Origin of the sequence: Streptomyces sp. NPDC058274, assembly GCF_042881375.1 — a bacterium.
In the GTDB taxonomy this organism is placed as follows: domain Bacteria; phylum Actinomycetota; class Actinomycetes; order Streptomycetales; family Streptomycetaceae; genus Streptomyces.
In genome coordinates, this window is the sequence record NZ_JBHVXW010000030.1 from 1 (window position 1) to 57671 (window position 57671).

Consider the following 57671-nt stretch of genomic DNA (forward strand, 5'->3'; position numbering starts at 1 on the left):
CGCCCTACAGAGACGTAGGGCGCCCGCGGTCGTATGCGTGCGTTGGTATGCCACCCAACCCCCGGAGGGGTTACGCGGACTTGCGGCTGTCCCGCGGATGCACCGCGATGTTCATTGCGCCGGAGCGCAGAACAGCCAGACGCTCCTCGAGGACCTCTTCGAGTTCCTCTCGGGTGCGTCGCTCCATCAGCATGTCCCAGTGTGTACGCGCGGGCTTGGCCTTCTTTTCCTCAGGGCCGTCGCCGTCCACCAGGAGTGCCTGGGCCCCGCAGACCTTGCACTCCCACTCGGACGGGATCTCCGCCTCGACCGAGAAGGGCATCTCAAAACGATGTCCCTTCTCGCATGCGTACTCCACGGCCTGGCGCGGGGCCAGGTCGATGCCGCGGTCCGTCTCGTAGCTTGTCACCACGAGGCGCGTACCGCGAAGAGCTCGCTCACTCATGAATCGTGCCTCCCGGGCTTGTCGCCCACAGGACAGGTGTCGCTGTCGTCGTCATCCGGTCAACGTCCGGTCGGCGGTAAAGATTCCCGTTGTGGGTGATGCGTCGCCGTCGTAGCCGCCCCTTGTTGTACCCACCAGCGCCCGGTTTGTCACATCTGACAGTAGATGTCACCCGGCGTTCCGTGTTCTTTGGCGCGCAGTAACGGTACGCCTGGCAGGCCAAACGCGTACACTACCGCCCTTTGGCCTCGCATGCTAAATCCTATCGGGGACGGGATTCCCCGCGTCGCGAATCGCCTGCCGCACCGGAACCCGCGCGAGCAGCACGAATCCGATGACGAAGAAGGCGACGAGCGAGATGATCGCGTCCCGATAACTTCCCGTCAGCTGGTACGTGAGGCCGAACAGCAGCGGGCCCAGCCAGCTCATCCCGCGGTCGCTCATCTCGTACGCCGAGAAGTACTCGGCCTCCTTCCCGCCCGGCACCAGATGCGAGAACAGGGACCGGGACAGGGCCTGGCTGCCGCCGAGGACGAGACCGATGCCGGCGGCCAGCACGAAGAACCAGAACGGCGCGCCCGCGGGCAGGAAGTACCCGGCCCCGAGGGTCACCGTCCAGGCGACCAGCGAGCCGAGGATCGTCCGCTTCGCTCCGTACGTCCGCGCCAGCCGGCCCATGCCCAGGGCGCCCGCCACCGCGAGCAGCTGGACCAGCAGGACGGCGGCGATCAGGGTGGACTGGCTCAGGCCCAGCTCCTCCGAGCCGTACACCGAGGCCTGGGAGATCACGGTCTGGATGCCGTCGTTGTAGACGAGGTACGCCAGCAGAAAGGCGAGGGTGAGCGGCTTGCCGCGCATGTCCCGCACGGTGGCCGCCAGCTGCCGCCAGCCGTGCGCCGACGCTCCTTGCGACTCGGCGGGCGTCCTGCGGCGGTCCCGCAGGGTCTTGAGCGGTACGAGCGTGAAGGCGCCCCACCAGACACCGGCCGAGGCCAGACAGATGCGCACGGCGGTCGACTCGGAGATGCCGAAGCTGTCGTGGGCCGTGAACAGGATCAGGTTCCCGACCAGGACCAGCGAACCCGCCGCGTAGCCGAACGCCCAGCCGCGGGACGAGACGGCGTCGCGCTCCTCGGCAGGGGCGATCTGTGGCAGGTAGGAGTTGTAGACGACCATCGAGACGGCCACCGAGGCGTTGGCGACGATCAGCAGCGCTCCGCCCAGCAGATAGCGGTCGCCATTCAGGAAGAACATGCCCGTGGTGGCCGCCGCGCCCAGATAGGCGGCCGTCGCGAGGAGGGGCTTCTTGCGGCCCGTGCGGTCGGCGGCCGCACCCGCGAGGGGCATCACGAAGATCGACAGGATCACGGACGCCGAGACCGAGTACGCGAAGAAGGAACCGGCCCGGAGCGGGATCCCCAGGGGATGGACGAAACCGTCCGCGTCCGCCGCCGACTTGGCGACCGACGTCAGGTAGGGGCCGAGGAACACGGTCAGCACGCTCGTCGAGTAGACGGAGCAGGCCCAGTCGTAGAAGTACCAGCCGCGCTGCTCGCGCCGTCGTTCGGCGGCCTCGTCGGCAGCCTGTGCCCGCACGGTGTCGGTGCCCACCCGTGCCCCTCGCTTCCCCGTGAACGGACCGCACGCGGGGGCTCAGAACCAGGTGCCCCGGTCCTCCAGGACCTTGCGCAGCATGTCGATGTGATCGGTCATGATGCCATCTACTCCCAGGTCCAGGAGCCGGTGCATGCGATCGGGTTCGTTGACGGTCCACACGTGCACCTGGAGTCCGAGCGCGTGGGCGGTGCGTACGAAGCCGTGGTCGACCACGGTGATGCCCGACTGGGACTCGGGCACCTGAGCGGCGACCGCCGAGCGGCGCAGCACGGTCGGCAGACCGTAGGAGCGAAGCCGTAGTCCCAGGACGCCGCGGGTGCCGTAGGAGGTGGCCAGGCGTGGCCCGGCCAGACGCTGGGCGCGGGCCACGCGTGCTTCCGAGAACGAGCCGACGCAGACGCGGTCCCAGGCGGCGGTGCGGTCGATGAGGTCGAGCAGGGGGCGCAGCGCCGGTTCCGCCTTGACGTCCACGTTCCAGCGGACCTCGGGAAGGTCTTCGAGGAGCTCCTCGAAGAGGGGGACCGGCTCACTGTCCGCCACGCGCGCGTGGCGGACGTCGTCCCAGGGGAGGTCCGCTATCCGGCCCGCCCCGTCCGTCACCCGGTCGAGGGTGGCGTCGTGGAAGGCGACCAGCTGCCCGTCGGCCGTCGCGTGCACATCCGTCTCGATGTAGCGGTAGCCCGCGTCCACCGCGCGGCGGAACTGGGTCAGCGTGTTCTCCAGCCCGTCCGCGGCCCCGCCTCGGTGCGCGAAGGCGATCGGGCCGGGGTGGTCGAGGTACGGGTGACGTATGCGCGTGCTCACCGGGGCAGTATCGCGCCCTCCGGTTGACCCGCGGCAACGACGGTGCCGCGGCCCGGTGCCGGCGGGACGGCGAACAACCGCAGGAAGAGCTGCGCCAGCGGGCCGATGGCCAGGGCGTACAGGACGGTGCCGACGCCGATGGTTCCCCCCAGGGCGAAGCCGGTGGCGACGACGGCCAGTTCGACCGCGGTGCGCATCAGCCGGATCGAGCGGCCGGTCAGCCGGTGCAGGCCCGTCATCAGGCCGTCGCGCGGACCGGGGCCGAAGCGGGCAGAGATGTAGAGGCCCGTCGCCGCGCCGTTGAGCAGGATGCCCAGGACGAGGAGCGGGATCCGTACGGCCAGGGTGTGCGCGTCGGGCACCAGGGCCAGCGTGCCGTCCATCGCGACGCCGACCACGAAGACATTGGAGACCGTGCCGAGGCCGGGGCGCTGGCGCAGCGGGATCCACAGGAGCAGCACCGCGGCGCCGACGACGATCGACACCATTCCGATGCTCAGGCCCGTCAGCTTCGCCAGACCCTGGTGCAGTACGTTCCACGGCTCCAGGCCGAGGCCGGATTCCACCAGCAGCGCGGAGCTCGCGCCGTACAGCGCGAGGCCGGCGTAGAGCTGGATGAGCCGGCGCGTGGTCCGCCCGGGCGCGGAGCGTCTGGACAACGGGTCCCCCTGTGGTGGCAGTGGCCTGACCCATGACACTCTGTGGCTTGGGAAGAAACGTCATCCATGGCCAATTCGGGGAAGGTGGACTGGTATCCATGGCGCAGTGGACTTCGGCGGTGGGCGCGGCACAGCTCGCCCGGCTGCTCAACTCCCAGCAGGAGCGCCCCGCCGGCCCCGGCACCCGCCGCCCGCCCGCCTACCGTGCGCTGGCCGACGGCATCCGGCTGCTGGTGCTCGAAGGCCGGGTGCCGGTCGCCGCACGGCTGCCCGCCGAGCGGGAACTGGCGCTCTCCCTGTCCGTCAGCCGCACCACGGTCGCCGCCGCGTACGAGGCGCTGCGCGCCGAGGGTTTCCTGGAGTCCCGCCGGGGTGCGGGCAGCTGGACCTCCGTGCCGGCCGGCAACCCGTTGCCCGCGCGTGGCCTCGAGCCGCTGCCGCCCGAGGCACTGGGTTCCGTGATCGACCTCGGCACGGCCGCCCTGCCCGCGCCCGAACCCTGGCTCACCCGGGCGGTGCAGGGAGCCCTGGAGGAGCTGCCGCCGTACGCGCACACGCACGGCGACTATCCGGCCGGGCTGCCGGCGCTGCGCTCGATGCTCGCCGAGCGGTACACGGCTCGCGGGATTCCGACCATGCCCGAGCAGATCATGGTGACCACCGGGGCGATGGGGGCCATCGACGCGATCTGCCATCTGTTCGCCGGACGCGGTGAGCGGATCGCCGTCGAGTCGCCGTCGTACGCCAACATCCTTCAGCTGATGCGGGAGGCCGGGGCCCGGCTGGTGCCGGTCGCCATGGCGGAGGGGCTCGCGGGCTGGGACATGGACCGGTGGCGCCAGGTCCTGCGGGACGCGGCGCCCCGGCTCGCCTATGTCGTCGCCGACTTCCACAACCCGACGGGCGCCCTCGCCGACGAGGACCAGCGCCGCCGGCTCGTGGACGCCGCCCGTTCGGCCGGGACCGTGCTCGTCGTCGACGAGACCATGAGCGAACTCCATCTGGACGAGGACGTGGAGATGCCGCGCCCGGTCTGCGGCTTCGATCCCGCCGGGTCCACGGTCATCACCGTCGGATCGGCGAGCAAGGCCTTCTGGGCGGGCATGCGCATCGGCTGGGTGCGCGCCGCGCCCGACGTCATCCGCAGCCTGGTCTCCGCGCGCGCGTACGCCGATCTGGGCACGCCCGTCGTGGAACAGCTGGCCGTGAACTGGCTGCTCAGCACCGGCGGCTGGGAACAGGCCGTCGAGGTACGGCGCGAACAGGCCCGGGAGAACCGGGACGCCCTGGTCGCCGCCGTACGCCGGGAACTGCCGGGCTGGGAGTTCGCGGTTCCCCGGGGCGGCCTCACCCTCTGGGTGCGCACCGGGGGCCTGTCCGGCTCGCGGATCGCCGAGGTCGGCGAGCGGGTCGGCGTCCGGGTGCCCTCCGGACCCCGCTTCGGCGTGGACGGCGCCTTCGAGGGATATGTGCGGCTGCCGTTCACCGTGGGAGGCGCGGTGGCCGACGAGGCGGCGGCGCGGCTGGCCGCGGCGGCGCGGCTGGTGGAGACCGGGGCCAGTGGGGGGAACGAGGCGCCTCGTACGTTCGTGGCCTAGGCCTGGGTGCGCCTGGTGCTCAGCCCTCCGCCACCGCCACCTCGGCGGGTACCGGGTTCGCGGAGAGCGGGGCGGGGTCCGCGTCCGCGGGGGTGGTGCGGGTGGGGAGGAGATCCAGGACCGCGCGGCGGTGGGTCTCCGTCGTCGCGTCGTCGTACGGGTCCGGGGTGGCCGGGACCTGGAGGCGGTGGACGGGGCCCGAGCCGAGGCGGGCATAGCCGCGGCCGGGCGGCACGTCGGGGGTGGGCGTGGTGTGCGGCGGTACGCCGAGGACCGCGGCCAGTTGCGAGGAGGACGCCGGGCCGAGGACCACGCGCGCGCGGGTGTGCTGCCGTACCGCGTCGGAGAGCGTGTCCAGGCAGTCGAAGTGGTCGGCCACGACGACCGTGACGTTCGCCGCGCGGCCGTGCCGGAGGGGGGCCTGGAGCAGTGACTGGGGGTCCTGACGGCCGTCGGCGCCGGCCAGCAGGCCGAGCGCGCTCGGGCGGTCCAGCAGGATCCACAGCGGGCGCTTGATGTCGTCCGGCGCGGGGTCGCCGGCCTGCCGGGCGCGGTTCGCGGCGATGAGCCGGCGTTCCGTCTCGTGGGCCGCCCACTCCAGGCTGGCGAGGGCTCCGGTCAGGCCGCACTCGATGGCCAGGACTCCGTCGCGGCCGGTCAGGCACGCGTACTCGCCGGTGCCGCCGCCCTCGACGATCAGGACGTCGCCGTACCGGAGGGCCTGCAGGGCGATCGAGCGCAGGAGTGTCGTGGTGCCGCTGCCGGGCTCGCCCGCGACCAGCAGATGCGGCTCGGTGGACCGGATGCCGGTGCGCCAGACGACCGGGGGAACGTCCCGCTGCTCCTCGCCGTGGGTGAGCGGGAGCGTGCGCTGGACGTCGGTCGGGTCGGTGAAACCGAGGACCGTCTCGCCGGGGGCCGTGACGAAACGCTGGGCCGCGATGTCGGTGGGGAGCGGGGGCAGCACCGAGACCGCGAGCTCGTTGGCCTCCTCGTCCCAGGCGAAGTGGTACTCGCGGCCGCGGCCCGACTTGGCGTGCAGCAACTGCTCGATGCGGGCGCGGGAGTCCGCCTCCCCGTCGGTGAAATACGCCGGATAGTGGATGACCAGGCGCGAGACACGACCGGTGTCGTCGAACTCGTACGCCGGGAACGCCTTGTCCCATTCGCCGCCGTGGGTATACAGCGGCGCTGGGTCCTCGGCGGTCGAGAAGTAGGGGACCAGCGCCTCGTACAGCGACTGCAGCCGCTTGGTCTGCGACTCGTCGGGGCCCGTGGGCTCCGCCGGGCGCTGGTCGCGGCCGTGCCAGGCTGCCGCCGCCATCAGGATGATGACGGCGAGCAGCGGGCCGTACGGCACCAGGGCCACGACCAGGACCACCGAGGCGACCAGGAACAGCAGCGGCCCGCGCCGGTCCTTGGGGGTGTCGCCCCACTTGCGCCGCCCGGCCCCGGCCAGCCGGCGCAGTCCACGAGTGATCGTGATCAGTGGGTGGAGGACATCGGTGGCGCTGTCGGCCGCCGTCCGGGCCAGCTCCCGGCTCCGGGCGATCTGTGCGCTGCCGTTGCTCAGGATGCGGGGAAGGGGGCGCCGGGCCACTGCTGTCTCCTGGAGGTGCGTGCGTAGGGGAGGGGCGTCAGAACTTGATCCCGCCGAGGAGGCCCGCCAGGCTCTCCCCGCCCGCCTTGATGCTCGGCGCGATGGCCGTGCTGGCGAGGTAGAAGCCGAAGAGAGCGGCCACCATGGCGTGCGATGCCTTCAGCCCGTCCTTCTTGAAGAAGAGGAAGACGATGATGCCGAGCAGGACGACGCCCGAGATTGACAAGATCATTTTTGGCTCCTGATTGGGGGGACAGTCACCATGAGTTCTTCCAGGCTCACAGGATGTATCCATACGATAAAAGGTGCAACCGGGTGAAATTCGGGAGATTTCCTCCGGATGGCGGAGCCGTTCGGGGTGGCTGAGCGGGGCTGTTGCGTCCGACAGGGTCTGAGGTGATCTTTGCCTCGGGTGGTGCCGGTCATGTACCGCGAGAGCCAGTACGCTGACGATTCACCCGTACGGTTGCAGTGAGAGGTGGTCCGGCCGATGAGCGAAGCCCCCGACCCGGAGGTCGTGGAGCTGGCGACGAAGATCTTCGATCTGGCGCGCCGCGGTGAGACCGAGACGCTCGTGGCGTATGTGGACGCCGGCGTTCCGGCCGGCCTCACCAACGACCGTGGCGACTCGCTCGTGATGCTCGCCGCCTATCACGGCCACGCCGACGCGGTGCGCGCACTGCTGGAGCGGGGTGCGGAGGCGGACCGGATCAACGACCGGGGGCAGACACCGCTCGCCGGAGCCGTCTTCAAGGGTGAGGAAGCCGTCATCCGGGTACTCCTGGACGGTGGTGCCGACCCGGCCGCGGGCACGCCCTCGGCGGTCGACACGGCCCGGATGTTCGGTAAGACAGAACTGCTCGAACTGTTCGGCGCCCACTGAGTCGAACGCTCTGACCAGGTAAAACGCACAAAATGGGGGAGGCGGTACGGGGCCGCCGGAAATGCGGTCGCGGCAGCGAGAACCGCTGGGTCATCATGACGTCGTGATTCACGGACGTGATGGCTGGGCAGGTGTTGCCGCACCGCGCGGGCCGTGATGCGGCCCGCATGGGCCACCGACGAGAGGCAGAGGAACATGGTCTACAGCAAGCAAGAAACGGCGGGCGCTCCGACGTGTTGTCACGCGGCCAGGTAATGCAGGATCCCGGTTGCGTCGACGCTTGATGTGAGGCTGTTTCCCATGTTCGATCCGGTCATAGCGCCCAGCGGTACGCTGCTCGGCCTGCTCCAGCGGGGCCGTGGCGACGGCACGCTGCACGCGCTCACCGCACCGCGCGCCGAAGCGCTCGCGGCGTTGAACCACTGTGTGCTGCGGGACCCCCGCCACGACTGGCAGGTGGAGAACCGCTCCCTTTACTACGCCCGTCTCTACGTCGATCTGAGCGGTGGTCTCGACGAGATCGAGCGGCACCTCTTCGACGCCGAGGACGTGCTCGACACCTGCGACTCCCGCACCGGGCTCGCGCTCGCGGTCCTCGGGCACCTCGCCTCGTACGGCAGGCAGGACGCGCTCGAGCTGCTGCGCAGGTACGCCGCCACGGGCACCAACTGGGCCTGGGCGCTGGACGAGCTGGCCCTGCGGGACGACGACGCGGGACTGCGCGCCCTCGCCGCACCGGTGCTCGCCCGCTTCCCCGCCGACGCCGTGGGCGAGGCGGAACTCGCCGCCACGGTGCGTGACGCCTTCGAACCCAGGCCCTGGCGGCTGTGGGCCGAGGACCCGCGGCCCGCCATCGGCGCACGCGTGCATGCCGCCCAGGAACAGGGCTGCTTCGACCGCTGGCAGCGGCAGATGCGGCCGTCCGGGCCCCGCCCCGAGTGGAGCGTGCAGGCCGTCTTCGACTGGGCGCAGCAGGGCATCGAGCGCGGTGCCGCCCTCCATGTGCCCGCCGCCCGCTGCCTGTCCGCCGTCGCCGGCCCCGAGGACCGCCCCGAGATCGTGGCCGCCGCCCTCAACGGGGGCGACGGCGCTCGCTGCACCGCCCTGCGATATCTCGCGGACAGCAATGATCCGAACGCGCTCGATCTGCTCGAGAGTGCCGTCGCCACCGGTACGACGCTCGTCGTGGAAGCCGCCGTGGACGCCTTCGAACGGATGCGCAGCGTCGCCGCCGTCGACCGCGCCCGCAGCTGGGCACACCGTCCCGATCCCCTGGGCGCCGCCGCCGGGCGGATGCTCGCCTGCCGGGGTGCCGCGAAGGACAGCGAACTGGTCCTGGGCGCCCTGCGCGAAGCGGTACGCGGGGAAGGACCCGACGCGCCGACGCTGTGGACCCTCGTCGACGGCGCCGGACGGCTCGGCATCGCCTGTGCCGCACCGGTGTTGCGCCATGTGTACCGCGAGACCGCGTCGTCCCATCTGCGCGGGCGGGCCGCCCGCGCACTGGCCGCCACCGACCCGTCCTTCGCCGCGGGCTTCGCCGTCGAATGCCTGTGGGACTGCGAGGAGACCACCCGCGAGGTCGCCGCGCGACACGCGGAGACCGGTGACGCCCGGGTCGTCGACCAGTTGCGCCGGCTCGCGTCGGATCCGGCCGAGGAGGCGGAGGTCCAGACGGCCGTCCGGAGCCGGATCGGGCCGGACATGCCTGCCGTATGAACGCCGTCCGCAGCCCTGTCAGCTCAGCTATGCCTGCCGTATGAACGCCGTCCGCAGCCCTGTCAGCTCAGCTATGCCCGCGGTATGAACACCGTCGGCAGGTGGACCGGGCCCGCCATGCTCGCCGTATGAACGCCGTCCGCGGCCGGATCGGGCCCGCCATGCCTGCCGTATGAACACCGGATGACCCATGGGGCGGTCGGGCGTGGACGCGGGCTGACCTGGACAGGCGTGCAGCGCAACGCTCATGGGACGTTCCTTGTCCGGAAAGATCCACGTTGACGCGTCCACGTCCGGCACGACGACAACACCGGTATGCGAGTCGTCATCGTGACCGAATCCTTTCCTCCCGACGTGAACGGCGTGGCCCACTGCGCGCTCCAGACCGCCCGGCATCTCGCCGAGCGCGGTCACGCCCCCGTCGTCGTCGCCCCGGCCACCGCTGCCGGGCACGGGCCGGACGCCCTCGCGCCGTGCCCCGTCGTCCGAGTCCCCTCCCTCCCACTCCCCGGCTACCCCCAGGTCCGCGTCGCCCTCCCCAGCCGACGCGTCGCCGCGGCGATCACTGAACACCGCGCCGACATCGTCCACCTGGCCAGTCCCTTCGTTCTCGGCGTCCGCGGCATGACCGCCGCCGCCCGGCTCGGCGTCCCCGCCGTGGCCGTCTACCAGACCGACCTCGCCGGATACGCCCGTACGTACATGGGCGCCGGCGAGGCCACCGCCTGGCGGCGCATCCGCTCCGTCCACGCCGCCGCCGACCGGACACTCGCCCCGTCCAGCGCGGCCCTGCGCGATCTGGAGGCACACGGTGTGCCCCGGGTACGGCTGTGGCCGCGCGGTGTCGACACCGACCGATTCCGCCCCGACCGCCGGAGCGAGGCGCTGCGCCGGCAGCTGGCGCCGAACGGCGAGCTGATCGTCGGGTACGTCGGCCGGCTCGCCCCCGAGAAGCAGGTGGAACTCCTGGCCGGCGTCTGCGGCCTGGAGGGCGTGCGCGTGGTCGTCGTCGGGGACGGCCCCAGCCGGCCGGCGCTCACCGAGGCGCTGCCCGGCGCCGTCTTCCTCGGACGCCGTACCGGTGACGACCTCGCCCGGATCTTCGCCTCGCTGGACGTCTTCGTGCACACCGGGCCCTTCGAGACCTTCTGCCAGACCGTGCAGGAGGCCATGGCGAGCGGCGTGCCGGTCGTCGCGCCGGCCGCGGGCGGCCCGCTCGACCTGGTGGCCCATGGACGGACCGGGCTGCTCGTCCCGCCGCGTGACGGCGGCGCCGTACGGGACGCGGTGTGGTCCCTGGCGGCCGACCCCGCGCTGCGGGCGGCCTACGGGACCGCCGCACGGGCCACCGTGGAAGGCCGCACCTGGGCTGCCGTCGGCGACCAGCTGATCGGGCACTACGCCGACGTGCTCTCCGCGCGGACGGCGGTGGCGGCATGAGTCCGCGGACGGACCACGGTGCCACGGCCGGCCTCAGGATCGTGCGGCTGGCCAACTTCGTCGCACCCGCCTCGGGCGGTCTGCGGACCGCCTTGCGGGAGCTGGGCACCGGATACCGGGCGGCGGGCCACGAACCCGTGCTGATCGTGCCCGGCGAGCGCGTCACCGACCGGGACACCGAGCAGGGGCGGGTGATCACGCTGCCCGGGCCGCTGCTGCCCGGGACCGGCGGCTATCGCGTCCTGACGGACAAGCGGCGGGTGGCCCGGCTCCTGGAGTCGCTCGCGCCCGACCGCCTGGAGGTATCCGACCGGACCACCCTGCGCTGGACCGGGGCGTGGGCGCGGCGGGCCCGGGTGCCGGCCGTCATGGTGTCCCACGAGACGGCCGACGGGGTCCTGCGCACGTGGGGCCTGTCCGAGCGCGTCTCCCGGCGGGCCGCCGACGCCCTCAACCTCCGTACGGCGCACACGTACTCGCGGGTCGTGTGCACCACGGAGTTCGCCGAGCGGGAGTTCGTCCGGATCGGCGCCCGCAATGTCGTACGGGCTCCGCTGGGCGTCGATCTGGCCGGACGGCATCCCGGGCTGCGGGATGTGGCGGTGCGGGCACGGCACGCGCGCGTGGGGGAGGCGCTGCTGGTGATGTGCTCACGGCTGTCCGTCGAGAAGCGGCCCGGTACGGCGCTCGACGCCCTGGAAGCGCTGCTGCGGCGCGGACGGCGCGCGGTGCTCGTGGTGGCCGGGGACGGGCCGCTGCGCAACCGGCTCGAACTGCGCGCCCGGGAGCGGGGGTTGCCCGTGACCTTCCTCGGGCATGTCGCCGACCGCGCTCTCCTGGGCGCCCTGCAGGCCTCCGCCGATGTGTGTCTCGCACCGGGGCCCGCGGAGACCTTCGGGCTCGCCGCGCTGGAGGCGATGGCCTGCGGTACGCCCGTGGTGGCCAGTGCCTCGTCCGCACTGACGGAGGTCCTCGGCCCGGCCGGGGCCACGGCAGCCGACCACGGGGACGCTTTCGCGGAGGCCGTGACGCTGCTCCTGGGGCGTCCCGAGGGCGAGCGGAGGCACTCCGCACGCGCGCGTGCGGAGTGTTTCGGCTGGCCGGCCGCCGTCGAGGGCTTTCTGGCCGCGCACGACGCGGTGGTCCGGGCGCCCGGACCACGGTGGGTCGCGGCCCGGCCGGAGGGGGCGGCCGTGACGCGGGGCCCCGGCGCGGTGGAGGGCATCGGCCTGCCGGAGGAAGTCGGATGAGACCCCTTCGGTTCGTGGCCCTCGGGGACTCGCTGACCCAGGGCGTGGGCGATCCCGTGGGCGAGGGGTGGCGCGGATGGGCCGCGCTGCTCGCCGAGGGGCTCGCTCCGGCGGGTGGGGCGCCGGCGGAACCGGTGGATGCCCCGGTGGAGTTCACCAATCTCGCGGTCAGCGGCGCACAGACGCGGGATGTGCTGGAACGGCAGACGCCCGCGGGGCTGGCACTGCGGCCGGACATCGTCTCCGTCGTCATCGGTGTCAACGACACCCTGCGGTGCACCTTCGACATCCACGCCGTGGCCGAGCGGCTCGACACGGTCTACTCGGCGTTCCGGGCCCAGGACGCGGTGCTGATCACCGCGTGTCTGCCCGATCCCGGGGCGATGCTGGGGCTGCCGGGCGCCCTGGCCCGGCCGCTGGCGCGCCGCCAGCGGGCGGTCAACGCCGTCGTCCACGCGCTGTCCGAGCGTCATGGGGCGGTCCATCTGCACGCCTCGGAAGGTGAGTGGCTCACGGACCGTGCGATGTGGAGTGCGGACCGGCTGCATCCGGGGGAGCGGGGGCACCGGCAACTCGCCGTCCGCTTCCACGCCGTGCTCACCGAGGCGGGCCTCGCGACCGGGCCCGCGCCTTCGGTCGAACCCGAGTTGCCGGCGCCCACGCGCTCGGCCGGCCTGTGGTGGCTGGCCACGGCGGGCACCGGCTGGGTCGCCCGGCGCTGCACCGATCTGCTCCCGCAACTGCTCACGCTGGCCGCGGACGAGGTACGGCACCGGGCGCGCGGCACCAGCGCCCGGCTCGACCTGCGCGCCTCCCACGCCGTGGCGTCCGCGCTGGCCTCCCTGTCGGCGGTGGAGCAGCCGGACGCGGCGTGAAGGGGGCGGCACCGGCGCGGGCGGTCTCCCTTGCTGAGCCTGACAAGGGCCGGCGCCGCATGAGGGTGGTGCCGGCTCAGCACCCGCGCGGGCGGCTCCTTGCCGTGGGCCGACACAGGCCGCCGTGGGCCGGCCGGCCGGTCAGCCGCGGCGCCGTACCGCAGTGAAGCGCACCGGCGTGCCCGGGGCGGCCTGGGCGGCGGCGGGCAGGTCGGACGGGCGGACGACCGCGATCACCGGATACCCCCCGGTGGTCGGGTGGTCCGCGAGGAAGACCACCGGCCGGCCGTCCGGCGGCACCTGGACCGCGCCCAGGACCATGCCCTCGCTGGGGAGTTCACCGCCGACAGACCGCTCCAGGGCGGGTCCCTCCGTGCGCAGCCCGATGCGGTTGCTCGCGGAGGACACCTGGAACTCCCGGGTCGTGAAGGTGCGCAGAGCGGCGGGGGTGAACCAGTCGTCGCGCGGGCCGAGCGTCACCCGCAGCACCAGTTCGGTGGGCGGCGCCGGCTGCGGGGCGATGTCCACGCGCGCGTGGGCACCGTGCGCCGGCCCGAGGGGGAGCACCATGCCGTCCGTGAGCGGAGGCGGCCCCAGACCCGACAGGAGGTCCGTGGAACGGCTGCCGAGGACCGGGTCCACGGCCACGCCGCCGGAGACGGCCAGATAGCTGCGTACACCCGCGCGTGCCGCGCCGAGGTCCAGGAGGGACCCGGCGGCGACCTGGACGGGCGCGCCCCAGGGCGCCGGACGGCCGTCCACCGTGACCGCGCAGGGCGCACCGCCCACCGCCACGACGACCTCCGAACGCGGCCGTACGGAACAGCCGTTGAGCGTGGTCTCCAGGACGGCCGCGCCGGGTGGATTGCCCACGAGCCGGTTGACCAGGGCGGCGGCGGGCGCGTCGAGTGCCCCGGAGAGCCCCACCCCGACGTGGGCGTGACCGGGGCGGCCGCGGTCCTGGACGGTGGTCAGGGCGCCGGCGCGTACGACGACGAGGGCCCGGTCCGTCATGAGTGCCTCACCGGTACGAAGCGGACGCGGGTGCCCGGGGCCAGCAGGGCGGCCGGCACGCGCGTGTGGTCCCACAGGACCGCGTCCGTGGTGCCGATCAGCTGCCAGCCGCCGGGCGACGAACGGGGGTACACGCCCGTGTACGGGCCCGCCAGAGCCACCGAGCCCGCAGGGACCGCCGTCCGCGGGGTCGCGCGGCGCGGCACGTCGTACCGGGTGGAGAGCCCTGTGAGATAGCCGAAGCCGGGCGCGAACCCGCAGAAGGCGACGCGGAACTCGGTCGCCGCGTGGATCCGCGCCACCTCGTCCGGGGGAACACCCCACAGCTCGGCGACCTCGGTCAGGTCGGGGCCGTCGTAGCGCACCGGGATCTCGATCGCCTCGTCGGCGCGGGCGGACAGCGGCGGGATCTTCCACCGGGTGATCCGCTCCGCCAGGCGGTCCGGGTCCGACACGCCGTCGAGGAGGACCGTACGCGCCGCGGGAACGATCTCGCCCACCCGGAGCGTTCCGTCCGCGCGGCGGCGCAGCAGTTCGGCGTGCAGGGCCTGGGCCGCTTCGCCCGACGCGACCTCGACCAGCAGGGCGTGCTCGCCGACCGGCAGTGCTTTCATGCGAAGGCCTCCACACGGACGCCCGACGACTCCAGCCGGTCCCGGACCCGGCGGGCCAGGTCCACGGCGCCCGGTGTGTCCCCGTGCAGGCACAGGGAGCGCGCGCGGACCGAGATGCGTTCCCCGGAGCGGGCCACGACCGTGCCGGCGCGGGCCAGCCCCAGCGACCGCTCGACCACGGCGTCCCCGTCCGTGATGACGGAGCCCTCCTCGGTGCGGGGGACCAAGGTGCCCGCCGCGGTGTAGGCGCGGTCCGCGAACGCCTCGGTCACGGTGGGCAGTCCCGCCTTCCCGGCCAGGTCCAGGAGGCGGGAGGACGGCAGGCCGAGCACGGGGAGCGCGGCGCCCGCGAGGAGTACGCCGTCGACCACCGCCCTCGCCTGCTCCTCGTCGTGCACCACACGGTTGTAGAGCGCTCCGTGCGGCTTCACGTAGGACACGCGCGAGCCGGCCGCGCGCGCGAAGATCTCCAGGGCGCCGATCTGGTAGGCCACGTCGGCCGTCAGCTCCTCGGACGGCACGTCCATCGCGCGCCGTCCGAACCCCGCCAGGTCCCGGTAGGACACCTGGGCGCCGATCCGCACCCCGCGCTCGGCCGCCAGGTCGCACACCCGCCGCATGGTGACCGCGTCCCCGGCGTGAAAACCGCAGGCCACATTGGCGCTGGTGACGACCGACAGCAGCTGTTCGTCGTCGGTCAGCCGCCAGCGGCCGAAGCCTTCGCCGAGGTCGGCGTTGAGATCGATCGGGGTCATCGGATTCCATTCTCGGTCAGGCCACACGGTACTGCTCGTCGCGGGCGTCCGTGACGAACATCTGGCCCGGTGCGTGGGTGATGGCGAAGGGCGGGCGGGACGCCATGACCGCGGCCTGGGGGGTCACCCCGCAGGCCCAGAACACCGGGATGTCGTCCGGTTCGGCGGTCACCGGATCGCCGAAGTCCGGGCGGGACAGGTCCTCGATGCCGAGGGCCGTCGGGTCCCCGCAGTGCAGCGGGCTGCCGTGCACCGCGGGAAGCAGACTGGTCTCCCTGATCGCGGCCGCCAGGTGCTGCGGCGGGACCGGTCGCATCGACACCACCACGGGCCCGTGCAGACGCCCCGCCGGACGGCATCGCCGGCCGGTCACGTACATGGAGACGTTGCGTCGCTGCTCGAGGTGGCGCATCGGTACGCCCGCTTCGGTCAGCGCCCACTCGAAGGTGAAACTGCACCCGATCAGGAACGAGACCAGGTCCGCACGCCAGTGACCGGCCACGTCCGTCGGCTCGGCCACCAACTCGCCGTGCTCCCACACCCGGTAGCGGGGCAGATCCGTGCGCAGGTCGGCGCCCGGGGCGAGCGGAGTGGTCCAGGAGCCGGCGTCGGTGACGTCGAGGACCGGGCACGGCTTCGGGTTGCGCTGGCAGAACAGCAGCATGTCGTACGCCCAGTCGGCGGGGACCGAGATCAGGTTCGCCTGGGTGTGGCCCGAGGCGACTCCGGCGGTCGGTCCCGACACGCCCGAACGGAACCGCGCCCGGGCCTTCTTGGGGCTCCACGCGTGCGCGTGGGTGTCGAGCAGGCTCACGGCGCGGTCCTCGGTGACGCGGTTCACTGGAGCTCCTTCCCGCGGGTCTCGGGCAGTCCGAGGAGCGCCAGCGCCGCCAGGGCGTAGCCGATCGCCCCGAAGACGAGCGCGCCTCCCACGCCCCAGCTGTCGGCCAGGAAGCCGACCAGGGTGGGGAAGACGGCGCCCACGGCACGGCCGGTGTTGTAGGTGAAGCCCTGTCCCGTCCCGCGGACCGCCGTCGGGTACAGCTCACTGAGGAACGAGCCGAAGCCGCTGAAGATCGCCGACATACAGAAGCCGAGCGGGAAACCCAGCACCAGGAGAAGGGTGTTGGCGCCGCTGGGGATGTTCGCGTAGGTGAGGATGCCGGCCGCGGACAGGACGGCGAAGAGCAGGATGTTGCGTTTGCGGCCCAGTTTGTCGGTGAGGTAACCGCCGGTGAGGTAGCCGAGGAAGGCCCCGGAGATCAGGAACGTGAGGTAGCCGCCGGTGCCGACCACCGAGAGACCGCGTTCCGTCTTGAGGTAGGTGGGCACCCAGGTGGCCAGCGTGTAGTAGCCGCCCTGCACGCCGGTGGAGAGCAGGCCGGCGAAGACCGTGGTGCGCAGCAGACCGGGGGCGTCGGCGGTCCCGGGCTTGAAGATCGTGGCGAACGACCCCTTGTGCGGGTTCTTCTGCCGTTCGGCGGCCGCCTCGGGCGCGTCCTGCACCCGGCGGCGCACCCAGATGACGAGGAGCGCGGGCAGCGCCCCGGTCCAGAACATCACGCGCCACGCCAGGTCGTCGCCGAGGTACTGGAAGACCAGCGTGTAGACGATCACGGCCAGCGCCCAGCCCACGGCCCAGGAGCTCTGGATCGCGCCGAGCGTCCGGCCCCGGTGTTTCGGGCTCGCGTACTCGGCGACCAGGATCGCCCCGACCGCCCACTCGCCGCCGAAGCCGAGCCCCTGGAGGGCCCGGAACACCAACAGGGTCTCGTAGTTGGGCGCGAAGCCGCAGGCCACGGTGAAGACCGCGTAGGTGATCACGGTGATCATCAGTGCCTTGACGCGGCCGATCCGGTCCGCGATCACCCCGGCGACGGCGCCGCCGACCGCCGAGACGACGAGGGTGACCGTGGTGAACAGGCCGGTCTGACCGCTGTCGAGGCCGAAGTAGGCCGCGAGCGCGACCATGCTCAGCGGCAGCGTGAAGTAGTCGTACGAGTCCAGGGCGTAGCCGCCGAACGCGCCGGCGAAGGCGCGGCGGCCCCGCGGGCCGAGTGCGTGCAGCCAGCCCAACGGGCCGTCACCGGCGGAGTGTTCGTCCGGACCGGGGTGTGCGTCGGTGGCCAGGGCCGGTGGAGGAGGGGTCGTGCTCATGGGCACCTCACAGTGAGGGACGGAGGGTGCTTGAGGGACTGAGCCGTGCCGTGCGGAAGCGGTGGGCGCCGGAGCGGTGCGGTCGGCGCCTGCCCGCTAAGGTAGAGGATCGTTGAACGATCCTTCAATACCCGTGTTGTTTCGTCCTTGTATCTGCGATTGAATTCCGGGCATGGCAGAGCTGACCGGACTGGCCGACGACCGCGCCCTGCTGGGTCGCACCAGCACCGCCGAGCGCGTCTCGGACATCCTCCGAAGCCGCATCGCCGAGGGGTACTTCCCGCCCGGGACACGGCTGTCCGAGGACAGCATCGGTGGCGCGCTCGGCGTCTCACGCAACACGCTGCGCGAGGCGTTCCGGCTGCTCACCCACGAGCGGCTGCTCGTGCACGAGCTCAACCGGGGCGTCTTCGTCCGGGTCCTCACCGTCGAGGACGTGGCGGACATCTACCGCACGCGCGCCCTGGTCGAGTGCGCCGTCGTGCGGGGTCTCGGCGCGCCGCCGTACGCCGTGGACGGCCTCGCGCAGGCCGTCGCGGACGGACTGCGGGCGGCACACGAGAGTGACTGGAAAGGTGTCTCCACGGCGAACATCCACTTCCACCGGGAGCTGGTGGCGCTCGCCGGGAGCGCCCGCACCGACGAACTGATGCGCAGCGTCTTCGCCGAACTGCGCCTCGCCTTCCACGTGGTGGACGATCCGCGCCGGCTGCACGAGCCCTATCTCGCCCGCAACCGGCAGATCCTCCAGACCCTCCAGGCCGGCGAGCGGGACGAGGCGGAGAAGCTCCTCGCGGGCTATCTCGACGACTCGCTGCAGGGGCTGGTGGAGGTGTACGGGCGGCGCGTGGGCGACGGTTCCGCCGGGGCCGGCTGAACAGCTGGAGTGCCCTCGTGAGAGGTCCCGGTCGTGGGTCGCTTCTGCGTCGTTTCGACCGTTGTCAGACCGAGGACCTAGTCTGTGCACCGTGACTTCGCCTGCATCGACGGACCGTGTTCCGCCCCAGCTCAGCGCGGGGCCGCGCCCCGCACCGGGCCCGGCCGCCGACGAGGGTCTGGCGCGGCGGCTGCGCGCGCTCGCCTGCACCGCGCCGCTGCACGACCTCGATGCCCGCAAGGCCAATCTCGCGGGTGAGTACTCGGTGTACGGGATGGCCGAAGTGGCCCTGGCCGCCATCGACCTCGTCACGCTGAACATGGACTTCGACACGGGCGCCGACCACGACCAGATAGTGGCCCGGCTCATCCCACGCATCGCCGCCCAGGCCCCGCAGCGCCCCGTCGCCGAGCACGAGCGCGTGGCCCGCTGGGTCCTGGAGAACCTGATCAACGTCGGCAGCGTCGACCGCGGCTTCCGCGCCGTGTACGGCACGTTCGCACCGGACGGCTCCTACGTCCGCAGGGACTACGACTTCAAGCTGATCGAGGAGGTCCCCGGATACGGAGGAAGCGTCTACCTCCGTACGACGGACGAGGCGGTCAACGTCCTCGTCGGCGCCCTCGACACGGATGTCACCAGCGCCCAGATCGCCGCCGAGGTCAAGCTGGAGGTGCTGATCAGCCGTGGCCGTCTCGCCGACGCGCAGCTGGCCGCCGAGCAGGCCCGGTACCGGACCGTGCAGTTCTCGGAGACGCTCCGCAGGGCACTGGACGCGACCCGGCGCAATGTGCGCGCCGTCGACTGGCTCCAGACCGTCCCCGACATGATCGCCGAGGCCCTGGACCACGTGGCCGACCGCTATCGCCACGAGAACGCGATCCTCACCAACATCCGCAAGGCCCGCGACGAGTCGGAGGACCCCGAGCAGAAGCGGCGCGCGGCCGAGCTGGTCGACATCGTCAAGGACTGCATCCGCCGGCACACGCAGCTGCAGTCCCGCCTGCTGGAGGCGGGTCCGCTGTTCCGCGCCGAGCAGGACCGGCAGGCCTTCGCCACCCCCATGACGTCATCGGGGATAGACCTCTACGGGCATCTCGTGGCCCCCGTGCTGCCGCTGCCCGTAGAGCAGGCGCTGCGGGTGACGGACGCGTTCTTCGCGAGCGGGACGGGGCTGCGCACGCCGGTCTCGGTACGGGTCGCTGACCTCGTGGACATACTGCTGACGCCGCCCCTGGAGCGGGAACACCTCGGTGCGGAGATGCCCGAGCCCGATCTCATCGCCACCCCCGACGACAGCCGGTTCAGCGAGGAGCAGCTGGCGAGCGCCATGGAGTTGCTCGATCTGCCCGCCGACGCGCCGCGAAGGCTGTCCGGGCTGCTCGCGGAGGCCCGGCGCCGGGATCCCGAACTGCCTTATCTGGTCGCCCTGTTGGCCGTCCATGCGGCGAGCCCGCCGGTGGGCACCGCCTACCGGCAGGGGGAGCAGAAGCTGCTCTTCGCCGTCGACGACGGGACCGAACTGGACGATCCCGAGTTCGGCGGGGCGGATCTCGTCGTGGGGACGGCTCTGCTGGACGCGGCGGGCATGGCTGCCGCCAGGACGGAGGCGGCGTGAAGGCTCTATCGGGGTCGTTGGGGTCGTTGGGATCGCCGGGGTCGGCAGCAAGCGGCGTGGAGGGTTCGCCCCGATCGGCGGGGAGCCGCGCGCACGCTTCTCCGGGATCTCCGGGATCTCCGGGTTCTTCGGGCTCTTCGCGTTCTCTGCGTTCTCCGGGAAGCCGCGTGATCGCTCCGCCGGGATCGCCCGGGGCCTGGGAAGCGTCCTTTCGCCGCCGGCCGTACGCCGCCGGTCGCGCAGCCCCCCGCGCCTCTCACCCCGCAGCCCTCACCCCCGTACACCAGATCAAGGAGTCCCAGCCGTGACCGAGCACGTCGAATGGAGTGAGCCGGAGACCGCCGCCGCGCCGGCGAGCGCTCCCGTCACCCCGGCCGACGCCGCCGACGCGGCGCGGCTCGTCGCCTTCGGGCTGCAGCCCAAGCTCCAGCCTGCCCGCGACCAGGAGTACGCGGAGCTGCTGCGCCGCTACCGCGAGGACCCGCCGTTCGCGCGGCTGGCGGACGCGGTGGCCGCCGGGCTCGGCCTGGTCGTCCTGGAGGTGTCCCCGCGCGCGGGGATGGCCGTGACCGCTGCCGAGGACTCCGTGTTCGCCGTCCGCATGGGCGACTACGCGCGACGCACGGCGGCCGACTCCGGGGACCGGTTCCTGCACGGGCTTGCGCATCTCGCGGTCGCCGCCATGGCGTTCCCCCGCCCCGAGGACCTCGCCGACGACGGATACATCGGACGCGTGAGCGTCAACGGCGTCGACGCGTTCGTCCGGCAGGCCTGCCGCCGTCTGGAGGAGCGGGCCGACGAGCAGGGCGAGAACACCGACCCGGCGACGGACGCACCCGGCCTGGAGGCCGCCTGGCACATCTGGGCGAGACGTACCTCCACCGGCGCGACCAAGGACGCTCGCAGACTGGCCGGTTCGACCACCGGCATCGTCGGCAAGGCCGTCGTGTTCCTCACGGAATCCGGTTTCCTGCAGCGCACGGGGGACGAGTCCGGAGGGACGTACCGCACCACGGCCCGCTATCAGCTCCAGGTCCGTGACATGGCGGGCAGCGCCGCCATGGCCGAGCTGCTCGAGCTGGGTATCGTCCCGGTGACCGACGGCACCGCGACACTGCTGCCGGCCGAGGAGACCGACGATCTGGAGCTGGCCGCCGACGCCGGACTGCCCTTCCACTCGTGACCGGCCCCGATTGCCCGAAGGCCTCCCGCCCCCGAGACTCCGTGCCCCACCCCCGGTACTGACCTCCGACTCCAGAACCGCCGCTCGCCTCCGAAGACCGTCTGAACCTCCGCTCCCTTCCGAAGACTTACGACGAGAGTCCGCCGCCATGTACGAGCTGTCCCGGGTCCGCCTCTACTCCATCGGGCCTGCCGGTGCGCGCTACGCCGACACCGTCCTGGACCTCCGGGGAGTCGGCGAGCCCGTGCCCGACCCAGCGCCCGCCCAGGCGGAGTTCTTCGAGGAGGAGCCCGTCGGGCCGCCGCGCAGGCCCGCCCCCGCCGGCGTGCTCTTCCTGGAGAACGGCGGCGGCAAGTCGGTGCTGCTCAAGCTGATCTTCTCGGTGATGCTGCCGGGCCACCGCAACACCCTCGGCGGCGCCAGCTCCGGTGTGCTGCGCAAGTTCCTGCTCGCCGACGACTGCGGGCATGTCGCCCTGGAGTGGCAGCACACGCTGACCGGTGAGTGCGTGGTGGTCGGCAAGGTGAGCGAATGGCGGGGACGCCAGGTCTCCAACGACCCGCGGAAGTTCGCCGAGGCCTGGTATTCGTTCCGGCCGGGCCCCGGCCTGAGCCTGGACAATCTGCCGGTCGCCGAGGCCACGGCCGTACGGCCGTCCGCCGAGGGCGCGTCCGGCGCCCAGGGCCGGCGGCGCACCATGAAGGGCTTCCGGGACGCGATCACCGAGGCCGGCAAGGCGTATCCGCACCTCGAAGTGCACTGGGAGGAGATCCACGACCGCTGGATCGAGCACCTCGGCGACCTGGGCCTCGACCCCGAACTGTTCCGCTATCAGCGGGAGATGAACGCCGACGAGGGTGAGGCCGCCGGCCTGTTCGCGGTCAAGAAGGACTCCGACTTCACCGACCTGCTGCTGCGCGCGGTCACCGACACCCGGGACACGGACGGGCTCGCCGACCTGGTCGGCGGCTTCGGCAACAAGCTGGGGCGGCGCGCCGAGCTCATCGCCGAGCGGGACTTCACGGCCGGGTCCGTCGACCTGCTCGGGCGGATCGTCGACGCGGCCGAGGCGCGGGCCCGCGCGCGCGACATCCACACCGGCGCCGAGCGGCGCACGCGCACGCTGGCCCGGCGCCTGTCCGCCCGGTCGGTCGGGGAGCGCAGCCGCGTCGCCGACCTCGCCCAGCAGGTCACGGCCGCCGCCCACACGGTCACGGAAGCGGACGGCGCCCGTTCCACCAGCGCCCTGATCGCGGCCGAACTCGCCTACCGGCACGCCTCCCTGGCGCTCGCCGGCGCCGAGAAGTCCGCGGCCGCCCAGAAGCGGGAGCTCGCGGACGCACGCACCCTGCACGCCGCCTGGCAGGCCGCCGAGCTCGTGCTGCGGCACCGCGCCGCCGCCGACCGCTCCGCGCGCGTGGCCGTCGCGATCCGCGAGGCCGAGCGGGATGCCGCGCCCGCGCTCGCCGCCCGCGCCAAGGCCGCCGTCGATCTCGTACGCGCGCTGCACGGCGCCGCGGAAGGGGCCGAGGCGCTCGCCAACGAGGAGGAGGAGCGGTCCGCCGGGCTCCAGGACATCGGCGAGACCGCGCACCGCGACGCGACGGCGGCGGCCACCGAGGCGCAGCGCGCCCGCAGCGAGGTCGGGCATCTGCGCCAGCGGCTGGCCGAGGTCGAGCAGGAGACCGCCGAGGCGGTGCGCGCCGGCTGGCTGGACGACAGCGCGCCCGACGCCGACCCGGCGCGCGCCGCGCTCGCCGCCAGTGACGCCGAGAAGACGGCCGTCGCCGCCTGGGACACCGCGCGGGACGCCTCACGGCGCGCCGCGGACCACGCACGGGAGGCCGCCTCGGCGGAGTCCCGGGCGGAGCTCACGGCCGCGCGCGCCGCGGACGCGGCCACGGCGACCGAGCGCGAGTACGACGGGGAGCGGCGAACCGCGGAGTCGCTGGCGGGGGAGGAGCGGCTGGCGGAGCTGCTGAGCCTGCCGGGCGTCTCCGGCGGGGGGCGTACCGGCGTGCCGGTGCCGAGGGCCGCGGCGGACGGCTCGGCGCGCAGCGGGTCCACGGGGGCCACCGCACGGAGCGCGGCCGGTCCGGGGCGTGACGCCTCGGCCGACGGCGGCGCGCCCCTCGCGGGTGAATCCGCCCTGACCCCGGAACAGTTGGACCAGTACGCCGACGAACTGCGCGAGCTGCTCGACGACGGTGTCACCTCCGCCGAGCGCCAGCTCTTCGAGCTGCGGACCGCCGCGGCCGACGACGCCCGGATCCTCGGCGCGCTCGGTGACGGGGGACTGCTGCCGGCCGGCCCGGACGTCCTGGCCACCGTCGAGTTCCTCGGCGAGCACGGCATCCCCGCCCTGCCCGGCTGGCGCTATCTCGCGCAGGCCGTCGACCCCGCCGACCACGCCCGCGTGCTCGCCGCCCGCCCGGAGCTGGTCGACGGTGTGATCATCACGGACCCGGACACCCACGCCCGGGCCCGTGGGGCGCTCAGCGAGGCCGCGCTGCTGCCGCGCTCCGCCGTCGCCGTGGGGACGGCCGCCGCGCTGCTCGCCCCGACCCCGGCCCCGGACGCGGGAGACGGCGACGTCTTCCTTGTACCGCCGAACCCGGCCATGCACGACGAGCACGCCGCGGACGAGGAGCGGCAGGCGCTGCGGGCCCGGGCGGGCCGGCGGGACGAGGAGATCCGCACGCTCGCCGGCCGGCTCGGCAAGGATCGCGAGCTGGCCGCGCGGCTGGCGTCCTGGCGCACCGGCTGCCCGGCGGGGCGGCTCGTCGAGCTCGCCACCGCGGCCCGGGAGGCGCGGGTGTTCGCCGAGGAGGCCGAGGCCGAGCTCGCCGAGGCGCGTACCGTCCGCGCCGAGGCCGACGAGGCGGCGGCCGAGGCGGCGCTGGTGCGGGACGAACGGCAGGAGGCCGCCCAGCGGGCCCGGCGGGCCGCCGACGCCCTCGCGGGCCTCGCCTTCCGGTTGCGCGAGCGCGCCGGCTGGCAGGTCAAGCTGCGTGAACTCACCGACGAGGCAGCGGAGTCGGAGGCCCGCGCCCAGGTCTGTCTGGAGCGCGCCCGGGCCGCCGACGAGGACCGCCGCGCCGCCCAGCGAGCCGCCGACGACGCCCGCCGTACGGCCCGTGCGCTGCGCGCCGAGCGCGCCGAGATCGCAGGCGTGCCCGACGGCGTGCCGGCGGAGGACGGCGGGGTGCCCAAGGCCCCGGGAGACGCACCCAAGCCGTCCCTCCCCGCCCTGCGCGAGGCCTACCGCGCCGCCTCACAGCTCTACGAGAAGGTCGGCGTGGGCGCCGATCTCCGGGCCGAGCAGGCGCACGCCGAGAGCGACGAGAGCGCGGCGCTGGCCGAGCTGGACCGGCTCAGCAACAAGGTGCGCACCCGCGCGGCGCAGCTCCTGGAGTCACCCGACGGTTCGGACGGGCCCTCCCGGCAGGCGGCCGCCTCTCGCGCGGAGGAGCTCGTCCAGCTCCTGGAGACGCGGATGTCGACCGCGAGCGAGCAGCTGGGACGCCTTCGGGGCGAGGCGGAGCGGCACGCGCCCGAGGAGGGCGAGGCCCACACCGAGCTGCCGGACGAGCTGATCCCGCGCGACGCCGAGCACGCGCAGGCGCTGTTGCGCACCGCCACCGCCGAACTCGCCGCCCGCACCGACGCGTTGGGCCAGGCGCGCGAAGCCCACACCGAGCTGCTCGACGCCCACCGCGCCGCCGAGGATGCCGCGGGTGGCTTCGACGAGACGGCTGCCCTGCTCCGGGACCTGCTGCGCGAGCACTTGGACGAGGAGCCGGAGGAGCAGGAGCCCTACCCCGGCACTCTCGAAGAGGCACGGCACTCCGCGGCGGAGGCCCGGCGTTCGCTGCGGGGCTGCGCCGGGGACCTGTCCGCCGCCGAGGCCGGGGTGCGCGAGGCGAGCGACATCCTCGTACGCCACGCCAACTCCACGCGCTACGAGCAGGTGCGCACCCCCGCCCGACAGCAGATCCGCGAGCTGCCCGCCTCCGCGCTGCCGGAGCACGCGCAGAAGTGGGCGGACGCCTTCGCGCCCCGACTGCGGGTCCTGACGGACGAGTTGGCGCAGCTGGAGCGCAACAGGGACTCGATCGTGGACCGGCTGCGCGGGCTCGTGGAGTCGGCGCTCGCGACCCTGCGGTCCGCGCAGCGGCTGTCCCGGCTCCCGGAGGGGCTCGGCGAGTGGTCGGGGCAGGAGTTCCTGCGCATCCGCTTCGAGGAACCCGACCAGGCCACGCTCACCGAGCGGCTCGGCGAGGTCGTCGACGAGGCGACCCGCGCGGCCGTCAAGAAGAACTCGGACATGCGCCGCGACGGCATGTCCCTGCTGCTGCGCGGGGTCAGCGCGGCGCTCCAGCCCAAGGGCGTCGCCGTCGAGATCCTCAAGCCGGACGCCGTGCTGCGCGCCGAGCGCGTGCCCGTCGGACAGATGGGCGACGTGTTCTCCGGCGGCCAGCTGCTCACGGCCGCCATCGCCCTCTACTGCACGATGGCGGCCCTGCGCAGCAACGACCGGGGCCGGGACAAACACCGCCACGCCGGCACGCTGTTCCTCGACAACCCCATCGGACGGGCCAACGCGACGTATCTGCTGGAGCTCCAGCGGGCCGTCTCGGACGCGCTCGGCGTCCAGCTCCTCTACACGACGGGCCTGTTCGACACGACCGCGCTCGCCGAGTTCCCGCTGGTCATCCGGCTGCGCAACGACGCCGACCTGCGCGCCGGGCTGAAGTACATCAGCGTGGAGGAACACCTCAGGCCCGGACTGCCGCGTGAGGATTCCAGCGGCGAGGCCGGGCACAGCGAGATCACGGCGACCAGGATGTTCAAGAGGCCCGCGCCGAGCGCCTCTTGAGGGCGCGGGGAACTGCGCGACCAGCCACGAACGGCCCGCAGTCACCCCGCGACAGCGGCCTACCCATCCTCCTTCAGCATGTCCGCGCACTTCTCGCCGATCATCATCGTCGTGATGCACGGATTGACGGAGATGAGATCCGGCATCGCCGAACCGTCCGCGACCCGAAGGCCCTCGACCCCCTTGACCCGCAGCCGTGCGTCGAGCGGGGCGGAGGCGTCGTCGTCCGCGCCCATCTTCACGGTGCAGGACGGGTGGTAGACGGTGTTGTGGGTCTTGTGGATGTAGTCGAGGAGCTCGTCGTCGGTACGGACATCGGGGCCGGGAGCCAGCTCCGAGCCCGCCCAGCCGCTCAGCGCGGGCTGCCCGGCGATCCGCCGGGCGAGCCGCAGGCCGTACGTCATCACGCGCGCGTCGTGCTCGTGCGTGAAGTAGCGGGGGTCGACCTTCGGCTTGTCACGGAAGTCGCGGGTACGCAGCCGCACCGTGCCGCGTGACTTGGCGCGGGTGACGTTCGGTGTGAGGCAGAACGCGTTCTCGGACGTCGGATAGCCCCAGCGCGCGGTGTTCATGTCGAAGGGCACCGAGCCGTAGTGGAACATCAAGTCCGGGCGGTCCAGGCCCGGTTCGGTGTCGTAGAAGATGCCCGCCTCCCACCACTGGTTGGACGTGGTGGGCATCGGCTGCTTGGCGTCCCACATGATGACGCCCTCCGGGTGGTCCTGGAGGTTCTCGCCGACGCCCGCCGAGTCCACCACCACCTCGACGCCCACCTCGCGCAGCTGCGCGGCGGGGCCGATGCCCGACAGCATCAGCAGCTTGGGGGTGTCGATGGACCCGCAGGACACGATCACCTCGCGGCGGGCGCGCACCGTCCGCGTGTGGATCAGATCCGGATCCAGGTACTCGGCGCCCACGCAGCGCCGGCCGTCGAGGACGAGCTTTTTGGCGCGTACCCCGGTGCGTACGTCGAGGTTGGGCCGCTTGCCGAGGATCGGGTGCAGATACGCGACCGAGGACGACTGACGGGTGTTGTTCTCATCGGAGTTGATCTGGAACCAGTTGGCGCCGCGGACCACGGTCGTGCCGGTGTTGAAGGGGACGGTCGGAATGCCTTCCTGGGCACAGGCCTCCAGCAGGGCGGTGCCGCACGGGTCTTCGCCCTTCACCGTGCGCAGCTTCACCGGACCGCTGCGGCCGTGGTGGTCGCCGGGAGCGTCGTTGGACTCCAGCCGCTGGTAGAGCGGGAAGAGTTCGGCGGCGCTCCACCCCGTACAGCCCGCCGCGGCCCAGTCGTCCAGGTCCTCGGCGGGGGCCCAGAAGGCGATACAGGAGTTGTGCGAGGAACAGCCGCCGAGCACCCGGGCGCGGGCGTGCCGCATGAAACTGTTGCCGCTGGCCTGCGGCTCGACCGGGTAGTCCCAGTCGTAACCGGACTCCAGCAGGCCCATCCAGCGGTCCAGCCTCAGGACGTTGTCGTCGCCGACGTCGCTTGGCCCCGCCTCCAGCAGGCACACGGAGACGGACGGGTCCTCGGAGAGCCGGGCCGCGACCACGTTGCCCGCGGTACCGCCGCCGACCACGACATAGTCGAACTCATCGACGTTCATGGGGAGTTGACCTCCTTCAGTCGGTCGCCGTGGGGGCGACGGGTGCGGGAACCGAGACCTGTAGCTGGTGCTCGGCGAGCACCCCGGTGCGGTGCCGCTGCACGAACCAGTAGTAGGCGAAACCGCCGCCGGCGATCACCGCGACGAACAGGACCGCGCCCCACCGCAGGTACCAGTGGTACGGGGCGGCGGCGTTGTAGACCTCGGCCCGCGGCCAGATCAGGTTGAGCGTCATGGCCGTGCCCCAGAACACGGCGACGATGTTGACCAGGAGGCCCCAGCGGCCCAGCGAGAACTTGCCGTCCCCGGCGGGCTGCCACTTGCCGCGCAGCCGGGCCACCAGCATCGGCGCGGTGACGCCGAGGTAGGCGAGGTAGATCATGATGATGCCGATGCTGGTGACGACGGTGAAGATCTGCGGCTGGCGGATGTTCACGACGAGGATCGCCACCGCCAGGATGCCGATGACCACCGCGGGCAGCACCGGGGTCTGGAAACGCGGGCTGACCTTGGCCAGCAGGGAGGACGCGGGCAGATTGTTGTCCCGGGACATCGCGAAGGCCAGCCGGATCGCCGCCGTGTGCACCGCGAGGGCGCAGACCGTGACCGCGATCAGCACGCACCACAGCATCGCCTTGCCGGCCGTCGACCCGAGCACGTCGAGGACGATGAACTGCAGCCCGTCCGTGGACAGCTTGTCGCCCTTGAGGCTGGAGACGCTCATCAGCGCCAGCAGCAGCACGAGGCCGCCCAGGACGAACGAGGCGACGATCGCGCGGATGATCGCGCGCGGGGCGTTGCGGGACGGGTCGAGGGACTCCTCACCGAGCGAGGCGGCGGTGTCGAAGCCGTACATGACGTACGCCGAGGCCAGCGAGGCGACGAGGAACGGGCCGAGATAGCCGAACGACTGGCCGGCCCCGTGGCCCTGCGTCTCGGTGACGACCTGGGGGCCCCGTGTGATGTGGACGGCGAACAGCACGATGAGGACGACGGTGGCGACCAGCTCGATGAAGACGCCCGCGCTGTTGATGGTGGCCATCAGCTTCACACCGAAGGCGTTCACCAGGGTCGTGAACAGAATGAGGACCGTGGCCAGGACGACCGCGTTCGTCGCCACGTCGTACTTCCCGGTGCCGTCCCCGATGAACTGGAAGGTGGACGAGATCTGCGGCAGCGTCAGTTGATAGGCGAGCGCCACGGCCGCGATCGACACGATGGAGGCGATCAGCATCATCCAGCCGGCGAGCCAGCCGAGATGCGGATTGCCTATCTTCTTCGACCAGTTGTATACGGAACCCGCAACGGGATAACGCGCGGCCAGCTCCGCGAAGCACAGGGCGACCATGAACTGCCCCACGAAGACCATCGGCCAGGACCACCAGTAGGCCGGACCGCCGCTGCCGTAACCGAAGTAGAAGAGCTGGAAGGTGCCGGTGAGGATGGAGATGTAGCTGATGCCGGCGGCGAAGGTGTGGAAGTTGCCAAGGGTGCGCTTGAGTTCGGGTTTATAGCCGAACTCGGCGAGCTCGGAATCGTCGTTCTGCTCCGGTCTCGCGGGTGGATGGATGGTCATGAGCGGCCTCCTGGATCGGGGAGCGGGGCACGGCTCGTGCGGGCGGGGGGTGACATCGGTGGGATCAGGCGAACCAGCCCTGCGGGGACGGGTCGGTGTTGCGCCAGATGTGCTTGGTCTCGCGGTACTCGGCGAGACCCGAGGGGCCCAGCTCGCGGCCGAAGCCGGACTGCTTGAAGCCGCCCCATTCGGCCTGCGGGACGTAGGGGTGGTAGTCGTTGATCCAGACCGTGCCGAGCCTGAGCCGGGCCGCGACCCGCTGGGCCTTGGCCTCGTCGCCGGTCCACACCGCGCCGGCGAGCCCGTAGATGGTGTTGTTGGCGAGCCGCACGGCGTCGGCCTCGCTGCTGAACCGCTCCACGGTCAGGACGGGCCCGAAGGACTCGTCCTGCACCACCGACATCTCCCCGGAGCACTCGTCCAGGACGGTGGGCAGATAGTAGAAGCCGTCCTCGTACCCGGCTCCGGACGGCCGGGCGCCGCCGCACCGCAGGACCGCGCCCTCGGCGAGACCCCGCTCGACGTACGCCTCGACCTTCTCGCGGTGGCCGGCCGAGATCAGGGCGCCGGTCTGGGCCTGCTCGTCGAAGGGGCCGCCGAGCCGGATCTCCGAGGCCCGCCGGACCACCTCGTCGACGAACCGGTCGTGCAGCGAGTCCTCGACCAGCAGCCGGGCACCGGCCGAGCAGACCTGTCCCGAGTGCAGGAAGATGGCGGTCAGCGCCATGTCGACGGCCGTCTCGAAGTCGGCGTCGGCGAAGACGATGTTGGGGTTCTTGCCACCGAGCTCCAGGGCGACCTTCTTGACCGTCCCGGCCGCGGCGGCCATCAGCCCGCGACCGGTGTGCAGTCCGCCGGTGAAGGAGACGAGATCCACGTCCGGGTGGTCGCCGAGCGGCGCGCCCGCCTCCGGACCCGACCCGAGGACGAGATTGCCGACACCGGCCGGCAGCCCCGCCTCGTCCAGAAGGCGCATCAGATGGATCGCCGTGTGCGGGGTCAGCTCGCTCGGCTTGAGCACGAAGGTGTTGCCCGCCGCGAGCGCCGGCGCGACCTTCCACGCGGTCTGCAGAAGGGGATAGTTCCAGGGGGTGATCAGCGCGCAGACCCCGACCGGCTCGTACACCACCCGGCTGTCGACGCCCGCTGTGCCGGTCTCGTTCACCCGGCCGGTCTCGGCGGCGGCGGTCCGCCCGAAGTAGCGGAAGCAGTTCGCGATGTCGTCGATGTCGTACTCGCTCTCGACCAGCCGCTTGCCCGTGTCGAGCGACTCGGCGCGGGCCAGCAGCCCCTTGTCGCGTACGAGCAGGTCGGCGACGCGCAGCAGCAGGTCACCGCGCTCCGCGGCCGGCGTCGTCGGCCAGGGACCCTCGTCGAAGGCGCGACGCGCGGCCGCGATCGCCTCGACGGTGTCCTTGCCGCCCGCCTCGTCGACGACCCCCACCAGGGAGCCGTCGGCGGGACAGCGGATCTCGCGGGTGCGCTCGTCGAGCGCGCGGGTCCAGGCCCCGTCGATGAAGAGAGTGGGTCCGTCCGTGGTCTCAGGCACTGGGGCCTCCTAGCTGCTGGATCAGCCACTCGTGGAAGATCCCTATGTGGTGCTCGGTAGGAACCAGCACACCACCGTTCCGGTAGGCCCGCGACGTCATGGCGGGCTGCGTGCGTTCACAGGCCGCGAAGTCCTGGGCGTTCACCCGGTGGAAGAGCTCGACCGACTTCGACAGGTCGGCGCCGGACGCGACGACGTCCGGCGCGTAGAGCCAGTCGCACTCCACGACCGTGCGGTCCTCGGCGAGCGGGAACATGCGGTGCAGGATGACATGGTCGGGGACCAGATTGATGAAGACCGTCGGTTTCACCGTGATCGCGTAGTAGCGGCGGTCCTGGTCCTCCGCGACGTCCGGCAGCCGCCCGAAGCCCGCACTGCCGTCGACCGTGAACCCCTCGACCTCGGTGCCGAACTCTGCGCCGTGCCCCACGTAGTACTGGGCCGCGTACCCGTCCGCGAACTCCGGGAGCACGTCCGTCAGCTCGGGGTGGATCGTGGCGCAGTGGTAGCACTCCATGAAGTTCTCGACGATCAGCTTCCAGTTCGCCCGCACGTCGTAGGTGATGCGTTTTCCGAGGGCGAGGTTCTCGGTGCCGTAGTGCTCGATGGCGGCGGTGTTCCCGAGCCGCTCCACGGCCGCGCCCAGCACCGTCTCCTCGAAGGAGGGCGGGTCCTCGGCCAGGCAGACCCAGGCGTAGCCGAGCCACTCGCGCAGGGCGACCCCGACCAGGCCGTACTCGGTGCGGTCGACGTCCGGCATCCTGGTCAGGTTCGGCGCGGCGACCAGCTTGCCGTCCAGGTCGTAGGTCCAGGCGTGGTACGGGCACTGAAGGGTGCGCCGCACCTCGCCGGCCTCCTCCGTGCACAGCCGGGCCCCGCGGTGCCGGCAGATATTGAGGAAGGCCCGCAGTTCACCGGTGCGCGAGCGGGTGACCAGGACGCTCTCACGGCCGACCTGGACGGTACGGAACGCGCCGGGCCTGACGAGATCCGCGGAGCGGACGGCGCAGAACCACATCGACTCGAAGAGGTGCTGCTGCTCCTGCCGGAAGATCTCCGGGTCGGTGTAGTAGTGGCCGGGCAGGGTGGCGATCAGGCTGGGCGAGATCGGCTGCGGGGAGACGGGGGTCGTCGTCACGTGCGTACTCCTCAGGCGGGCGCGGCGGCGAGGCGGTGGGGGTCGAACAGCCCGATCGGGTGTCCGGTGGTGCCGGTGACGGCCAGATCGGCGAGGATCTCGCCGACGACGGGCACGAACTTGAAGCCGTGCCCGGAGAACCCGCAGGCCACGGTCACGGACTCCGGGTGGGCGGGATGCCGGGCGATCACGAAGTGCTCGTCCGGGGTGTTGGAGTACATGCAGGTGGCGGCCTTGAGGAAGGTGCCGGGCAGGTCGGGAATGCACCGGGACATGTGGTCCGCCATCGCCTGGATCTCGTCCTGGTGGACCGTCCGGTCGATGTTCTCCGGCGTGCAGATCTGTCCCTTCCGGAAGAAGGCGACCTTGGCCCCGAGGTCCGGCCCGTCGATCGACGGGAAGCCGTAGACCTGGACTCCGGCGGCGTCCTCCCAGATGTAGACCGGGTGGTTCTCGGGGAGGAAGGGCCGGACCCCGCCGCCGGGCTGGAACCAGTACATGACCTGCCGCTCGATGGTGAACGGCACCCCGAGATCGGTGAGCAGCTGCGGCGCCCACGCCCCCGGGCAGATCACCAGCTGACCGGCGGTGTAGGTGTTCTCGGCGGTGTGCACGCGTACGCCGTCCCGGTACGGCTCCCAGCGCGTCATCGGTTCGTCGAAGTGCAGGTCGGCGCCCTGTTGGGTGGCGAGCTGGAGGTGGGCGGCCACGGTGTTCTCGGGACGGACCAGTCCGGCCTTCTTCTCGAAGAGCGCCACCTCGCCGTCGGCCGGGTTCAGCGTCGGGAAGCGGCGGCGGATCTCCGGCGCGTCCAGCATCTCGTGGGGCAGGTCCCACTGCTGGGCGGAGAGCAGCGAACCGGAGACGGTCCGCGAGTCGGGGGACCCGACCATCACGCCACCGCACAGGGTGGCGATCTGCCGGCCGGTCGCCCGCTCCAGGTCCTCGTACAGCTCGTACGAGCGCAGCAGCAGCGGTACGTACGCCGGGTCCTCGAAGTAGGACTGGCGGGTGATGCGCGAACCGCCGTGACTGGAGCCGCGGTTGTGGACCGGGCCGAACTTCTCCAGGCCGAGCACGCGGACACCGCGCGCGGACAGATGGTGGGCAGCCGCGCTGCCCATGCCGCCGAGACCGATCACGATCACGTCATAGGTGGGGGACACGAGGACCTCCTTGCGGATTCAGCGAACTCCGTGGGGTGACTGGGGTGACGCCCCGCGCGGGGAGCCGGTCACGGGCGGGGCGCCCGCATGTGGCCGGCTCCCGCCGCGGCGCGCTCAGCGGCGGATGCGGGTCATCTTGGGGTCGAAGAGGGGCTCTTCGGCGACGGTCGCGGGGACCTTCTCGCCGAAGTACTCGATGTGCACACCGGTGCCGGCGGGGAGCGCCGGCAGCCAGGCGTAGGCGATGCACCGGCCCAGCGTGTAGCCGTACGAGGCGCTGGTCACGTAACCGGCCGGGGCACCGCCCGTCCCGGCGGTGGGGGCGTAGACGGGCTCCTTGCCGAGGACGACGGCCGCGGGGTCGTCGAGGAGGAGCGGGGTGAGCCGCCGGGCGGGGGCCGCGGCGGAGTCGAGCGCCTCGCGTCCCACGAACTCCTTGTCCATGCGGACCGCGAAGCCGACACCGGCCTCGTACGGGTCGTGCTCGTCCGTCATGTCGACGCCCCAGGCGCGGTACCCCTTCTCCAGCCGCAGGCTGTTGAAGGCCGACCGGCCGGCCGCGATCACGTCGTGCGCCCGTCCCGCCTCCCAGAGCGTGTCCCAGAGCCTGAGCCCCAGGTCGGCGGTGGTGTACAGCTCCCAGCCGAGCTCACCGACGTACGACAGACGCATCGCCGTCACGGGGACGTGCCCGAGGTAGGTCTCCTTGGCGCGGAAGTAGCCGAAGCCCTCGTGCGAGAAGTCGTCGCGGGTCAGCGGCTGGACGAGGTCGCGGGCGAGCGGGCCCCAGACGCCGATGCAGCAGGTGCCGGAGGTGATGTCCCGGATGTGCACGTCGTCGGGTGCGTGCCGGGCCAGCCAGTCCAGGTCGGCGGGGGAGTTGGCGCCCACCTGGAAACGGTCGGCGCCCAGGCGCGCCACGGTGAGGTCGGAGCGTATGCCGCCCCGTTCGTCCAGGAGCAGGGTGTACGTGACCGCGCCCGGCTTCTTGCGGAGGTTGTTGGTGGTCATCCGGTGCAGGAAGCCGAGGGCGCCGGGGCCGGTCACCTCCAGCCGGCGCAGCGGGGTCATGTCGTAGAGCGCGACCTTCTCGCGGGTCGCCCGTGCCTCCGCTGCCGCGATGGGCGACCAGTAGCGGGCCGACCAGGCGTCGCGCTCCGGGACGCCCCCGGTCGTGTCGACCAGCGGGGCGTTCGCCTCGTACCAGTGCGGACGCTCCCAGCCGCCGCCCTCCAGGAAGTACGCGCCGAGCTCCTGCTGACGGGCGTAGAAGGGGCTGACACGCAGCGGACGGGGCCGCTCCATCGGCTGGAGCGGGTGCAGAACGTCGTACACCTCGACAAACTGCTGTGAACCGCGTTCACAGACGTACGCCGGTGACCGCTGTGCGTCCTCGAAACGCGTGAGGTCGCACTCGTGGAGGTCGACGGAGGCCCGCCCGTCGACCATCCACTCGGCGACCGCCTTGGCGACGCCGGCGGAGTGGGTCACCCAGACGGCCTCCGCCAGCCAGAAGCCGCGCAGCCGCCGGGACTCCCCGAGGACGGGCATGCCGTCGGGGGTGAAGGAGAAGACGCCGTTGAAGCCCTCCTCGATGCCGGCCTCGCCCAGTGCGGGCAGCAGTCGGCGGCAGTCGTCCCAGCTCGGCGCCCAGTCCTCCTCGGTGAAGGGGTACGACGACGGCATCTCCATGTCGTACGCGCGCGCCGCGTCGTAGCCGGGGACCGCGAACGGGTCGACGGGGAGCGGCCGGTGGGCGTAGCTGCCGATGCCGATGCGGTCGGTGTGCTCACGGAAGTAGAGGTCGCGGTCCTGGAAGCGCAGGATCGGCTTCTCGGCCTCCTGGGCGGCGGCCGCGAGCTCGGCCAGCGGGCGCGTCTTGGCGTACTGGTGTGCGAGCGGTTGCAGGGGTATGTCGACTCCGGCCATCCGGCCGATGACCGGGCCCCAGAAGCCGGCCGCGGAGACCACGTGGTCGGCGGGGAAGGTACCGCGATCGGTGACGACGGCGGTGACCCGGCCGTCCTGCTGCTCGATCCCGGTGACGGTGTGACGGTCCAGGAACCGGGCGCCGCGGCTCTCGGCGCGTGCCGTCTGCGCGCGGGCCGCGAGCAGAGCGCGTGCCAGTCCGTCGTCGGGGGTGTGGAAGCCGCCGAGGACGATCGACTCGTCGAGGAGCGGCCAGAGCTCCTTGCACCGGGCCGCGCTCACGATCTCCCCGCGTACGCCCCACGAGGCGGCGTATCCGGCCCTGCGGTGCAGGTCGGCCAGCCGTTCGGGTGTGGTCGCGAGCTCCAGGCCGCCGACCGGGTCGAAGCAGGGGACGCCGTCGACCTGGAGGGAGTTGAACTTCTCCACGGTGTAGCGGGCGAAGGCGGTGAGCGTCTTGGACGGGCTGGTCTGGAACACCAGGCCCGGCGCGTGCGAGGTGGAGCCGCCCGGGGCGGGCAGGGGGCCCTGTTCGAGGACGGTGACGTCGGTCCAGCCGCGGGCGGTCAGCTCGTCGGCCAGGGAACAGCCGACGATGCCGGCGCCGATGATGACGACCTGATGACCACGCTGGCGGGTTTCGGGCGTGCTGGACATGCCCCTCCTTGCGGTGGCGGGGATGACGGGGATGGCGACGGAGCGGGCGCGGGTGCCCGAAGGGGAGGTGAGGGCGCTTGCGCGCGGACGGGGCGGTGAAGGCGCCTACGCGCCGGGGACGTTCGGCCGCTCGGCGGCGATCGTCGTGTCCTGGCCGTGTCCGGTGTGGACGACGGTGTCACCGGGCAGCGTGAGCAGCCGGTTGCGGAGGGAGGCCTCGATGGTGGGCCGGTCCGAGTACGAGCGGCCGGTGGCGCCCGGGCCGCCGTGGAAGAGGGTGTCGCCGGTGAAGACGGCGTCGAGGAACGGGGCGTAGAGGCTGCAGCTGCCCCAGGAGTGGCCCGGGGTATGGATCACCTGGACCTCGATACCGGCGACCGTGAGCAGTGCGCCGTCGCTCAGGTCGCCGTCCGGCTTGCGCCCGGGGTGCACGGTCTCCCACAGTTCCTGCTCGGCGGGGTGCAGCAGGACGGGTGCGCCGGCGGCCTCCGCGACCTCGATGGCCGCGCCGATGTGGTCGTCGTGGCCGTGGGTGCAGACGACGGCGGTGACCCGTCGGCCGGCGACGGCGGCCGTGATCGCGGACGCGTCGTGCGCGGCGTCGACGACCAGTACCTCCTCGTCGTCACCGACGAGCCACACGTTGTTGTCGACGTCGAAGGTCTCGCCGTCGAGGCTGAACGTGCCGGAGGTGACCACGCGTTCGACGCGGACGCGCCGGGCGTCCCCGGGCCGGCTGTCCCGGTCGCCGGCCGCCGTCACAGGACCACCACCGACCGCAGCACCTCGCCGCGGTGCATCTTCGCGAACGCCTCCTCGACCTGTTCGAGGGCGATGGTCTCGCTGACGAAGGCGTTGAGATCCAGCAGCCCGTACAGGTACTGGTCGATGAGGAACGGGAAGTCGCGGCTGGGCAGACAGTCCCCGTACCAGGAGGACTTCAGGGCGCCGCCCCGGGAGAACAGGTCGATGAGGGGCAGGTCGATCTTCATCTCGGGATCCGGGACGCCGACCTGGACGAGCACGCCCGCGTGATCGCGCATGTAGAAGGCCTGCTTGTACGTCTCCGGGCGGCCGACCGCGTCGATGGCGATGTCCACCCCGAAGCCGTCGGTGAGGGCGCGCACGGCCTCGACCGGATCCGTGCCGCGCGAGTTGACCGTGTGCGTGGCGCCGAACTTCTCGGCCTGGTCGAGCTTCTTGTCGTCGATGTCGATGGCGATCACCTTCATGGCCCCGTTGAGGCAGGCGCCCGCGATCGCCGCGTTGCCGACCCCGCCGCAGCCGATGACGGCGACCGTGTCACCGCGTCCGACGTTGCCGGTGTTGACGGCGGCACCGTAACCGGCCATCACGCCGCAGCCGATGAGGCCGGCCGCCTCCGGACGGGCGGCAGGGTCGATCTTGACCGCCTGACCCGCCGCGACCAGGGTCTTCTCGGCGAAGGCGCCGATGCCCAGCGCGTTGCTGAGCGGGGTGCCGTCCAGCAGCGTCATCGGCTGGGTGGCGTTGCGGGAGTCGAAGCAGTACCAGGGGCGGCCGCGGCGACAGGAGCGACACGTCCCGCAGGGCGCGCGCCAGGCGAGGACGACGTAGTCGCCCGGCACCAGATCGGTGACGCCCTCGCCGACCGCCTCGATCGTGCCGGCCGCCTCATGGCCCAGCAGGAACGGGAAGTCGTCGTTGATCGCGCCCTCCCGGTAGTGCAGATCCGTGTGGCAGACCCCGCAGGCCTGTACGGCGACGAGCACCTCGCCCGGCCCCGGATCGGGGACGAGGATTGTCTGCACCTCGACGGGTGCGCCCTTTTTGACAGCGACTACGGCACGGACCTCGTGTGGCACGACCAAGCTCCTCTGCTGTTGCGCAGTGCACGATGGGTTGCGCGATGAGAGACAGTCTGAGAACGGCATCCCGAGGCCGTCAAGAGGTGGGAGTTAACCCTTGGCAAAAGGAACGGGCGGGACGAAACGTGGCCGACACATGGCAGCGCGGGGCCGGATGATTCCTGGCCCCGCGCTGGTGTTCCGGCTCCGCTCCGGTCTGCCCCGGCCGCCCTCGGAAGCGGTGACCGCTGGTTGACTTCCCTTGGTGGGACTGGGGTGTGGGGGTGTGCGTGTGGTCCGCGGTCGCCGTGCGCGAGGTGGTGGCGGACGTGGTGGCGGAGCCGGCGCGCTCCGCCCGGAGGCGGCCGGGCCCGGCTAGAAGCCGTACCCCATCCGGCGCGACAGTTCGGCCGCGGCGGCCACCGTGCGCTTGGTCAGCTCCGGCAGCTGATCGGGGCCCATCCGGTACACGGGCCCCGAGACGCTGATCGCACCGATGACCTTGCCGTCGTGGGCGCGCACGGGTGCGGCGACGGCCGCGAGGCCCAGCTCCAGCTCCTCCAGCGTGACCCCGTAGCCCTGCTCGATCACTGCCTCCAACTCGCTGCGCAGGGCGGACGAGCCGGTGATCGTGCGCTCCGTGAAACGCGGGAGCGTGCGCGCGAGCAGCCCCTCGCGCAGGGTGGGCGGCATATGGGCGAGCAGCACCTTGCCGCTGGAGGTGGCGTGCAGCGGGGTGCGTCTGCCGAGCCAGTTCTGCGCGGTCACGGAGGCGGTGCCGCGCGCCTGCATGATGTTGACCGCCGCGTCGTCGTCGTGGACCGCGATGTTGACCGTTTCGCCCAGCTCATCGGCCAGTTCGCGGCAGACCGGAACGCCCTCCTGGGAGATGTCCAGGCGTACTGCCGCCGCCCCCGCGAGGCGTAGTACTCCGGCGCCCAGGTAGTACTTCCCACGGTCCTTGGCCTGGGCGACCAGGCCACGGTTCTCCAGCACTCCCAGCAGCCGGAAGGCAGTGGACTTGTGCACCTCCAGCGCCTCGGCGATCTCGGTGACGCCCGCCTCGCCGTGGCGGGCGAGGATCTCCAGCACGCTGACGGCCCGGTCCACCGACTGCACGGCGCTGCCCGCGCCCCTGCTCTGCTTGTCCGGCGTCTCCTCGGTCTGCTCAGCCTGCTTCTGCGTGCGGGTCATGGCTCAACTCTCACCACCTGGCGGCCCGGTTTGGGCCGCATCTGCGGGAAGCCCTTGACGTGACGGGGCCCCCGCGCGGATTCTGTTGCGCATAGCGCTCCCTCGTGCGCCATACGAAACATCATGTTACCGAAGCGTCCGGACCTGGAAAGGGTTCCGGACCGCCTGGACCGAAGGTCCCGGACGCAGCGTCCGAGACCGAGAGGGGGGCCCATGATTCCCGTCTGCCGCCTTGCCGACCTCCCCGCGGGCGAGTCCGTCCGCCTCGACACCACGCCGCCCGTCGCGGTGTTCAACGCCGACGGCGAGCTGTACGCCATCGACGACACCTGCACCCACCAGGACGCCTCGCTCTCCGAGGGCTGGCTGGAGGGTTGTCTGGTCGAATGCCCGCTGCACGCGGCCTCATTCGATCTCCGCACCGGACAGCCGACGTGCCTCCCCGCGCGCCGCCCCGTCCGCACCCACCGCGTCACCGTCGACGACGGCATCATCCACGTCCACCTCGCGGTGGAGGAGGGAACCGCCGCATGAAGGTCGTGACCGTCGTCGGGGCCTCCCTGTCCGGGATGTACGCGGCGCGCGAGCTGCGTGCCCAGGGGTTTGACGGACGACTCGTCCTCGTCGGGGACGAACCGCATCCGCCGTACGACCGCCCGCCCCTGTCCAAGGACTTCCTCACCGGCCGCACCGGCGAGGACCAACTCGCCCTGACCGACGCGGAGGAGAGCGCCGGGCTGGACGCCGAGTGGCTGCTCGGGGTCCGCGCCCGCGGACTCGACACCCGTGGCCGCACCGTGCTCCTCGACGACGGCCGTACCGTCTCCACCGACGGTGTGGTCATCGCCACCGGGGCCGCGGCCCGCCGCCTGCCCGGCGACGACCTCGCCGGGGTCCACACCTTGCGCACCCTGGACGACGCCCGCGCCCTCCGCGAGGAACTCGCCCAGGGCCCGCGCCGCGTCGTCGTCATCGGCGGCGGATTCATCGGCGCGGAGACCGCCTCGTCCTGTGCCGCCCTCGGCCACGCGGTCACGGTCGTCGAGGCCGCCCCGCTGCCGCTCGTGCCCCAACTCGGCGCCGAGATGGCCGCCGTGTGTGCCGCGCTGCACCGGCGTGGCGGTGTCGATCTCGTCACCGGGACGGGCGTAGCCGGTCTCAAGGGGACGAGCGCCGGGTCGCGAAGCACCCCGGACCCCGGAGCGACGGGACCGCGCAATCGGCCGCGGCACCCCCGAGCCGTCACGGGCGTGGAGCTCGCCGACGGCCGGACCCTGCCCGCCGACATCGTGATCGTGGGCATCGGCGCCACGCCCAACACGGCCTGGCTGGCGGGCTCGACGCTCGCTCTGCACGACGGCGTGCTCTGCGACGACGGCTGTGTGACCGGACTGCCGCAGGTGGTCGCCGTCGGAGACGTGGCCCGCGTCGGCGGCATCCGCGCCGAGCACTGGACCTCCGCGACCGAGCAACCCCGCGTGGCCGTACGCAATCTGCTCGCCGGGCGTACCACGGAGACCGTGCGGTCGATGCCCTACTTCTGGTCCGACCAGTACGGCGCCCGGATCCAATTCGCCGGCCGGCGGCACCAGAGCGACACGGTGCGGGTCGTGGAGGGCGGGATCGAGGCCGGGGCACCGGGGGAGGGCGGCCTGCTCGCCCGCTACGAGCGGGACGGCCGCACCACGGCCGTGCTCTCCGTCGATCGCCCGCGCCCCTTCATGCGGGCACGCCGTGAACTGGCGCGCAGCGCCGGCCCGGTCGAGCCGGCGACGCTGTGACGAGTTGACCCATCACGGGGGCGGGCTGTTTCCGAACGGCTCGCCCTCTGCGGTGTCTACGACGAAGACTCACGGATGTGACAACTGCCCCGCCCCGCCCTGCCGGCGTATTCGCTCCTGCGCGCGCTCCGTCGCACGGGCCTGCCGACGGGCGGTACGACGCTCGCGCCGCAGTGCCCGCGCCGTGCTGCTCGGTTCGGACACCACGCCATGGCGCTGGTTCCACACCTGGCGGGTCACCCAGACGTCGAGGGCGGCCCACGTCGCCACGACCGTACTGGCCACGCTGCTGAGCACCATGGGGAAGGCGAGCCAGGAGCCGGCCAGCGTGCAGAGGAAGGCGACCATCGCCTGCATGAGCGTCACGGCGATGATCAGCACCGCCCGCACCGCCGACGTACGCACGGGATCGGGCAGCCGCCGCCTGCGCGCGGGCTCCTCGATCCACAACGGCCGGTAGTACGCGTCCACTTCCGGTTCCTCGGGGGCCTCGTACCGGGCGCCGGCACCTTCCTCCGGGGCCTCGTACCGGGCGCCGGTCATGTCGTCCCCCTTCGCGGCAGCGTGGCGCGCGCCTGCCGAGTCGTGCCCGTCCGTGCGGGCACTGCGCTCGCCTGTCGAGTCATCCCCTTGCGCGGCAGCGCCACGCGCCTTCGTCAAGTCGCGCCTGTCGTAGGGAGCTTGCCGCTCCGTCGTCGAATTGCGTCCACTCGCCGGAATGTCGAGATCCGGTGCCTGTGGGTCCCCCCGCTCGGCCACCGGCGTCGCAACGCCGCTCCCGAGCGCATCGAGCCGCTCCGCCGTGCCCATCAACCCGTCACTCCCCACTACCGGCAGACCGCTTGCCCGGTGCCTTGAGACCCCGGCTTCACAGTGGCTGCCCGGCTTGCGCTGCTTTACGCCGCCTGGGCGCGGCATGCGGCGCCTGTTGCCGATTCCGCCCCTCATTCCCGTACAGAAAGACGAACGGCGTCCCTCGAAGATTCCCGGAAAACGAAGAATTCCAGCCAACCGGCTACGTATGCCGACCGGTTGGGTACCTGCTTCTGGTACCCAACCCGGGGCGGCAATCTCCCGTAATGCCGTGACAACTAGTGATGTCTCGTTCCGTCCGTGGCCGGAGAGAGTCCGGACAGGCCTTCGAGTTACCCGTGTGTCGGTAGTAGGCTCACGCCGTTTGTTGACGCACATGTGTGCCCCCGGGCCGGAGGGGGTCAAGCTGGGGGAGGCCATGCGCTTTCGCGGGAAGTCCATCCGCCGGAAGATCGTGGCGCTGTTGCTCGTGCCGCTGGTGTCTCTCACCGCGATCTGGGGTTTCGCGACCGTACTCACGGGACGCGAGGCCAGTCAGCTGTTCAGCGTGACCGATGTCGTGGAGGAGATCGGCTTCCCCGCCGAGGACACCGTCAGCGTCCTCCAGCAGGAGCGCCGTCAGACACTCGTCTATCTCGCCGACCCGCGTGCCTCGGACGCCCTGGCGGCCCTGAAGCGCAGCCGGTCCGCCACGGACCGGACGGTGGCCAAGCTCCGCAGGAACGCCAAGGACGAGGACGTCAAGGAGGAGATGGACGGCGGTACGGCCGGACGCCTCACCTCGATCCTGGACGCCCTCGACGGAATCGACTCCCTGCGCCGCAGCGTCGAGGAGGGCACCGTCAACCGGTCCCAGGCCCTCGACCTCTACAACCGGCTCGTCGACCCCTGCTACATCCTGGTGGCCAATCTCCACGTGCTCGACGACGTGGAGATGGACAAGCAGGGCCGCGCGCTCGTCAACGCCGCCCGCGCCCGCGAACTGCTCTCCCGGGAGGACGCCCTCCTCGGATCCGCACTCGTCGCCGGGCGGATCACCCACGACGACATCCGCGACGTCTCCGACCTCGTGGCCCAGCGCAGCCTGCTCTACACCATCAGCCTGGCGCTGCTGCCCTCCGCGGAGAGTGAACGCTACAAGAGCTACTGGCAGAACGCGGGCACCGCGCCCCTGCGCGTGGCCGAGCAGTCCGTCATCGCAGGGAACCCCGGTGCCCCGCGCGGCGTCACCGCGAAGTCCTGGGACAGCGCTGCCGGACAGGTCCTCGACGAGCTGAGCAAACTCGATGACCAGGCGGGGGACCGCTATCGGGACCGGACCCGCCCCCTGGCCATCAATGTCATCCTCAAGGCGGCCGTCGCGGGCGTCCTCGGTCTGGCCGCCCTGCTCGTCTCGCTCGTGATGTCCGTACGCATCGCCCGCAGTCTCATCCGTGACCTGCGCGGGCTGCGCCTGGAGGCCCACGAGGCGTCCGGCGTACGGCTGCCCAGCGTGATGCGGCGGCTGTCCGCCGGTGAACAGGTCGACGTGGAGACCGAGGTCCCGCGCCTGGAGTACGACCGGAACGAGATCGGTGAGGTCGGCCAGGCCCTCAACACCCTGCAGCGCGCCGCTGTTGAGGCCGCCGTCAAACAGTCCGAACTGCGCGAGGGCGTCTCCGAGGTCTTCGTCAACCTCGCCCGGCGCAGCCAGGTCCTGCTCCACAAGCAGCTCACCCTGCTCGACACCATGGAACGCAGGACCGAGGACACCGACGAACTCGCCGACCTGTTCCGCCTGGACCACCTGACCACCCGTATGCGCCGGCACGCCGAAGGCCTGGTGATCCTCTCCGGAGCCGCCCCGTCCCGGCAGTGGCGCAAGCCCGTCCAGCTCATGGACGTCGTCCGCGCCGCCGTCGCCGAGGTCGAGGACTACGAGCGCATCGAGGTCCGCCGGCTGCCGCGGGTCGCCGTCACCGGCCCCGCGGTCGCGGACCTCACCCACCTGGTGGCCGAACTCCTGGAGAACGCGACGGTGTTCTCGCCGCCGCACACGGCTGTCCAGGTCATCGGCGAGCGCGTCGCCAACGGCTTCACGCTGGAGATCCACGACCGGGGTCTGGGCATGGCGGCCGAAGCGCTTCTCGACGCCAACCTCCGGCTCGCCGAAACCCCCGAGTTCGAGCTGTCCGACACCGACCGGCTCGGCCTCTTCGTGGTGAGCCGGCTCGCGCAGCGGCAGAACGTCCGCGTCTCCCTCCAGCCCTCCCCGTACGGCGGCACCACGGCGGTCGTCTTCATCCCGGACGCGCTGCTCACCGACGACGTCCCGGACACGAACGGCATCGGGTTCCGCCTCGACCGCGCGCTGCCCATGAAGAAGGGCGAGACCGACGTCGACCGCAAGGCGGCCCTGGCCCAGGTCCCCGTGCCGCTGGCCGGTCTGCCCGCCTCGATCCTGGACGGGCCCGTCGAGCTGGAGGCGCCCGTCGAACTCGGCCCGCTCGACCGATTCCCGGGCGGCCTGGCTGACGAGGACAGCGAGCGCGGCGGGATCTTCCGGCCGCGCCGCTCCATCACCGGCGTACCGGACGAAAGGACACACGCAACGGGTGAACTCACCGGCGCACCTGGTGAGATCGCCGGTCTCCCGGGCGAGCTGCACCAGCGATCCGGCGACGGCCCGGGCCATCCGGCGCACTCCGCGGACACCGACTACTCGGACGTCCCCGTCCCGCTGCCGCAGCGGCGCAGGGCTCCGAAGCTCGTCAGCTCCCACGGACGCCCGGTGACGGACTCCCGCTCCCGGCGCGGAGAACCGGACGAGGAACCCCTGGGGAACGCCGAGTCGCCGGGCCTCGCGGAGCTCCGGGGCGCGAAGCCGCTCGCCCGGCGCGGTGCGCGGACCGAGACACCCGGCCGCTCCGGCGCCCAGCGCGACGAGACATCGGCCCGCCACGGCGGCGACGGCACGGAGCCGTCGGCCCGTCCCGGCGCCGACCCGTACTCCCGCCGCGGTGAGGGCGGCGAGCTGCCGCCCCGCCGCGAGGGTGAGCGCTCCGACGCCGCGAGCCGCTTTCACGGCGGACCCCCGGAGGCCCCCGTCCTCCCCCAGCGCAGGCGCGCCGGCACGTGGACGGGCGGCACCGAGGAGACGAGCGCGCGTTCGGAGGCCGCGACCGGAGCGGCGGAGCCTGGTACGAACCCGCTGCCCCGTCGCGTACGACAGGCCAGCCTCGCCCCGCAGTTGAAGGACGGACCAGACCGGCGCACCGGGCGCGCCGGAACAGCCACCGGCGGGGCGGACCCCGCCGAGCGTGACGCCGACGAGGTGCGCGGCCGGATGGCCTCGCTCCAGAGCGGCTGGCGGCGTGGCCGCGAGGAGAACGTCGTGATCGATGATGCCCACGACGGCTCAGCACAAGGAACGACAAAGGGGGACGGTCGATGACCGCACCGAAGGCCACAGGGCGCACTTCGACGAGCACGATGTCGGGGGAGCTCAACTGGCTGCTCGACGACCTGGTGGAGCGAGTCGCCAGCGTCAGCAAGGCGATCGTGCTCTCCGGCGACGGCCTGCCCACCGGGGTCTCCAAGGACCTCACCCGGGAGGACAGCGAGCATCTGGCCGCCGTCGCCTCCGGATTCCACAGCCTCGCCAAGGGCGTGGGCCGGCACTTCGAGGCCGGCAGCGTCCGGCAGACGATCGTCGAGCTCGACGAAGCGTTCCTGTTCGTCACGGCCGCGGGTGACGGCAGCTGTCTCGCCGTCCTCTCCGAGGCCGAGGCGGACATCGGGCAGGTCGCGTACGAGATGACACTGCTCGTGAAGCGGGTCGGCGTACATCTGGCGGCCGCTCCACGCACCGATCTGCCCGCAGGCGGGTAGTGGGATGGCATGAGCGGAGACGGTCAGGGAACAGGCCACTGGTTCGACGACGACGCCGGACCGGTGGTCCGTCCGTATGCCATGACGCGCGGACGCACCACGAGCCCGGCCCAGCACCGGCTCGATCTGATCGCGGTCGTCGTCACGGAAGCCCACGCCGACGACCCGGAGGCGGACAAGACGCTGTCCCCCGAGCACGTGGACATCGTCGGCCTCTGCCGTGGCACCCCGCAGTCGGTCGCCGAGCTCGCCGCGGAACTCGACCTTCCCATCGGGGTGGTCCGGGTCCTCATCGGCGACCTCGTGGACGAGGAAATGGTCCATGTGACGCGCCCTGTGCCGCCTGCCGAGCTGCCGGACGAGAGTATTCTGCGCGACGTGATCAGCGGCCTCCGGGCGCTCTGAGCAGCGCGGAAGCGGAGTAGTGACGTGACAGGCTGGCAGTTCTGGGTCGACCGAGGTGGCACCTTCACCGACGTCGTCGCGCGGCGCCCGGACGGCCGGCTGCTCACGCACAAGCTGCTGTCGGACAACCTGGCGCGCTACGCGGACGCGGCCGTGGCGGGCGTACGCGAACTCCTCGGCACCACCCGCCCGCCCGGTTCGATACTGGCCCCCGAACCGCCCGCCGCGGTCGTGGCGGGCAACGTCGAGACCTCGCAGGCGATCACTGGAGCCCTGTACGCGGCCCCGGGAGTCCAGGCCGAGGGCTCCGGCACCCTGAACAACGTCCCCTTCGGCAACGACCACCACCAGTACTACGAGACCGTCGCCTCCGGTTCCGGTGCGGGCGACGGCTTCCCCGGCGCGCCCGTCGTCCAGACCCATATGACCAACTCGCGGCTCACCGACCCCGAGGTCCTCGAGTGGCGACTGCCCGTCCTGCTCGACGAGTTCGCGGTGCGGCGCTGCAGCGGTGACGCCGGGCGCCGGCCGGGCGGCGACGGCGCTGTGCGCCGGCTGCGCGTCCAGGAGCCCATGACCGTCTCCACGCTCTCCCAGCACCGCAGGGTCCCGCCCTACGGCATGGCGGGCGGCTGGCCCGGAGCGCTCGGCGCGAACCGCGTGGAGCACGCCGACGGCACGGTCACCGAACTTGGCGGAAGTGATTCGGCGGAGGTCGGCCCCGGAGACGTACTAGTCATCGAAACCCCCGGAGGCGGCGGATACGGTCCGCCACCGCCAGACACCAGCGAAGCAGGAGAAGAGATCGATGATCTTCGGGCGTACTGAGCGCGGCAAGCCCCCGGTCGAGCCTGTCACGCTCAAGATCCTCGTGGCCGGTGGTTTCGGCGTGGGGAAGACGACCCTGGTCGGCGCGGTCAGTGAGATCAAGCCGTTGCGGACGGAGGAGGTGCTCACCGAGGCGGGCCGTCCGGTCGACGACATCAGCGGCGTGGAGGGCAAGAACACCACCACCGTGGCCATGGACTTCGGCCGCATCACCCTGCGCGAGGACCTGGTGCTGTACCTCTTCGGGACGCCCGGGCAGGACCGCTTCTGGTTCCTGTGGGACGAGCTCGCCACCGGCGCGCTCGGCGCGATCGTGCTCGCCGACACCCGCCGTCTGGAGGACTGCTTCGCCGCCGTCGACTACTTCGAGCGGCGCTCCATACCCTTTGTGATGGGCGTCAACTGCTTCGAAGGGGCGGCCCGTTACCCGGCGGAGACCGTCCGTCAGGCCCTCGACCTGGACGACGACGTGCCGATCGTGCTCTGCGACGCACGGGACCGCGAATCGGCCAAGGAGGTCCTCATCGGGGTCGTGCAGCACGCGATGGCGCAGGCGGCCGAACGCCGCCAGAGCGTCACGACCTGACAGGCGGCTGCCCCTGCCCACGGGGGCAGAGGCAGCCGGGTACGGCCCGTACCCCCGCCGACTGGGGTACCGGCCGCGGTCCCGAACGCGCACGGCCGCGCGGGTCGTGCGCGGGTGTCACGCGCGGGTCGTGCGCGTGTGTGACGCGCGGGGTGTACGCGCGTGTGGTGTACCTGCGACGCACGCCCGCGTGCCGCACGAGAGGTGCACGCGCGTGCCCCGCTCCAGAACGCACGCGCGCGTGAACCTCCCTCAGCTCACGTCCTCCTCGTGCCAGCCGAAGCTCTTCTCGACCGCCTTGTGCCAGTTGTGGTACTCACGGTCGCGCTCGGAGGACTCCATGGAGGGCGTCCACTCGACGTCCTTCTGCCAGTGCGACTTGAGCTCGTCGAGGTCGTTCCAGACCCCGGTCGCGAGCCCGGCCGCGTACGCGGCTCCGAGACAGGTCGTCTCGGACACCTTCGGGCGGATCACCGGCACCCCGAGGACGTCCGCCTGATGCTGCATCAGGAGATTGTTCTTGGTCATGCCGCCGTCCACCTTCAGGGTGGTGATCTGCACCCCGGAGTCCTGGTACATGGCGTCCACGACCTCGCGGGTCTGCCAGCTCGTCGCCTCCAGAACCGCACGGGCCAGGTGCGCCTTGGTGACGTACCGGGTGAGCCCGGTGACGACCCCGCGCGCGTCGGAGCGCCAGTACGGCGCGTACAGGCCCGAGAAGGCGGGCACGATGTACGCGCCCCCGTTGTCGTCGACGCTCGCCGCCAGTGTCTCGATCTCGTCCGCCGTGCGGATGATGCCGAGCTGGTCGCGGAACCACTGGACCAGGGCGCCGGTGATCGCGATCGACCCCTCGAGGCAGTAGACGGGCGCTTCACCGCCGATCTTGTAACCCATGGTCGTCAGCAGCCCGTTCTTCGAAGCGACGGGCCGGTTCCCCGTGTTGAGCAGCAGGAAGCTGCCCGTGCCGTAGGTGTTCTTCGCCGTGCCCACGTCGTAGCAGGCCTGTCCGAACACCGCCGCCTGCTGATCCCCGAGCGCCGAGGCGACGGGCACGCCCGAGAGCTGGCCCACGGCGGTGCCGTACACCTCGGCGGAGGACCTGATCTCGGGCAGGACCGCTTCGGGGACGTTCATCGCGGAGAGGATGGACTGGTCCCACTGGAGTGTCTCCAGGTTCATCAGCAGGGTGCGGCCCGCGTTGGTCACGTCGGTGACGTGCTGTCCGCCGTCCGTGCCGCCGGTCAGGTTCCAGATCAGCCAGGAGTCGATCGTGCCGAAGGCGATCTCGCCGCGCTCGGCACGCACGCGCAGCCCCGGCACGTTGTCCAGCAGCCAGGCCGCCTTGGGCCCGGAGAAGTAGCTGGCCAGCGGCAGCCCGGTCTGTTCGCGGAAGCGGTCCTGGCCGTCGGAGCCGCCCAGTTCGTTGCAGAGCGCCGAAGTGCGGGTGTCCTGCCACACGATGGCGTTGTGCACGGGCTTTCCGGTGGCGCGGTCCCAAAGGACCGTCGTCTCCCGCTGGTTGGTGATGCCCAGCGCGCTGAGCTGATCGGCGCGCAGGCCGGCCTTGGCGATCGCCCCCGCGACCACGGCCTGCACCTTGGACCAGATCTCGGTGGCGTCGTGTTCCACCCACCCCGGCTTGGGGAAGATCTGGCGGTGCTCACGCTGGTCGACGGCGACGATCGCGCCGGCCCGGTTGAAGATGATGCAGCGGCTCGAGGTGGTGCCCTGGTCGATTGCGGCGACGTACTTCTCGGCGTTGTCCGGCATGGATACCCCTTGGTCGCGCGGTCAGAAGGCTGCGTTGTAGATGAGGCCCGCGAGCGCCCCTCCGATCAGCGGGCCGACGACCGGGACCCAGGCGTAGCCCCAGTCGGAGGTGCCCTTGTTCGGGATGGGCAGGAAGGTGTGCACGATCCGCGGGCCCAGGTCGCGCGCCGGGTTGATGGCGTAGCCCGTGGGGCCGCCGAGGGAGAGACCGATGCCCACGACGAGCAAGGACACCAGCAGGACCGAGATGCCGGAGCCGTAGATGCCCGCCTGTTCACCCGGCACCGGGCCGATGCCGATGCCGACGTTCTTGCCGAAGGCGAGGATCGGCAGGACCAGGCCGATCGTCGCGATGATCTCGGTGATCAGATTGGCGACCGGGTTCCGGATCTCCGGGATGGTGGAGAAGATGCCGAGGGTCGGCGTCGGTTCCTCCTCGGTGCCCTCCGTCGTGCCCGTCGTGCGTTCGTTCGCCTGGAACTGGGCCAGGTAGACGAGATAGGCGAGGACGGCTCCCAGCATCGCGCCGACCATCTGGCCCAGGAGATAGATCCAGACCTTGTCCCAGACGCCCGTGTCGACGGCGACGCCGAGGGTGACGGCCGGGTTGAGGTGGCCCCCGGACAGCGGAGCGGCGGTGTAGGCGCCGGCCAGCACCCCGAACCCCCAGCCGAACGCGATCACGATCCAGCCGGAGGCTCTGGCCTTCGAGAATCTGAGAGTGACGGCGGCGCAGACTCCGGCGCCGAAGAGAATGAGGATCGCCGTGCCGATGACTTCGCCGACGAAGATGTCTCCGTTGCTCATGGCGGCTCCTAGGGCCCTCGCCCGGGGCGGTCCGCCCCGGTCCACCGTGCAGGGTGCGTTTCCCATGGCTACTTCAGCCGAAGGCAGGGAGATCCCGCGCCCCGCCCGGCGTCCGTGACGAGCGTGCCGTCGCAGTGGAATCGCCCGTGAGGGATGGCCTTTTGTGCAGGCGGGAACTCGAACGGCACAGTGCCCGAAGAGGCCCGAATGCGGCGATGCCGACTGACACCGGGAAGTGTTCACCGGTGCCCAGGGGGCGTCAAGGTCGCCGACCGCAACGGTTGGCGGGCACCTGCACCGGCCGTCGTCGGCACCAAGTGGCTTGTACGGTCCGGGAGTCGGGCGGCGCCGTCCCCCTCGGGTCCGTTGGCGTCTCAGTTGTCGGTGCTCCTCGGGGCCATCGGCATCTCAGCCCTCGGAACTTCTCCGGTCCGGCGGCATCTCAGCAACCGGACCGGCTCACCCCCTCCCGGGCCCGCCCGCCCCGCAGCCCGCCTCGGCCGCAGTCGCCCCCGTACCGCGCCGGATCTCGTGGCCCGGCAGCCCCGCCCGCCCGAGGACCCAGCTCGCGCCCGGCAGGGCCTTCGCGGCCTGTTTGAGGGGCGCGAGACAGGCCGCTGCCTGCCGGTGGTCGCGCACGCTGCCCGGCGGGCACAGCACCGTGGCCTGGGACAGGGTCACGGCACGTCCGCCCGCCGACCACGGCGCGTCGAGCACCGAGGTCGCCACCGGATCGAGTCCGTCCGGGTCCGCGAGAACCAGGAAGTCGTCACCGCCGATGTGCCCCACGCGCGTGGTGTCCGACGCGGTGCGCTGCAACGCCCGCCCCACCGCCCGGATCAGCTCGTCCCCGGCCGCGAAGCCGGCCCCGTCGTTCACCCGCTTGAAGTGGTCGACGTCCAGCCAGCTCAGCGCGAACATCCGGCCGTCCGCGATCCGTCGGTCCACTTCGCAGGTGATCGTGTCCGAACCGGGCAGCCGGGTCAGCGGGTTGAGCGAAGCAGCCTCCTCGACCCGGCTCTCGGCCAGTGCCCGTACGAGATCCGCGAGCCGCACGACGCCCACGCACCGCCCGTACCGGTCGACCACGGCGACATCGTCGGACGTGCGGTCCGGATCCCCGACGGCCACCACGTCGAGCACCTCCCACGCGGTCGCGTCGACACCGACCGTCCGCGGCGGATCGCTCAGTTTCGCGGCCGGCCGGTCGGCGTACAGAGCGTGCCCGTACCGCCCGGACATCGACAGCAGGAACCGTGACCGGTGCACCGACCGGACCGGCCTTCCGGAGGCGTCGACGAGCAGCACCCCCGAGACGTCCGGCGATCCGGTGAGCAGTGCCCGCACCTGGCCGGCCGACGCCGCGGCGGGCAGCAGCGCGGCGGGCCGCAGGAACTGCCGCACGGACGGCCCGGACCGAGGCGCTGCCAGGGTGGGGGCGAGCACCGGAACGTATACGTCGGCGGCGGGGATCCGGGCCGGTGGCGCGAACAGCTCACCCTGTGCCAGCTGAGCGCCCGCCGCCACCGCGGCCGCGCACTGCGTCTCCGTCTCGACCCCCTCGACGGACAGCAGGGCGCCCAGGTGCTCGCACAGCGTCCGCATGGCGCGCACCGCCGCCGGCCGGGCCAGCAGGGAGACATCGAGCTTCACGAGCTCGGGCGCGAGATCCGTCAGCAACCGCAGCGGTACGTCGCCGTCCCCGACGCCGTCCGCGCAGATCCGGAAGCCGTCCGCCCGGAGCGCGGCCACCGCCTCCAGCAGGGCGTGCTGGGGCACATGCGTGTAGGGAGGCCCGATGTCGACCGTCACCTCCCATGCCATCCGCCCCGCCTCGCGCACGGCCGCCCGCAGCGCGGCCAGGCCTCCCAGGTCGGCCGGCGTCCCCGCGAACACGTTGACGTGCAGCGGCAGCAACGTCTCCTTGCGGGCCGCCGCGCGGATGGCCAACGCGGCCAGGGTCCCGTCGAGTTCGGGATCGCGGCGGGCCTGCGCCAGAACGTCGCCGGCCTCCGGACGCGCGAGTATCTCCAGCGCAACGACCCCACCGGTGGTCAGGTTGACGACCGGCTGGAAGGCGAAGCGGAGAGTATCCGTCCAGGAGGGCACGGCAGCATGATGGCGCTCCCCGCGTGCGCCCAGGCGCGATTCATACGCTGTTCACGCAGGATTCCGAGCTCGGCACCGTGGGTGCGCACACCAGTCCGGAGGCGGCGGTACGCATGCACGCGCCCGTGGCGTCTCAGCGCTGAGGCCGGACCAGCCGGCGCGGCGGCCACCCTCGCACCGGCCAGAGCCTCACCGCACCGCGATCACCGACGACCCGTGCCCGAACAGCCCCTGGTTCGCGGTGATCCCCACCCGCGCCCCCGTGACCTGCCGGTCGCCCGCGTTGCCCCGCAACTGCCAGGTCAGCTCGCACACTTGGGCGATCGCCTGCGCCGGAACCGCTTCGCCGAACGACGCCAGCCCACCGCTGACGTTCACCGGTATGCGCCCGCCCAGGGCCGTCGCGCCCTCCCTGAGCAGCTTCACCGCCTCGCCCGCCCCGCAGAGGCCGAGGTCCTCGTACCACTGCAACTCCAGGGCCGTGGACAGGTCGTACACCTCGGCGAGCGAGAGGTCCTCGGGTCCGATCCCCGCCTCCTCGTACGCTGCACGCGCGATGGAAGCGCGGAACGTCTCGCTCGCCGGCTCCGCCGCCACCGCGGAGTCGGTCGCGATGTCCGGGAGATCGAGCACGGTGCTCGGGTAGCGCGGTGTCACCGTCGAGACCGCCCGTATCCGCACGGGATCGGCCGAGCCGTGCCGTCGGGCGAACTCCATGCTCGACAGCACGAGGGCCGCGCCGCCGTCCGACGTCGCGCAGATGTCGAGCAGCCGCAGCGGATCCGCGACGAGCGCGGAGGCGGCGACCTCCTCCGCGGTGACCCGCTTGCGGTAGCGCGCGTTCGGATTCAGCGCCCCCTGGGCGGCGTTCTTCACCTTGACCTGGGCGAAGTCCTCCGGCGTGTCCCCGTGCACGGCCATCCGCCGCCGCGCGTACAGCCCGAAGTACGCCGGATTCGTCGCCCCGAGGACCCGGAAGCGCAGCCAGTCCGGGTCGTCGGGTCGGTCGCCGCCCGCGGGCCGGAAGAAGCCCTTCGGGGCCGCGTCCGCGCCGACCACGAGCACGACGTCCGCGAGCCCCGAAAGGATCTGCGCCCGCGCCGTGTTGACCGCCTGTGCGCCGGAGGCGCACGCCGCGTACACGCTGGCCACTCGGGCGCCCTGCCAGCCCAGTGCCCTCGCGAACGTCGCCCCCGCCACGTATCCCGGATATCCGCCACGCACGGTGTCCGCGCCCACGATGGAGCCCACGTCCCGCCAGTCGACCCCCGCGTCGGCGAGCGCCGCCCGCGCGGCCACCGTCCCGTACTCGACGAAACCGCGGCCCCATTTGCCCCAGGGGTGCATGCCCGCGCCGAGCACCGCCACCTCGCCCGTCATGCCGCCACCCCCTCTCGCCGCACGCTCTTCATGCCGTCGCCCCCGTCGGCCGCCAGTGCCAGGTGATCCAGGTGGTGTCCGCCTCCTCGTTCAGCACGCCCGGCACCACCTCCACCTCCATGCCGACCGTCAGATCGGCGACGGTGATCCCGGGGACCGTCTGACCGAGCACCACGATCCGCTCGGCCTCCAGCTCCACAGCGATCAACGTGTACGGCTCCCACGGGAGTTCCGGATCGGACACATAGGGTGACGGCGGCCGGTACCGGCTGTCCGTGTACGACCAGACGCGGCCGCTCCGGGACAGCGGCACCTCCTCCAGCTCGCCGCCGCCGCAGCCGGGGTTGCGGCAGAACGTGTCCTCGCGCGGGAAGAAGACCGCCGAGCACGCGGAGCAACGCGTGCCGAGGAGACGGAAGCCGTCCCCGTCTCCGGTGAACCATCCGGCCACCACGGGTGTGCGCGTACGCGACAAAGCTCCTCCAGGACAGCAGATCTGACGGAACGTCAGAAGTGTGGCACGGGGGGCCGGGATTGGGCAGGGCGTCGCGGAGAACGGGGTGGGCTTCTCCGGGGAGCGACACCGGCACGGACCGTCGGCTGCTCGCGGGCGGCTCGGGTCGCTCCGCAAACCCAGGGCGGATCCGAGTCCCCTGCATGCGCCCAGGGCGGCTCCGGCCCCTCTCCATGCGCCCAGGGCGGCTCCGGCCCCTCTCCATGCGCCCAGGGTGGCTCTGGCCCCTGTCCACGCGCCCGGGGCGGCTCCGGTCCTCTCCGTGCGTCCTGGGGGCGTCCGCCCGGGCGCGGCTCCGACCCTCCCCGCTTCACCCGATGGAGCACGGACCGTATGCGATCCCTTCCCATGAGGAACCCAGTCCTGATAGACGCAGGGGTCATGACACGACTCTCCACCGCAGTGCGCGGTCTGGTGACCACGCTCGCGGCCCTGTTGTCCGTGACCGCGGCCTCCGCCACCGCCCGCGCGACGCCCGAACCGAAGGCACCCAAGGACTTCGTGGCCCTGAGATCAGTGGACCCGACGATCCTTCAGGAGATGCGGTACTTCACGCCGCACAACTTCGTGGGCGAGCGCGTCGACGGCTACCGGCAACCGGTCTGCATCCTGACCCGGCCCGCCGCCCAGGCCCTGCACAAGGCGCAGACGAAGCTCCTGCGCCAGGGTTACACCCTCAAGGTCTACGACTGCTACCGGCCGCAGCGCGCCGTTGACCACTTCGTCCGCTGGGCCAAGGACCTCGACGACCAGGCGATGAAACCGGAGTTCTATCCGCAGGTCGACAAGACCCGTCTGTTCGAGGACGGTTACATCGCCGAGAAGTCGGGACACAGCCGCGGCTCGACCATGGACCTGACGATCGTCAAGCTGCCGGCCAGGCCGACCCGGCCGTACGTCCCGGGAGAGCCCCTCGTGCCGTGTTACGCCCCCCGGGGCGAGCGTTTCCCGGACAACTCCGTGGACATGGGCACCGGATTCGACTGCTTCGACACCCTGGCCCACACGCTGGACCCGCGTATCCAGGGCCAACAGCGGGCCAACCGGATGCTCCTGAAGGGCACTCTCGAAGACCTCGGTTTCGTCAATCTCGCCGAGGAATGGTGGCACTACACGTACAAGCCGGAGCCCTACCCGGACACCTACTTCGACTTCCCGGTCTCCAGAAGGTCCCTCAGCTCGTCCCACTGAACACCGCCTCCTGGCGGCGTCCTCGAGGAGGCGCCCAGGCCTTACGAGGCACCCCCGGGGACGCCCTCTCCGTGATCGGATACAGTCCGCCGCGTGTCCGAAACTCACCATGCCACCGTCAACTCCGCGCCTGACTCGCATTGTTCGAGCTGCGGAGCGTCCTACGGAGAGGGCATCTCCGGCTGGCCCCGCACCTGCGCCGCGTGCGGCACGGTCGCGTACCGCAACCCGCTGCCCGTCGCCGTGGCCCTGCAACCCGTCTACGACACCCAGGGCACCGCTCTGGTGGTGATCACGCGGACGATCACCCCCGCGCGCGGGGGCGTCGCCCTGCCCGGAGGGTTCATCGACCACCGGGAGGACTGGCGCCAAGCCGTCGTGCGGGAACTGAAGGAGGAGACCGGGATCGACGCGGCCGGCCGCGAGGTGCGGCTCGCCGACGCGATGAGCTCTCCCGACGGCCATCTGCTGCTCTTCGGTCAGCTGCCCGAACGCCCGGTCACGGATCTGCCCGCGTCGGCCGCCACCGACGAGACGGCGGGCTGGCACCTGCTCCGCCGGCCCGCGGAACTGGCCTTCCCGCTGCACACGTTGGCCGTGCAGGCGTGGTTCGAAGGGCGCTACATCTGAGCGCTGCTCGGCGCGCACCATTCCTGAAGCCCCCGGACCCGCCCGTCCGGGTCGCTCAGCGCGCGTCGAGCCCCCGCAGTCGCACCGGGTGGGACGGCTCGCCCGGGCCGTCCTCCCCGTCCCGCTCGACCACCACCCGGCGTCCCTCCCAGCGCGTCACATAACGCTCGATCTCCGGCTCCTCCCGGCCGTCACCGGCGTCGACCACCAGCAGCCCGCCGCCGGTGCGCCCCCGCGCGGGCGCCCACACCTCCAGCTCCAGGCCGCCGTCGTCGCCCCGTACGGGCACGACGGCGCCCGCGCGCGCGAGCACCGGAATCCGTGACAGGGGGGCGTCGATCAGCACCTGGCCCGGCCCCTCGTACACCGCCTCGGTCACGGTGTCGTACCACCGTCCCCGCGGCAGCTGCACCGCCCGCCGGTCCGCCCCCGGATCCAGCACCGGCGCGACCAGAAGGCAGTCACCGAGCAGAAAGGCGTCCTCACAGTCACGCAGCGCCCGGTCCTCGGGCGCGCCCCACCACACAGGACGCACATAAGGCGCTCCCGTACGACGTGCCAGATGCGCCAGGGTCATGAAGTAGGGCAGCAGCCGACGTCGCCCGACGAGCGCCACGCGCGCGTGCTCCAGGACCTCGTCCCCGAACTCCCAGGGCTCCCGGCGCCCCGCCCGCAGACTCGCGCGGGTACGGAACAGCGGCAGGCAGGCGCCGAGCTGGAACCACCGCAGATACAGCTCCGGTGAGGGGCTGCCGTCGAAGCCACCCACATCCGGTCCCGAGTACGGAATGCCGCACAGCCCGAGACCCATCACCAGGGACAGCGAAGCCCGCAGCCCGGGCCAGCCCGTGGCCACATCGCCCGACCACGCCCCTCCGTAGCGCTGCATCCCGGCCCACCCGGAGCGGGAGAAGATGAACGGCCTCTCCTGGGGAGTCAGCTCACGCAGCCCCTCGTAGCCGGCCCGGGCCATGCACAGCGCGTACACGTTGTGCGCCTCGCGATGGTCCCCGCCCCGGCCCTCCAGGGAGTGCCGGGCCGACCGGGGCAGCGTGTTCTCCCCGAAGGCCGTGAACGACGTCGGCTCGTTCATGTCGTGCCAGAATCCGGCGAACCCCTGCGCCAGCCGTTCCGCGTACAGCGCCCCCCACCACTGCCGCACGCGCGCGTGCGTGAAGTCCGGATAGACCGACTCCCCGGGCCACACGACGCCCTCCACGAGCCGTCCCGAGGCATCCCGTACGAAGGCGTCCTCGGCCGTCCCGCTGTCGTACACGGCGTTGCCCGGCTCGGCCTTGACCGCAGGACCGACGACCGAGACCAGGCGGATCCCGTCGCGCCGCAGTTCCTCCGCGAGGACCGGCAGCTTCGGGAAACGCTCCTGATCGACCGTGAACACCTGGTGGGCGTCGTAGTGGTCGATGTCCAGGTGGACCGCGTCGAGGGGCAGGTCGCGCTCCTGGTATCCGGCGACGATCCGGCGCACCTCCTGTTCGCCGTCGAAGCCCCACCGCGCGTGGTGGTGGCCGAGCGCCCAGGCCGGCGGCAGCGCGGGCGCCCCGGTCAGCGACGCCCAGGCATGCAGCACGCGCGCGGGGGTGCCCACCATCACCCAGCAGCGCAGCGGACCGCCTTCCATGCGCAGCTCGCACGTCCCGGCCCGGTCGTGCCCGGACCCGGCCCCCTCCTCGCCCTCGCGCAGCGTCACCGTTCCGTCCCACGAGGTGTCGTGGAACACGAGATGCGTGGCCGCGTCGGCCACCACCATCTGCACCGGCATCGTGAGGTACAGGGGATCGTCCCCGGGCGCGAAGCTGTGTCCCGGGTCGGTGTTCCACAGGCGGTGGATGCCGTCCCCCAGCCGGGGTCCCGCGGCCCGCCCGCCGAGGCCGAAGAACCGTGCGTCGGCCGCCACTTCGGAACGCTGCATCCAGCGCGCCGCGCCGCCGTCTGCCGGCTCCCACCACCGGGGCGGCAGATCGCGGCGCAGGGTCACTCCGCCCGGCGTGCACACCTCGACCGCGCCGTGCCGAGAGACGGTGACGGTGACCCGCTCGGCCACGATCCGCCAGCCGCCGTCCTTGTCCGGCTCCAGAACGGCCCGCGGGTCCGGTTCGGGGCACCGGCCCCCGATCGCGTACGACGGCTCCGGTCCGGCCCCCTCCCAGCCCCAGAACACGGCTCCGTTCACCGCGACGGACACCCGCAGCTCGGAGCGGGCGAAGCGGACCACCCCGCCACCGGGTGCCGGCTCCACGCTCTGCACCGCTCCAGGGACCCGTGCGCGCTCGGCACCCCGCTGCGGCAAACCGGTGGCGTCGGTACGCCTCCTGCGCCACGCCGCCCGCACGG

General features: G+C 72.1%; 46 protein-coding genes (1 of these 46 running past the window's edge). 19 read left to right on the forward strand and 27 right to left on the reverse strand.

The window, feature by feature from the left end:
• Positions 1 to 70: 70 nt before the first annotated feature.
• From ACFVYF_RS36215 to ACFVYF_RS36230, 4 genes are all read right to left on the reverse strand, one after another.
• On the reverse strand, positions 71 to 445 hold the full coding sequence (locus ACFVYF_RS36215; RefSeq protein ID WP_164314920.1) for an RNA polymerase-binding protein RbpA: 375 nt from the start codon (positions 443 to 445) through the stop codon (positions 71 to 73).
• A 255-nt stretch (positions 446 to 700) separates the two neighbouring features.
• On the reverse strand, positions 701 to 2056 hold the full coding sequence (locus tag ACFVYF_RS36220) for an MFS transporter (RefSeq protein WP_389462295.1): 1356 nt from the start codon (positions 2054 to 2056) through the stop codon (positions 701 to 703).
• 42 nt (positions 2057 to 2098) lie between these two features.
• Positions 2099 to 2866, reverse strand: a complete 768-nt coding sequence (locus tag ACFVYF_RS36225; protein WP_389462296.1) for a glycerophosphodiester phosphodiesterase — start codon at positions 2864 to 2866, stop codon at positions 2099 to 2101.
• Positions 2863 to 3525, reverse strand: a complete 663-nt coding sequence (locus ACFVYF_RS36230) for a YitT family protein (RefSeq protein ID WP_389462297.1) — start codon at positions 3523 to 3525, stop codon at positions 2863 to 2865. Before ACFVYF_RS36230 ends, ACFVYF_RS36225 begins: the two co-directional genes overlap by 4 nt.
• A 98-nt stretch (positions 3526 to 3623) precedes the next feature.
• Here ACFVYF_RS36230 and ACFVYF_RS36235 point away from each other — a divergent pair, with 98 nt between their 5' ends.
• Complete coding sequence (locus ACFVYF_RS36235) at positions 3624 to 5123, forward strand: PLP-dependent aminotransferase family protein (RefSeq protein WP_389462298.1); 1500 nt, start codon at positions 3624 to 3626, stop codon at positions 5121 to 5123.
• A gap of 19 nt (positions 5124 to 5142) precedes the next feature.
• On the opposite strand, the gene ACFVYF_RS36240 is transcribed toward ACFVYF_RS36235, so the two are convergent.
• Positions 5143 to 6723 carry a hypothetical protein gene (locus ACFVYF_RS36240; RefSeq protein ID WP_389462299.1) on the reverse strand — a complete coding sequence of 527 codons (1581 nt, stop codon included), beginning with the start codon at positions 6721 to 6723 and terminating at the stop codon, positions 5143 to 5145.
• Positions 6724 to 6760: 37 nt separating this feature from the next.
• Positions 6761 to 6955, reverse strand: coding sequence for a hypothetical protein (locus tag ACFVYF_RS36245; protein WP_383289229.1), 195 nt, complete (start codon positions 6953 to 6955; stop codon positions 6761 to 6763).
• Between the two features lie 258 nt (positions 6956 to 7213).
• Between ACFVYF_RS36245 and ACFVYF_RS36250 the strand changes: the two genes are divergently transcribed.
• From ACFVYF_RS36250 to ACFVYF_RS36270, 5 genes are all read left to right on the forward strand, one after another.
• Positions 7214 to 7606: an ankyrin repeat domain-containing protein gene (locus tag ACFVYF_RS36250; protein WP_389462300.1), complete on the forward strand. Its 393-nt coding sequence runs from the start codon at positions 7214 to 7216 to the stop codon at positions 7604 to 7606.
• 300 nt (positions 7607 to 7906) lie between these two features.
• Positions 7907 to 9325 (forward strand): HEAT repeat domain-containing protein, encoded by a 1419-nt coding sequence (locus ACFVYF_RS36255; RefSeq protein ID WP_389462301.1) that lies wholly within the window; start codon positions 7907 to 7909, stop codon positions 9323 to 9325.
• 315 nt (positions 9326 to 9640) lie between these two features.
• Positions 9641 to 10765, forward strand: a complete 1125-nt coding sequence (locus tag ACFVYF_RS36260) for a glycosyltransferase family 4 protein (RefSeq protein ID WP_389462302.1) — start codon at positions 9641 to 9643, stop codon at positions 10763 to 10765.
• Positions 10762 to 12015: a glycosyltransferase gene (locus ACFVYF_RS36265; protein ID WP_389462303.1), complete on the forward strand. Its 1254-nt coding sequence runs from the start codon at positions 10762 to 10764 to the stop codon at positions 12013 to 12015. The genes ACFVYF_RS36260 and ACFVYF_RS36265 overlap by 4 nt, the downstream gene beginning before the upstream one ends.
• Complete coding sequence (locus ACFVYF_RS36270) at positions 12012 to 12890, forward strand: SGNH/GDSL hydrolase family protein (protein ID WP_389462304.1); 879 nt, start codon at positions 12012 to 12014, stop codon at positions 12888 to 12890. The genes ACFVYF_RS36265 and ACFVYF_RS36270 overlap by 4 nt, the downstream gene beginning before the upstream one ends.
• Before the next feature lie 141 nt (positions 12891 to 13031).
• On the opposite strand, the gene ACFVYF_RS36275 is transcribed toward ACFVYF_RS36270, so the two are convergent.
• Genes ACFVYF_RS36275 through ACFVYF_RS36295 form a run of 5 tightly spaced genes read right to left on the reverse strand, consistent with a single transcriptional unit; the run spans position 13032 to position 17430 of the window.
• Positions 13032 to 13904, reverse strand: coding sequence for a biotin-dependent carboxyltransferase family protein (locus tag ACFVYF_RS36275; protein WP_389462305.1), 873 nt, complete (start codon positions 13902 to 13904; stop codon positions 13032 to 13034).
• Positions 13901 to 14518: a 5-oxoprolinase subunit PxpB gene (gene pxpB, locus ACFVYF_RS36280; protein ID WP_389462306.1), complete on the reverse strand. Its 618-nt coding sequence runs from the start codon at positions 14516 to 14518 to the stop codon at positions 13901 to 13903. Before pxpB ends, ACFVYF_RS36275 begins: the two co-directional genes overlap by 4 nt.
• On the reverse strand, positions 14515 to 15273 hold the full coding sequence (locus ACFVYF_RS36285) for a LamB/YcsF family protein (protein WP_389462307.1): 759 nt from the start codon (positions 15271 to 15273) through the stop codon (positions 14515 to 14517). The genes pxpB and ACFVYF_RS36285 overlap by 4 nt, the downstream gene beginning before the upstream one ends.
• A gap of 16 nt (positions 15274 to 15289) precedes the next feature.
• Positions 15290 to 16114, reverse strand: a complete 825-nt coding sequence (locus tag ACFVYF_RS36290; protein ID WP_389462308.1) for a putative hydro-lyase — start codon at positions 16112 to 16114, stop codon at positions 15290 to 15292.
• The gene (locus ACFVYF_RS36295; protein WP_389462309.1) at positions 16111 to 17430 is read right to left on the reverse strand and encodes an MFS transporter; all 1320 of its coding nucleotides are present in this window, start codon (positions 17428 to 17430) and stop codon (positions 16111 to 16113) included. Before ACFVYF_RS36295 ends, ACFVYF_RS36290 begins: the two co-directional genes overlap by 4 nt.
• A gap of 172 nt (positions 17431 to 17602) precedes the next feature.
• Here ACFVYF_RS36295 and ACFVYF_RS36300 point away from each other — a divergent pair, with 172 nt between their 5' ends.
• From ACFVYF_RS36300 to ACFVYF_RS36315, 4 genes are all read left to right on the forward strand, one after another.
• On the forward strand, positions 17603 to 18307 hold the full coding sequence (locus ACFVYF_RS36300; RefSeq protein ID WP_389462310.1) for a GntR family transcriptional regulator: 705 nt from the start codon (positions 17603 to 17605) through the stop codon (positions 18305 to 18307).
• Positions 18308 to 18398: 91 nt separating this feature from the next.
• Positions 18399 to 19925 (forward strand): hypothetical protein, encoded by a 1527-nt coding sequence (locus ACFVYF_RS36305; RefSeq protein WP_389462311.1) that lies wholly within the window; start codon positions 18399 to 18401, stop codon positions 19923 to 19925.
• Positions 19926 to 20229: 304 nt separating this feature from the next.
• Positions 20230 to 21108 carry a hypothetical protein gene (locus ACFVYF_RS36310; protein WP_389462312.1) on the forward strand — a complete coding sequence of 293 codons (879 nt, stop codon included), beginning with the start codon at positions 20230 to 20232 and terminating at the stop codon, positions 21106 to 21108.
• A 148-nt stretch (positions 21109 to 21256) separates the two neighbouring features.
• Positions 21257 to 25987 carry a hypothetical protein gene (locus tag ACFVYF_RS36315; RefSeq protein WP_389462313.1) on the forward strand — a complete coding sequence of 1577 codons (4731 nt, stop codon included), beginning with the start codon at positions 21257 to 21259 and terminating at the stop codon, positions 25985 to 25987.
• A 59-nt stretch (positions 25988 to 26046) separates the two neighbouring features.
• Here ACFVYF_RS36315 and ACFVYF_RS36320 read toward each other — a convergent pair whose 3' ends face one another.
• From ACFVYF_RS36320 to ACFVYF_RS36360, 9 genes are all read right to left on the reverse strand, one after another.
• A complete protein-coding gene (locus ACFVYF_RS36320; RefSeq protein WP_389462314.1) occupies positions 26047 to 27597 on the reverse strand; it encodes a GMC family oxidoreductase in 1551 nt (516 codons plus the stop codon).
• A gap of 16 nt (positions 27598 to 27613) precedes the next feature.
• Positions 27614 to 29173: an APC family permease gene (locus tag ACFVYF_RS36325; RefSeq protein WP_389462315.1), complete on the reverse strand. Its 1560-nt coding sequence runs from the start codon at positions 29171 to 29173 to the stop codon at positions 27614 to 27616.
• 64 nt (positions 29174 to 29237) lie between these two features.
• A complete protein-coding gene (locus ACFVYF_RS36330) occupies positions 29238 to 30722 on the reverse strand; it encodes an aldehyde dehydrogenase family protein (protein WP_389462316.1) in 1485 nt (494 codons plus the stop codon).
• Entirely contained in the window at positions 30715 to 31860 is a 1146-nt protein-coding gene (locus ACFVYF_RS36335; protein WP_389462317.1) for an aromatic ring-hydroxylating dioxygenase subunit alpha, read from the reverse strand. The genes ACFVYF_RS36330 and ACFVYF_RS36335 overlap by 8 nt, the downstream gene beginning before the upstream one ends.
• Positions 31861 to 31871: 11 nt before the next feature.
• Complete coding sequence (solA, locus tag ACFVYF_RS36340; RefSeq protein WP_389462318.1) at positions 31872 to 33026, reverse strand: N-methyl-L-tryptophan oxidase; 1155 nt, start codon at positions 33024 to 33026, stop codon at positions 31872 to 31874.
• Positions 33027 to 33140: 114 nt separating this feature from the next.
• Positions 33141 to 35612 (reverse strand): FAD-dependent oxidoreductase, encoded by a 2472-nt coding sequence (locus ACFVYF_RS36345; RefSeq protein ID WP_389462319.1) that lies wholly within the window; start codon positions 35610 to 35612, stop codon positions 33141 to 33143.
• 105 nt (positions 35613 to 35717) lie between these two features.
• Positions 35718 to 36374 carry an MBL fold metallo-hydrolase gene (locus ACFVYF_RS36350; RefSeq protein ID WP_389462320.1) on the reverse strand — a complete coding sequence of 219 codons (657 nt, stop codon included), beginning with the start codon at positions 36372 to 36374 and terminating at the stop codon, positions 35718 to 35720.
• A complete protein-coding gene (locus ACFVYF_RS36355) occupies positions 36371 to 37456 on the reverse strand; it encodes an S-(hydroxymethyl)mycothiol dehydrogenase (protein WP_389462321.1) in 1086 nt (361 codons plus the stop codon). Before ACFVYF_RS36355 ends, ACFVYF_RS36350 begins: the two co-directional genes overlap by 4 nt.
• 357 nt (positions 37457 to 37813) lie before the next feature.
• Positions 37814 to 38632, reverse strand: coding sequence for an IclR family transcriptional regulator (locus ACFVYF_RS36360; protein ID WP_389462322.1), 819 nt, complete (start codon positions 38630 to 38632; stop codon positions 37814 to 37816).
• A gap of 213 nt (positions 38633 to 38845) precedes the next feature.
• Here ACFVYF_RS36360 and ACFVYF_RS36365 point away from each other — a divergent pair, with 213 nt between their 5' ends.
• Together ACFVYF_RS36365 and ACFVYF_RS36370 are read left to right on the forward strand one after the other, a co-directional pair.
• Complete coding sequence (locus ACFVYF_RS36365; RefSeq protein ID WP_389462323.1) at positions 38846 to 39166, forward strand: bifunctional 3-phenylpropionate/cinnamic acid dioxygenase ferredoxin subunit; 321 nt, start codon at positions 38846 to 38848, stop codon at positions 39164 to 39166.
• Positions 39163 to 40413 carry an NAD(P)/FAD-dependent oxidoreductase gene (locus ACFVYF_RS36370; protein ID WP_389462325.1) on the forward strand — a complete coding sequence of 417 codons (1251 nt, stop codon included), beginning with the start codon at positions 39163 to 39165 and terminating at the stop codon, positions 40411 to 40413. Before ACFVYF_RS36365 ends, ACFVYF_RS36370 begins: the two co-directional genes overlap by 4 nt.
• 69 nt (positions 40414 to 40482) lie before the next feature.
• On the opposite strand, the gene ACFVYF_RS36375 is transcribed toward ACFVYF_RS36370, so the two are convergent.
• Positions 40483 to 41133: a hypothetical protein gene (locus tag ACFVYF_RS36375; protein WP_389462345.1), complete on the reverse strand. Its 651-nt coding sequence runs from the start codon at positions 41131 to 41133 to the stop codon at positions 40483 to 40485.
• Positions 41134 to 41644: 511 nt separating this feature from the next.
• On the opposite strand from ACFVYF_RS36375, the gene ACFVYF_RS36380 reads away from it, so the two are divergent.
• From ACFVYF_RS36380 to ACFVYF_RS36400, 5 genes are read left to right on the forward strand one after another with little or no spacing between them, the layout of a single operon-like run.
• On the forward strand, positions 41645 to 44659 hold the full coding sequence (locus ACFVYF_RS36380; protein ID WP_389462326.1) for a nitrate- and nitrite sensing domain-containing protein: 3015 nt from the start codon (positions 41645 to 41647) through the stop codon (positions 44657 to 44659).
• Entirely contained in the window at positions 44656 to 45096 is a 441-nt protein-coding gene (locus tag ACFVYF_RS36385; protein ID WP_389462327.1) for a roadblock/LC7 domain-containing protein, read from the forward strand. Before ACFVYF_RS36380 ends, ACFVYF_RS36385 begins: the two co-directional genes overlap by 4 nt.
• 9 nt (positions 45097 to 45105) lie before the next feature.
• Positions 45106 to 45501, forward strand: a complete 396-nt coding sequence (locus ACFVYF_RS36390) for a DUF742 domain-containing protein (RefSeq protein WP_383289146.1) — start codon at positions 45106 to 45108, stop codon at positions 45499 to 45501.
• A gap of 24 nt (positions 45502 to 45525) precedes the next feature.
• Positions 45526 to 46329, forward strand: a complete 804-nt coding sequence (locus tag ACFVYF_RS36395) for a hydantoinase B/oxoprolinase family protein (protein WP_389462328.1) — start codon at positions 45526 to 45528, stop codon at positions 46327 to 46329.
• Entirely contained in the window at positions 46310 to 46915 is a 606-nt protein-coding gene (locus ACFVYF_RS36400) for an ATP/GTP-binding protein (RefSeq protein ID WP_389462329.1), read from the forward strand. The genes ACFVYF_RS36395 and ACFVYF_RS36400 overlap by 20 nt, the downstream gene beginning before the upstream one ends.
• A 252-nt stretch (positions 46916 to 47167) precedes the next feature.
• Here ACFVYF_RS36400 and glpK read toward each other — a convergent pair whose 3' ends face one another.
• The 5 genes from glpK to ACFVYF_RS36425 form a co-directional block, all read right to left on the reverse strand.
• Positions 47168 to 48688: a glycerol kinase GlpK gene (glpK, locus tag ACFVYF_RS36405; protein WP_389462330.1), complete on the reverse strand. Its 1521-nt coding sequence runs from the start codon at positions 48686 to 48688 to the stop codon at positions 47168 to 47170.
• A 21-nt stretch (positions 48689 to 48709) separates the two neighbouring features.
• Positions 48710 to 49495, reverse strand: a complete 786-nt coding sequence (locus tag ACFVYF_RS36410) for an MIP/aquaporin family protein (RefSeq protein WP_389462331.1) — start codon at positions 49493 to 49495, stop codon at positions 48710 to 48712.
• Between the two features lie 459 nt (positions 49496 to 49954).
• The gene (locus tag ACFVYF_RS36415; protein WP_389462332.1) at positions 49955 to 51604 is read right to left on the reverse strand and encodes an EAL domain-containing protein; all 1650 of its coding nucleotides are present in this window, start codon (positions 51602 to 51604) and stop codon (positions 49955 to 49957) included.
• Between the two features lie 189 nt (positions 51605 to 51793).
• Entirely contained in the window at positions 51794 to 52984 is a 1191-nt protein-coding gene (locus ACFVYF_RS36420; protein WP_389462333.1) for a lipid-transfer protein, read from the reverse strand.
• Positions 52985 to 53012: 28 nt separating this feature from the next.
• The gene (locus tag ACFVYF_RS36425) at positions 53013 to 53438 is read right to left on the reverse strand and encodes a Zn-ribbon domain-containing OB-fold protein (protein ID WP_389462334.1); all 426 of its coding nucleotides are present in this window, start codon (positions 53436 to 53438) and stop codon (positions 53013 to 53015) included.
• A 441-nt stretch (positions 53439 to 53879) separates the two neighbouring features.
• Here ACFVYF_RS36425 and ACFVYF_RS36430 point away from each other — a divergent pair, with 441 nt between their 5' ends.
• Both ACFVYF_RS36430 and ACFVYF_RS36435 read left to right on the forward strand, forming a co-directional pair.
• Positions 53880 to 54689, forward strand: a complete 810-nt coding sequence (locus tag ACFVYF_RS36430) for a M15 family metallopeptidase (RefSeq protein ID WP_389462335.1) — start codon at positions 53880 to 53882, stop codon at positions 54687 to 54689.
• 93 nt (positions 54690 to 54782) lie between these two features.
• Complete coding sequence (locus ACFVYF_RS36435) at positions 54783 to 55319, forward strand: NUDIX domain-containing protein (RefSeq protein ID WP_389462336.1); 537 nt, start codon at positions 54783 to 54785, stop codon at positions 55317 to 55319.
• Between the two features lie 55 nt (positions 55320 to 55374).
• Here ACFVYF_RS36435 and ACFVYF_RS36440 read toward each other — a convergent pair whose 3' ends face one another.
• Positions 55375 to 57671: the 3' portion of a TIM-barrel domain-containing protein gene (locus tag ACFVYF_RS36440; protein WP_389462337.1), read on the reverse strand. 70 nt of this gene lie beyond the right edge of the window; the window shows 2297 of its 2367 coding nt (coding positions 71-2367); its start codon lies off the right edge, out of view; its stop codon occupies positions 55375 to 55377.

What these genes read in the sequence shown, in the direction of transcription:
- ACFVYF_RS36215 (WP_164314920.1), bottom strand. Translation starts at nt 445, where the DNA reads ATGAGTGAGCGAGCTCTTCGCGGTACGCGCCTCGTGGTGACAAGCTAC.
- ACFVYF_RS36235 (WP_389462298.1), top strand. Translation starts at nt 3,624, where the DNA reads ATGGCGCAGTGGACTTCGGCGGTGGGCGCGGCACAGCTCGCCCGGCTG.
- ACFVYF_RS36245 (WP_383289229.1), bottom strand. Translation starts at nt 6,955, where the DNA reads ATGATCTTGTCAATCTCGGGCGTCGTCCTGCTCGGCATCATCGTCTTC.
- ACFVYF_RS36250 (WP_389462300.1), top strand. Translation starts at nt 7,214, where the DNA reads ATGAGCGAAGCCCCCGACCCGGAGGTCGTGGAGCTGGCGACGAAGATC.
- ACFVYF_RS36255 (WP_389462301.1), top strand. Translation starts at nt 7,907, where the DNA reads ATGTTCGATCCGGTCATAGCGCCCAGCGGTACGCTGCTCGGCCTGCTC.
- ACFVYF_RS36260 (WP_389462302.1), top strand. Translation starts at nt 9,641, where the DNA reads ATGCGAGTCGTCATCGTGACCGAATCCTTTCCTCCCGACGTGAACGGC.
- ACFVYF_RS36265 (WP_389462303.1), top strand. Translation starts at nt 10,762, where the DNA reads ATGAGTCCGCGGACGGACCACGGTGCCACGGCCGGCCTCAGGATCGTG.
- ACFVYF_RS36270 (WP_389462304.1), top strand. Translation starts at nt 12,012, where the DNA reads ATGAGACCCCTTCGGTTCGTGGCCCTCGGGGACTCGCTGACCCAGGGC.
- ACFVYF_RS36275 (WP_389462305.1), bottom strand. Translation starts at nt 13,904, where the DNA reads ATGACGGACCGGGCCCTCGTCGTCGTACGCGCCGGCGCCCTGACCACC.
- pxpB (WP_389462306.1), bottom strand. Translation starts at nt 14,518, where the DNA reads ATGAAAGCACTGCCGGTCGGCGAGCACGCCCTGCTGGTCGAGGTCGCG.
- ACFVYF_RS36285 (WP_389462307.1), bottom strand. Translation starts at nt 15,273, where the DNA reads ATGACCCCGATCGATCTCAACGCCGACCTCGGCGAAGGCTTCGGCCGC.
- ACFVYF_RS36295 (WP_389462309.1), bottom strand. Translation starts at nt 17,430, where the DNA reads ATGAGCACGACCCCTCCTCCACCGGCCCTGGCCACCGACGCACACCCC.
- ACFVYF_RS36300 (WP_389462310.1), top strand. Translation starts at nt 17,603, where the DNA reads ATGGCAGAGCTGACCGGACTGGCCGACGACCGCGCCCTGCTGGGTCGC.
- ACFVYF_RS36315 (WP_389462313.1), top strand. Translation starts at nt 21,257, where the DNA reads ATGTACGAGCTGTCCCGGGTCCGCCTCTACTCCATCGGGCCTGCCGGT.
- ACFVYF_RS36320 (WP_389462314.1), bottom strand. Translation starts at nt 27,597, where the DNA reads ATGAACGTCGATGAGTTCGACTATGTCGTGGTCGGCGGCGGTACCGCG.
- ACFVYF_RS36325 (WP_389462315.1), bottom strand. Translation starts at nt 29,173, where the DNA reads ATGACCATCCATCCACCCGCGAGACCGGAGCAGAACGACGATTCCGAG.
- ACFVYF_RS36345 (WP_389462319.1), bottom strand. Translation starts at nt 35,612, where the DNA reads ATGTCCAGCACGCCCGAAACCCGCCAGCGTGGTCATCAGGTCGTCATC.
- ACFVYF_RS36360 (WP_389462322.1), bottom strand. Translation starts at nt 38,632, where the DNA reads ATGACCCGCACGCAGAAGCAGGCTGAGCAGACCGAGGAGACGCCGGAC.
- ACFVYF_RS36365 (WP_389462323.1), top strand. Translation starts at nt 38,846, where the DNA reads ATGATTCCCGTCTGCCGCCTTGCCGACCTCCCCGCGGGCGAGTCCGTC.
- ACFVYF_RS36370 (WP_389462325.1), top strand. Translation starts at nt 39,163, where the DNA reads ATGAAGGTCGTGACCGTCGTCGGGGCCTCCCTGTCCGGGATGTACGCG.
- ACFVYF_RS36380 (WP_389462326.1), top strand. Translation starts at nt 41,645, where the DNA reads ATGCGCTTTCGCGGGAAGTCCATCCGCCGGAAGATCGTGGCGCTGTTG.
- ACFVYF_RS36385 (WP_389462327.1), top strand. Translation starts at nt 44,656, where the DNA reads ATGACCGCACCGAAGGCCACAGGGCGCACTTCGACGAGCACGATGTCG.
- ACFVYF_RS36390 (WP_383289146.1), top strand. Translation starts at nt 45,106, where the DNA reads ATGAGCGGAGACGGTCAGGGAACAGGCCACTGGTTCGACGACGACGCC.
- ACFVYF_RS36400 (WP_389462329.1), top strand. Translation starts at nt 46,310, where the DNA reads ATGATCTTCGGGCGTACTGAGCGCGGCAAGCCCCCGGTCGAGCCTGTC.
- glpK (WP_389462330.1), bottom strand. Translation starts at nt 48,688, where the DNA reads ATGCCGGACAACGCCGAGAAGTACGTCGCCGCAATCGACCAGGGCACC.
- ACFVYF_RS36410 (WP_389462331.1), bottom strand. Translation starts at nt 49,495, where the DNA reads ATGAGCAACGGAGACATCTTCGTCGGCGAAGTCATCGGCACGGCGATC.
- ACFVYF_RS36420 (WP_389462333.1), bottom strand. Translation starts at nt 52,984, where the DNA reads ATGACGGGCGAGGTGGCGGTGCTCGGCGCGGGCATGCACCCCTGGGGC.
- ACFVYF_RS36430 (WP_389462335.1), top strand. Translation starts at nt 53,880, where the DNA reads ATGACACGACTCTCCACCGCAGTGCGCGGTCTGGTGACCACGCTCGCG.